Annotated in this window: 35 protein-coding genes and 6 pseudogenes; 29 read left to right on the forward strand and 12 right to left on the reverse strand. The window is 67.8% G+C overall.

The annotated features are described in order from the left end of the window. Positions 1–337: 337 nt before the first annotated feature. A complete protein-coding gene (locus tag AB0I10_RS28655) occupies positions 338–1,039 on the reverse strand; it encodes a TetR/AcrR family transcriptional regulator (RefSeq protein ID WP_363155544.1) in 702 nt (233 codons plus the stop codon). A 192-nt stretch (positions 1,040–1,231) separates the two neighbouring features. Here AB0I10_RS28655 and AB0I10_RS28660 point away from each other — a divergent pair, with 192 nt between their 5' ends. The 5 genes from AB0I10_RS28660 (at position 1,232) to AB0I10_RS28680 (ending at position 5,216) form a co-directional block, all read left to right on the forward strand. Next, complete coding sequence (locus tag AB0I10_RS28660; protein ID WP_363155545.1) at positions 1,232–2,377, forward strand: FAD-dependent monooxygenase; 1,146 nt, start codon at positions 1,232–1,234, stop codon at positions 2,375–2,377. Between the two features lie 85 nt (positions 2,378–2,462). Then, positions 2,463–2,903 carry a DUF6640 family protein gene (locus tag AB0I10_RS28665; RefSeq protein ID WP_363155546.1) on the forward strand — a complete coding sequence of 147 codons (441 nt, stop codon included), beginning with the start codon at positions 2,463–2,465 and terminating at the stop codon, positions 2,901–2,903. 70 nt (positions 2,904–2,973) lie between these two features. Then, a complete protein-coding gene (locus tag AB0I10_RS28670; RefSeq protein ID WP_363155547.1) occupies positions 2,974–3,684 on the forward strand; it encodes a polyprenyl synthetase family protein in 711 nt (236 codons plus the stop codon). A 418-nt stretch (positions 3,685–4,102) separates the two neighbouring features. Continuing rightward, positions 4,103–4,354, forward strand: a complete 252-nt coding sequence (locus AB0I10_RS28675) for a transposase (protein ID WP_363155548.1) — start codon at positions 4,103–4,105, stop codon at positions 4,352–4,354. 139 nt (positions 4,355–4,493) lie between these two features. Next, the gene (locus AB0I10_RS28680) at positions 4,494–5,216 is read left to right on the forward strand and encodes a dienelactone hydrolase family protein (protein WP_363155550.1); all 723 of its coding nucleotides are present in this window, start codon (positions 4,494–4,496) and stop codon (positions 5,214–5,216) included. A gap of 189 nt (positions 5,217–5,405) precedes the next feature. Here AB0I10_RS28680 and AB0I10_RS28685 read toward each other — a convergent pair. Further along, positions 5,406–6,221 (reverse strand): annotated as a pseudogene (locus AB0I10_RS28685) (IS5 family transposase); the annotation flags it as partial. A gap of 428 nt (positions 6,222–6,649) precedes the next feature. Then, positions 6,650–7,537 (reverse strand): DUF6192 family protein, encoded by an 888-nt coding sequence (locus AB0I10_RS28690; protein ID WP_363155551.1) that lies wholly within the window; start codon positions 7,535–7,537, stop codon positions 6,650–6,652. A 657-nt stretch (positions 7,538–8,194) separates the two neighbouring features. Between AB0I10_RS28690 and AB0I10_RS28695 the strand changes: the two genes are divergently transcribed. Next, positions 8,195–8,452 (forward strand): hypothetical protein, encoded by a 258-nt coding sequence (locus AB0I10_RS28695; RefSeq protein ID WP_363155552.1) that lies wholly within the window; start codon positions 8,195–8,197, stop codon positions 8,450–8,452. Between the two features lie 251 nt (positions 8,453–8,703). Beyond that, positions 8,704–9,960 carry a protein-glutamine gamma-glutamyltransferase gene (locus tag AB0I10_RS28700; RefSeq protein ID WP_363155576.1) on the forward strand — a complete coding sequence of 419 codons (1,257 nt, stop codon included), beginning with the start codon at positions 8,704–8,706 and terminating at the stop codon, positions 9,958–9,960. 204 nt (positions 9,961–10,164) lie between these two features. On the opposite strand, the gene AB0I10_RS28705 is transcribed toward AB0I10_RS28700, so the two are convergent. Continuing rightward, positions 10,165–10,713, reverse strand: a complete 549-nt coding sequence (locus AB0I10_RS28705; protein ID WP_363155577.1) for a TerB family tellurite resistance protein — start codon at positions 10,711–10,713, stop codon at positions 10,165–10,167. On the opposite strand from AB0I10_RS28705, the gene AB0I10_RS28710 reads away from it, so the two are divergent. Both AB0I10_RS28710 and AB0I10_RS28715 read left to right on the forward strand, forming a co-directional pair. After that, the gene (locus AB0I10_RS28710; protein ID WP_363155553.1) at positions 10,594–11,112 is read left to right on the forward strand and encodes a transposase; all 519 of its coding nucleotides are present in this window, start codon (positions 10,594–10,596) and stop codon (positions 11,110–11,112) included. The genes AB0I10_RS28705 and AB0I10_RS28710 overlap by 120 nt on opposite strands. A 320-nt stretch (positions 11,113–11,432) precedes the next feature. Beyond that, positions 11,433–11,522, forward strand: a pseudogene (locus tag AB0I10_RS28715) (3-oxoadipate enol-lactone hydrolase); the annotation flags it as partial. Between the two features lie 537 nt (positions 11,523–12,059). On the opposite strand, the gene AB0I10_RS28720 reads toward AB0I10_RS28715, so the two are convergent. Further along, on the reverse strand, positions 12,060–13,019 hold the full coding sequence (locus AB0I10_RS28720) for a WYL domain-containing protein (RefSeq protein ID WP_363155554.1): 960 nt from the start codon (positions 13,017–13,019) through the stop codon (positions 12,060–12,062). 92 nt (positions 13,020–13,111) lie between these two features. On the opposite strand from AB0I10_RS28720, the gene AB0I10_RS28725 reads away from it, so the two are divergent. The 3 genes and pseudogenes from AB0I10_RS28725 to AB0I10_RS28735 all read left to right on the forward strand — a co-directional run. Beyond that, a complete protein-coding gene (locus tag AB0I10_RS28725) occupies positions 13,112–13,831 on the forward strand; it encodes an NAD(P)-binding domain-containing protein (protein ID WP_363155555.1) in 720 nt (239 codons plus the stop codon). A gap of 35 nt (positions 13,832–13,866) precedes the next feature. Then, positions 13,867–14,262, forward strand: a complete 396-nt coding sequence (locus tag AB0I10_RS28730) for a VOC family protein (RefSeq protein ID WP_363155556.1) — start codon at positions 13,867–13,869, stop codon at positions 14,260–14,262. Positions 14,263–14,614: 352 nt separating this feature from the next. Further along, positions 14,615–14,962, forward strand: a pseudogene (locus AB0I10_RS28735) (crosslink repair DNA glycosylase YcaQ family protein); the annotation flags it as partial. Positions 14,963–15,038: 76 nt separating this feature from the next. Here AB0I10_RS28735 and AB0I10_RS28740 read toward each other — a convergent pair. The 4 genes from AB0I10_RS28740 to AB0I10_RS28755 form a co-directional block, all read right to left on the reverse strand. Further along, on the reverse strand, positions 15,039–15,521 hold the full coding sequence (locus AB0I10_RS28740) for a TetR family transcriptional regulator (RefSeq protein WP_363155557.1): 483 nt from the start codon (positions 15,519–15,521) through the stop codon (positions 15,039–15,041). A 242-nt stretch (positions 15,522–15,763) separates the two neighbouring features. Continuing rightward, complete coding sequence (locus AB0I10_RS28745; RefSeq protein WP_363155558.1) at positions 15,764–16,648, reverse strand: MerR family transcriptional regulator; 885 nt, start codon at positions 16,646–16,648, stop codon at positions 15,764–15,766. Positions 16,649–16,865: 217 nt separating this feature from the next. Next, complete coding sequence (locus tag AB0I10_RS28750) at positions 16,866–17,468, reverse strand: hypothetical protein (protein WP_363155559.1); 603 nt, start codon at positions 17,466–17,468, stop codon at positions 16,866–16,868. 835 nt (positions 17,469–18,303) lie between these two features. After that, on the reverse strand, positions 18,304–18,714 hold the full coding sequence (locus AB0I10_RS28755; RefSeq protein WP_363155560.1) for a VOC family protein: 411 nt from the start codon (positions 18,712–18,714) through the stop codon (positions 18,304–18,306). A 326-nt stretch (positions 18,715–19,040) separates the two neighbouring features. On the opposite strand from AB0I10_RS28755, the gene AB0I10_RS28760 reads away from it, so the two are divergent. Continuing rightward, positions 19,041–20,048: a YafY family protein gene (locus tag AB0I10_RS28760; protein WP_363155561.1), complete on the forward strand. Its 1,008-nt coding sequence runs from the start codon at positions 19,041–19,043 to the stop codon at positions 20,046–20,048. Positions 20,049–20,087: 39 nt separating this feature from the next. Here AB0I10_RS28760 and AB0I10_RS28765 read toward each other — a convergent pair whose 3' ends face one another. Beyond that, positions 20,088–20,411 (reverse strand): TfoX/Sxy family protein, encoded by a 324-nt coding sequence (locus AB0I10_RS28765; RefSeq protein ID WP_363155562.1) that lies wholly within the window; start codon positions 20,409–20,411, stop codon positions 20,088–20,090. 651 nt (positions 20,412–21,062) lie between these two features. On the opposite strand from AB0I10_RS28765, the gene AB0I10_RS28770 reads away from it, so the two are divergent. From AB0I10_RS28770 to AB0I10_RS28825, 12 genes and pseudogenes are all read left to right on the forward strand, one after another. After that, positions 21,063–21,626, forward strand: a complete 564-nt coding sequence (locus AB0I10_RS28770) for a TetR family transcriptional regulator (protein WP_363155563.1) — start codon at positions 21,063–21,065, stop codon at positions 21,624–21,626. Positions 21,627–21,996: 370 nt separating this feature from the next. After that, positions 21,997–22,371 (forward strand): nuclear transport factor 2 family protein, encoded by a 375-nt coding sequence (locus AB0I10_RS28775; protein WP_363155564.1) that lies wholly within the window; start codon positions 21,997–21,999, stop codon positions 22,369–22,371. A 227-nt stretch (positions 22,372–22,598) separates the two neighbouring features. Further along, the gene (locus tag AB0I10_RS28780; RefSeq protein ID WP_363155565.1) at positions 22,599–24,899 is read left to right on the forward strand and encodes an excinuclease ABC subunit UvrA; all 2,301 of its coding nucleotides are present in this window, start codon (positions 22,599–22,601) and stop codon (positions 24,897–24,899) included. A 113-nt stretch (positions 24,900–25,012) separates the two neighbouring features. Next, positions 25,013–25,939: an SDR family oxidoreductase gene (locus tag AB0I10_RS28785; protein WP_363155566.1), complete on the forward strand. Its 927-nt coding sequence runs from the start codon at positions 25,013–25,015 to the stop codon at positions 25,937–25,939. Positions 25,940–26,077: 138 nt separating this feature from the next. Next, positions 26,078–26,713: pseudogene (locus tag AB0I10_RS28790) on the forward strand (VTT domain-containing protein); the annotation flags it as partial. A 590-nt stretch (positions 26,714–27,303) separates the two neighbouring features. Beyond that, positions 27,304–33,732, forward strand: coding sequence for a beta-ketoacyl synthase N-terminal-like domain-containing protein (locus tag AB0I10_RS28795; protein ID WP_363155567.1), 6,429 nt, complete (start codon positions 27,304–27,306; stop codon positions 33,730–33,732). A 14-nt stretch (positions 33,733–33,746) separates the two neighbouring features. Next, positions 33,747–34,538, forward strand: a complete 792-nt coding sequence (locus AB0I10_RS28800; RefSeq protein WP_363155568.1) for an alpha/beta fold hydrolase — start codon at positions 33,747–33,749, stop codon at positions 34,536–34,538. Continuing rightward, positions 34,535–35,407, forward strand: coding sequence for an FkbM family methyltransferase (locus AB0I10_RS28805; protein WP_363155569.1), 873 nt, complete (start codon positions 34,535–34,537; stop codon positions 35,405–35,407). The genes AB0I10_RS28800 and AB0I10_RS28805 overlap by 4 nt, the downstream gene beginning before the upstream one ends. 85 nt (positions 35,408–35,492) lie before the next feature. Further along, positions 35,493–36,719: a glycosyltransferase gene (locus tag AB0I10_RS28810; RefSeq protein WP_363155570.1), complete on the forward strand. Its 1,227-nt coding sequence runs from the start codon at positions 35,493–35,495 to the stop codon at positions 36,717–36,719. A gap of 203 nt (positions 36,720–36,922) precedes the next feature. Further along, positions 36,923–37,057 (forward strand): hypothetical protein, encoded by a 135-nt coding sequence (locus AB0I10_RS28815; RefSeq protein ID WP_363155571.1) that lies wholly within the window; start codon positions 36,923–36,925, stop codon positions 37,055–37,057. A 1,346-nt stretch (positions 37,058–38,403) separates the two neighbouring features. Next, a complete protein-coding gene (locus tag AB0I10_RS28820) occupies positions 38,404–39,402 on the forward strand; it encodes an IS110 family transposase (protein WP_363155578.1) in 999 nt (332 codons plus the stop codon). Positions 39,403–39,886: 484 nt separating this feature from the next. After that, on the forward strand, positions 39,887–40,906 hold the full coding sequence (locus AB0I10_RS28825) for a hypothetical protein (protein WP_363155572.1): 1,020 nt from the start codon (positions 39,887–39,889) through the stop codon (positions 40,904–40,906). A 31-nt stretch (positions 40,907–40,937) separates the two neighbouring features. Here AB0I10_RS28825 and AB0I10_RS28830 read toward each other — a convergent pair whose 3' ends face one another. Then, positions 40,938–41,078 (reverse strand): hypothetical protein, encoded by a 141-nt coding sequence (locus tag AB0I10_RS28830; protein ID WP_363155573.1) that lies wholly within the window; start codon positions 41,076–41,078, stop codon positions 40,938–40,940. Between the two features lie 536 nt (positions 41,079–41,614). On the opposite strand from AB0I10_RS28830, the gene AB0I10_RS28835 reads away from it, so the two are divergent. The 4 genes and pseudogenes from AB0I10_RS28835 (at position 41,615) to AB0I10_RS28850 (ending at position 43,920) form a co-directional block, all read left to right on the forward strand. Further along, positions 41,615–41,833, forward strand: coding sequence for an EF-hand domain-containing protein (locus tag AB0I10_RS28835; RefSeq protein ID WP_363155574.1), 219 nt, complete (start codon positions 41,615–41,617; stop codon positions 41,831–41,833). 111 nt (positions 41,834–41,944) lie between these two features. Beyond that, positions 41,945–42,109, forward strand: a pseudogene (locus AB0I10_RS28840) (transposase); the annotation flags it as partial. Positions 42,110–42,271: 162 nt separating this feature from the next. Next, a complete protein-coding gene (locus AB0I10_RS28845; protein WP_363155579.1) occupies positions 42,272–42,766 on the forward strand; it encodes a hypothetical protein in 495 nt (164 codons plus the stop codon). 95 nt (positions 42,767–42,861) lie between these two features. Beyond that, the gene (locus AB0I10_RS28850; protein WP_363155575.1) at positions 42,862–43,920 is read left to right on the forward strand and encodes an IS110 family transposase; all 1,059 of its coding nucleotides are present in this window, start codon (positions 42,862–42,864) and stop codon (positions 43,918–43,920) included. 5 nt (positions 43,921–43,925) lie between these two features. On the opposite strand, the pseudogene AB0I10_RS28855 reads toward AB0I10_RS28850, so the two are convergent. Beyond that, positions 43,926–44,027, reverse strand: a pseudogene (locus AB0I10_RS28855) (IS5/IS1182 family transposase); the annotation flags it as partial.

Here is a 44,027-nt window from a genome sequence, read left to right on the forward strand (position 1 = left end):
GCACGCTCGGCGATCCCCACTTTCCTCACTTCATCCGCTCTTGAACCAAGTGGGGAATCGGAGCGCACTTGGGGAAAAATGCGGATCCTCATCAGGCCCACGTGACCACTACGAACGCCGCACCAAGGCGGGCAAAACCCGACGCGAAATCGTCCGATGCCTCAAACGCTACGCCGCCCGCGAGGTGTTCCACCTGGTCAGGCCCACACAGCCATGACCCCCGTCATAGGGGCAGTTGTGATAGCAGGTGAGAGGTGAGGAACCCCCGTCGGCTGGCTCCGACGGGGGTTTCTGCGTTCGGGATGGCCCCCGTGGCCTTCACGGGCACGGATGCCCCCTACAGGCCGAGGATGACGGCCAGGTCGCGCAGGCATTCCTCGAAGACGGGTTCCAGGTCGGAGTAGGCGAAGTCCAGTTGGTGCAGGACTTCCATGCACAGCAGGCCGTACAGCCTGGTCCAGCAGGACAGGAAGACGTGCGCGGCCTCCGGCGGCAGGCATCCGTCGATGGTGGCGGAGTAGGCGGTCAGCTGCTCGCTCAGTGACGCGGGCAGACTGGCCAGATCAGGCACCGGGAACGGTCGCGTCTTCCACAGCTCAACCGTCAGGTCCAGCAGGACCTGTTCGAAACGCTGCGCGGCCTGGTGGCGTGCCGAGTCGGGCTGTCGGTTCGGCGGGCTGATCGGGCTGGCGAAGATCCAGCCGAACTCGGCCGGATGGGTGATCGCCCAGGCGCGCATGGCTCGGCAGGCTGCGAGTATGCGCTCGCCGACCGGCGCGTCAGCGTGGGCGTCACGGGCGCGTTCCATGGTGGTGGCCAACTCACGGAAGAAGTCCGCTGTCACCGCGCCGACCAACTCGTCGTGACTGGCGTAGTAGTGGTACAAGGCCGGGCCGCTCACGCCCACTTGCCTGGCGACCGCGTTGATGGTCACCGCAGTCGATCCCTGCTCGACCAGGAGCTTGCGTGCGGCCGCGTGGATCTCCCCGAGAGTGGCTCGGCGCAGCCTCTCCCGCCTGCTGCTGGTCCCTGCGGACATCGGCACCCCTCTCTCGCTCCGTTAGCACCGTTGACATCTTAGGGCATCTATGTTTCCTTAATGCCTCTAAATAAACCTAGAGCTAGTAGGGGTGCGCATGGAGCGTTCGTGGTGGGTCCTTCTCGTGGCGGTGCTGCTGGCCATGGCCGTGCGATGGCGGCTGTCCAGGTCAGATCGTGTCCGCCGTGGCCGGTGCCGGCCACGGCCCGCAACGACGACAGGGGAGACTCAACGATGAAGGTGATCATTGTGGGTGGTGGCATCGGCGGGCTGGCCGCGGCTGTTGCCTTCCATCAGCGTGGCTGGCAGGTAGAGATCCTTGAGCGCACCCCGGAGTTCACCGAGATCGGTGCGGGATTGTCGATTCAGCCCAACGGTTTACGTGCGCTGGACACGCTTGGCCTCGGCGATCCTCTGCGTTCCGGCGGGCTGGCCGATCCGCTCGCGGGCATTCGTTGCGCGAGCGGGGGCTGGCTGATTCGCAACGACATCGACGACCTGAAACGCCGCTTCGGTCAGTGGGTGACCGTACATCGGGCTGCCCTGGTCGACCTCCTGCGCGCGGCCGTGCCCGCACAGGCGCTGCGGCCGGGCACCGAGGTGCGCCATGTGCAGCCCGATGGCACAGTCCGCCACAGCGGGGGCACCTCCACCGCGGATCTCGTGGTGGGCGCTGACGGCGTACACAGCGTCACACGGCATTCCCTCTGGCCACGCATACCCGGACCGCGCTACGTCGGATACACCGCCTGGCGCTTCATCGCGCCACCCCAGCCCGTCGAGGGGAGCGTGGAAACGTGGGGGCGAGGCGAACGATTCGGGCATGTGCCGATGCCAGATGGCCGCGTCTACTGCTACCTGCTGGCCAACGCCCCGATCGGCTCCCGCACCCACCTGGACCAACTACGCCAACGCTTCGCGCACTGGCACGGCCCCATCCCCACACTACTGAACACCGCAGGCGAGGAAGCGGTGTTGCAGCACGACACATACGAGCTGCCGAGGTTGCCCACCTTCGTCTCCGGAAAGGTCGCGATTCTCGGAGACGCCGCGCACGCCATGACCCCCAACCTGGGGCAGGGCGCCTGCCAGGCACTCGAGGACGCAGTCACCCTCGCCGCAGCAGCGGACACCCTCGGCGTGCGTGCGGGGCTGGAGGAGTACGACCGCGTCCGCAGGCCGCGCACCCAAATGATCGCCCGCCGCTCCCGCCAGGCCGGCGCTCCCGCGCACTGGACGTCCCCGCCACTGACCGCTCTGCGAGACGTGGCTCTCCCAATCCTGCCCAATGCACTCTTCAATCGCTCGATCACCCCCGCCTACACCTGGACGCTCTGACACACCCACCCATGTGACCCCATCCGCCCGACCCCGCGAAAGCGTGCTGTCCCCGGGCAACCACCAAACCTCAAGAGGTCAACCCGTGCCCCTCCCGCGAATCCTGATCGCCCTCGTCGGAGCGATCACAACGGTCAGCGCCGTGCTCGCCGATCTCGTCATCCCGGACCTGGCGGCCCAGCACGCCTTCAATCCCGCCTGGCCGCCCCACGCCAAGTTCCACGACGCCCAGTACATGGTGATGACGGTGCTCCTCGGCCTCATCGGCCTGGCCCTCGCCCTGTGGCAGGGCCGGAACACCCGCGGCCGGCTGCTGTGCGCCGCCGCGGTCCTGGCCACCCCCTGGCTCGGCATGATCGGCGCACTCCTGTTCCCCGGCACCGCCACCTACGACCCGGAGTTCACCAACCAAACCCTCTTCATCCTCGGCGTGCACGGCCAGGTCTTCATGGCAATCACCTTGACCCTGGCCCTGCTTGGCGCGACAGCGGCAATACTGCGCACACCCACAGACCCCACCACCTGACGAGCCGTCAGTCACCTACTGAGGCTTGATGTTGGGGTTGACGGCCGCCCGGTGGTGCTATCCCGTGGTTATGGAGGAGGTGGGACTGACGCGGGAGGGGTGTCTGCAGCGTCAGAAGCTGCGGTTGCAGGCGGCCGAGTGGTACGAAGAGGTCATTCCCCAGGCAGAAATAGCCCGGTGGTTGGGGGCCTCCCGGCAGGTGGTGCACGTCTGGCATGAGAAGGGGCAGAACGGCGGGATACAGGCACTGCACTCCTCAGGGCCGTCGGGCAGGCGCCCGTTGGTCTCTGAGGTCGAATTCGCGCAGGTGGCGGAGGCATTGAAGCAGGGCCACCGCCGCACACGGCTTCACCGGGCGGGTATAGACCCTGGCCCGGATCCGCCGGGTGGTTCAGGAGGCGTCGCCCCGCTCGGCGAGGCGTTCCCACTTCGGGACGACCTCCTCGGCGTCTTCGGCCACCCCGGCCAAACCGGCAAGCCCGCCCTGGACGACCTGTGCGCGGGCAAGCACACCGTGCTCATCGCCACCGCCCTGACCCGAGCCACCGGAATCCAACGGCGCACCCTGCAACGCCACTTCGGCAATCCACACCTGACCGAGACGGACGCTGACGAGATCCGATCGGTAGTCACAGCCACCGGCGCCCGCCCCGTCACCGAGCACCTCATCGCCGCAAGACGTCTCCAGGCCCTATCGACCCTGGACACCACTGAACTGCACCCCGCAGGGGCGGCGTGGCTGCGGCACTTCGCCCGCGCCGCCACCATCCGCATCACCTGACTCCCGACACTCCGGCCCGGCGCAGGGCCACTGGTGAGGTGTGTGACGGCCCGCACGACAAGCCCCGAGGAGAGGCATACACCAGGACACGTACACCAGCAGCGCATGCTGGACGACGGCGAGCCGATCTCTTTCGCCACCATCGCCCGCGCTGCGAAAGCGTCGACAGCAAGAACGACGAGGGCGACGAGGAGGCGGTGCTGCAGGCCACCCGCATCACCCTGTGTCTGCTGGCCCAGCGCATCGGGCAGCTCACCGACCAGATCCAGGCCCTGGAACGCCGCCTGGCCCTGCTCGCGGAACGCCACGCCCCGCAGCTGCTCAGTGTGGTGGGCATCGGCCCGGACACGGCCGTCACTTTGCTGATCGCGATGGGGACAACCCGGAGCGCCTGCACGGTGAGGCGTCGTTCGCCGCGGTGTGCGGGGTCAGCCCCGTTGAGCGTTCCTCGGGCAGCCGGCAGTACCGTCGGCTCAACCGTGGCGGCGACCGGCAGGCCAACGCCGCACTGCACCGGATCGTGCAGACCCGCCTGCGCCACGACCCACGCACCCAGGACTACTACGAACGCCGCACCACGGAGGGCAAAACCCGACGCGAGATCGTCCGATGCCTCAAACGCTATGCCGCCCGCGAGGTGTTCCACCTGGTCAGACCCATACAGGCGTGATCCCGGTCATAGGGGCTGTTGTGAGATCGGGATGCAATTGGGGGAGTTGACACAGTCCTCGTGCAGTCGCGACGGACCACCTTCTGCCGACGGTGAACACCGGCCCGACCTGGCTGGATGGTCACTACGGTCCAGCCTCATGACGATCACAACACGTACGGTCGAATACCCGGCCGATGCTCTCGCGATGATCGGGCACCTCGCGCTCCCTGCCGGTGATGAGCGTCGGCCCGCAGTCCTTATCGGGCCTGAGGGAATGGGGCTCAGCGACGTCGAGCGCCGCCGGGCCGATGCCCTGGCTGAGCTGGGATACGTGGCGCTGGCCTTTGACCTCCACGGCGGGCGCTATTTGGACAACCCCGAGGAGATGCTGGCCCGCTGCATGCCGCTGCTCGCAGACCCCGACCGGATGCGGGGCATTGGCCATGCGGCACTCGAGGTGCTGCGCGCCGAACCGCGGACCGACCCCGACCGGGTCGCCGCAATCGGCTACGGCACCGGGGGCGCGATTGTGCTGGAACTCGGGCGCGATGGAGTCGACTTGCGCGCGATCGGTACGGTCAACGCACTGACCACGGGCCGACCGGGCGAGGCGGCACGCATTCGCTGCCCCGTGTGGGCTGGGGTCGGATCGGAAGACCCGATCATGCCGCCCGCGCAACGGGAAGCGTTCACCGCCGAGATGCGGGACGCGGGCGTCGACTGGCGTTGCGTGGTCTACGGCGGGGCCCTGCACGCCTTCCACCACCCACCGGTCAACCACACCACACCCCCGGGCGTCGGCTACCACCCACGACACGCACAGCGAGCCTGGCGCGACATCGTCGATCTGCTCGCCGAATGCCTGCCCGTAACGGAGTGATCAATCGGGAGGGGGCGGTCGGTGCGATCCCGCCGACCGGATCGGTGAGCACGTAGCCCCAGGCCAGCGCAAGACGGCAGGGGCCAGCCGAATCGTCTGGGGCTGCATCCGGAGGCGGATCGGCACGGGTTTGGTGGCTGTTTTCACCGGCTCGGGGAGGTGCGGCGTGGTGCGTGGCGGGCGGGGCGGGCGGGTGAGGCGGCGGGCCATGAGGGTAATCGTGGTCCAGGTGATGTGGGCTTCGCTGTGCGAGATGAGCCGTTCGTAGTCTCGGACGTTTCTGCGGGCGCGCATGACCCACGAGACGGCCCGTTCCACTCGCCACCCCTTCGCGAGCACGGCGAAGCCGTCCTGGTCTTTGCGGCGGGGCACCGTTTTGAGGGTCAGGCCCAGAAAGGAGCGGGCCCAGTCGACGAGGGGGCCGCCGTAGGCGGAATCCGCCCAGACGACGGTGACCTCGGGGTGCGTGAGGCGGAGACGGAAGAGCAGGTCGCGGGCGGGGACGCTGTCGTGCGGGGAGGCTTCGGTGACCATCACCGTCAGGGGCATGCCCCGCATGTCAACGGCCAGATGCCGCTTCCTGCCATTGATCATCTTGTGGCCGTCGAAGCCGCGGGAGCCCTTGCCGACCGTCTCGGCCCCCTTGACGGACTGGGAGTCCAGAATCACCGCGACGGTGCGGGGGTTGAGGCCGTCGTGGACGCGGACTTGTTCATGCAGTGCGGCGTGGATGCGGGTCAGGTCTCCGCTGGCCCGCCAGCGCTGAAAGTATCCGTAGACAGTGCGCCAGGGGATGCCGAAGTCGACGGGGACGGACCTCCACTTCACACCGTTGTCGTTCACGTAGCGGATCGCGTCGACCACGTTGCGTCTCGGGTGCTTCTCCGGACGTTCGCCCGTGGGCTGGGTGCAGGCCAGCGGTGGCAGCAGAGGCTCCAGGACGGCCCATTCGGCGTACGTCACGTCGCTGGGGTAGTGCCGTTCTCTCGCGGCCGGTTGCCCCATGTCCGGGCTGGTCACGGCCGTTCCATGCGGGTGAGGACTTCGAGTGGCCCTGATCCCTCCGAGCTGTTCCAGGACCAGGCGGGCCCACTCGTCCTTCGGGGCGCGTTTGGTGTGCGGGGCGACAATCCCGGCGATGAAGTTCGTCATCCGGTGCAGTTCGGCCTCGAAGACAGGCTCGTAGGTGATCCACACCTCGGGGTCCTCCGACAGCTGAAATCCGTCCCGGCGGTTGTGCGTCACGGGCGGCAGCCCTTCCTTGACTGCGGTCCTGCGCAGGAACGTGATCCCCGTCCAGACCTGCGCGGGGGACCGCTGGGTGGCCTTGGCCAGCTGCTTCCCGTGCAGTCCGGCCGGCCGTGCCTCTTGCAGGGCCTTGCGTACTGCTTCGGCGTGAACATGAGCGGGCAGTCCCGCCCGCCGTTTCATGACTACTGGCCCCGCACCAGCTCGGCCAGAGCCTCGTCCAGGTCCACCTTGCCGGTTGAGACCGCCGTCTCGATCCAGTCCGCAGTCGCCCGAATCTTCTCCAAATGCCGTAACACAAGGGAGAGTTGCGACTCGGAGAACTCCCGTCCGCGCAGCTTCGGCACCAGCCGGCTCGCCCCGGCCACGAAGCCCTGGCAGACCCCGATCAAGTCCGTGAATTCCATCGCCCGGTGGAAACCTCGCACGATCGCCACGGGATCAACGACACCCTCCTCCTCTTCCACAGCGTTGCTTTCGTCCCACCAGTCCTCCCCCTCACCGTCTTCGACGAGTTCGGCCTGGTCGAACTGAGCCTGATTGACCAGCTCCCGGGCCTGCGGGTCCCGCATCGCCCAAAAAGCGACCTCCGGCTGGTGCAGCAGGTCACATGCCACCAGGGCCGCCACCTGCTCGTCCTGCGCGAGATCCCGGATCGCCTCGACCTTCTCCGCCACCGACACAGGCGTCGCGGTCGGCCAGCCCGCCGCCAGCTTCGCGGCGTCCCCACTCCACCGGGTCTCCCTTGTCCGCTCGTCAACCGGCGGATGCTGGATCAGCTCGTACGCGTCCGGCGCCGACGCCAGAATCCGGTGGACCTCGAAGGAGACGCCGTCCTGGCGCTGATCCTTCGGCCACCGTGCGGCCACCCACCGATACGTTCGCACCGTATGGAACGACAGCCCTATCGCCTCGGCGAACAGGCGTAACAGGCCCTCCACTCCGGGCTGGTCCTCTTCCCCGAGCGACATGTTCCCGCCGTGCGTACGCAACCGCGCGATCTCCAACGCGGTGTCCCCCAGCGTGAACTGGCACCCCGTCATCACCCGGACCAGCCGAACCGACTGGTCCACCAGATCATCGAAACGCTCACACGGCGCACTGCCGATCCCCTGGGCCACGGCGAACACTCCCCGGACGGACCAGAAGGGCCGGCACTTCACCGGCCGCAGAAACCCCGGCCCGCATATGACCTGACAGGCTCCGCCGCTCCACTCAAGGTCACCACAAACGACCGGAAAATACCCCGCTTCGCGTGCGAACCATCCTGCTCCTGCCCGAACACAGCCCCGTCCCCGACACCAATTGAACGACTCTGCCATCAGTCGCAGAACGTCACAGATCACCGGATCTGACACAGGCACTGACGAATCGACGTCCGGACCGGACCATCCGCCCCGGCCGCGACACCACCGACCCGCACTTAGCGTGTTGACGGAGCTCCCGTAGCCGGTTCACCCCGCTGAATGGGACTCTTCGTCCCGGTCGACGACGGCTTCAACCGCACCGTGGGATTCTCGACAACATCGGTACCGGCGTCGCCGCGAACCACACGCCAGGAGCAGGGGAACGCTGCCGCATCGCATCCCCACAGGCCGGCTCGGATACGTGGCCAGATATGTCCTACGTGACAGATTGGCCGATTGTAAGACCGCGACGTTGTCGGGGAGTTGGCGCGGGGGCATGATCACTGCTCGTATCTACCTGATCACTCATCCAGGAGCCGATACGTGATACGCCCCATCGCTTTGCGTGCTCTCCCTGCCGTCGCCGTGACCGGCGCCCCCGCCCTGCCCCTCGCCCAGGGAGCCCAGGCGGCCGCCCTGCCCCCCGTCGCCCCGGCGACCGCCGCTGTCGGCCATCCCGGCCAGGTCCGCCGGGGCGACACCGACTTCATGCACTCCCATCCGCGCGTCGAGGTCCGCTACGGCGACCTCGGCCTCCCGGACCGGGCCCGCGTCGTCGTCTCGGCGGCGACGCTGATGTAGCGAGGCACCGGTGCCGCCCGACCCGGGCGGCCCGCCGGCCACCAGGTCATGACCGGCGACGGCCGCGCCGCCACCGCCGTTGCCGCATCTCCTTCCGCCTCGTGGCGGCGTTCCTTCCTGTCGCCGGCGCAGCGACCCAGGACAGCGCGGCTGAGGTCACGGAGCGGCTGCTTACCGCAAACCCCTCATTGCGTCGTTCGCTCGCATGCCCCGTTTCACGAGATTCCACAACAAGGGAGTTACTGATTTTCATGTACAAACGTCGGAGTTTACTCGCCTTCGCCACTGTGAGTGCGGCGATATGCACCGCTGGAGTCATGCCGTCGGTCAGCCATGCCGCCAGCGGCGGCGACGGGGCAAGGGAGGGGTCCTACGCCGAAACGCACGGCCTGACGGCGGAGGACGTCAAGAACATCAACGCACTGAACAAAAGAGCCCTGACTGCGGGTCAACCTGGCAATTCTCTGGCGGAATTGCCGCCGAGCGCCAGTGCGCTCTTCCGGGCCCCCGACGCTGTCGACGAGAGGGTGACACCTCCCGCCGAGCCGCTCAACCGGATGCCTGACGCGTACCGGGCCTACGGAGGTAGGGCCACTACGGTCGTCAACAACTACATACGCAAGTGGCAGCAGGTCTACAGTCACCGCGACGGCAACCAACAGCAAATGACCGAAGAGCAGCGAGAAAAGCTGTCCTACGGCTGCGTCGGCATCACTTGGGTCAATTCGGGCCCCTACCCGACGAACAAATTGGCGTTCGCGTTCTTCGACGAGAACAAGTACAAGAATGACCTGGAAAACAGCAGACCACGCCCCAATGAGACGCAAGCCGAGTTTGAGGGGCGCATCGTCAAGGACAGTTTCGACGAGGGGAAGGGTTTCAAGCGGGCGCGTGATGTGGCGTCCGTCATGAACAAAGCCCTGGATAATGCGCACGACGAGGGGACTTACATCGACAACCTCAAGACAGGGCTCGCGAACAAAAATGACGCTCTGCGCTACGAGGACAGCCGCTCGAACTTTTACTCGGCGCTGAGGAATACGCCGTCCTTCAAGGAAAGGGATGGAGGCAACTACGACCCATCCAAGATGAAGGCGGTGGTCTACTCGAAACACTTCTGGAGCGGGCAGGACCAGCGGGGCTCCTCTGACAAGAGGAAGTACGGCGATCCGGATGCCTTCCGCCCCGACCAGGGCACAGGACTGGTGGACATGTCGAAGGACAGGAATATTCCGCGCAGTCCCGCCCAACCCGGCGAAAGTTGGGTCAATTTCGACTACGGCTGGTTTGGGGCTCAGACGGAAGCGGATGCCGACAAAACCATATGGACCCACGCCAACCACTATCACGCGCCCAACAGCGGCCTGGGCCCCATGAACGTATACGAGAGCAAGTTCCGGAACTGGTCTGCCGGGTACGCGGATTTCGACCGCGGAACCTACGTCATCACGTTCATACCCAAGAGCTGGAACACCGCCCCCGCCGAGGTGAAGCAGGGCTGGTCGTAACAGCCGGGTAGGAGGGCCGGGTCACCCGGCCCTCTCCCCCTAGCCCGCCGCCCGCCGGCGTCGCAGGCGTGCACGTGGTGCATGGGGGAGGCCCTTCTCCCGTCGCGACGGCGTTGTTTTCCTGACGCCGTCTTCCTTCCTTACGCTGAGGCCGGCCGCACTGTTCGTCGCACTCGCTGTCAGGGAGAGGACACATACGGCGCCTTACGACGGCGTACGGGCCCCGATGGCCAGCAGTCGTTCGGTGTCCTCGTGGCTGAGGAGCAGGGCCCGGCCGACCGCGGCCAGGGTTTGGTGCTCGCTGGGGGTGTACGGTCCGTCGGCCAGGGCGATGCGGGCGCCCTGCAGCAGGATGTCCTCGCTCCCGGCGGGCGCCAGGTGGGGGGCGAGCGGGTCGAGGACCTCGTGGAGTTCGATGGTGAGCGCGGTGCCGCTGCCATCGATGCCCTCCTTTCCGGCGGCGAGGACGGCGAGGGCGACGGTGTGCACGGCGTCGCGGAGCATCGCTGAGAAGTGGGTGGTGGTGGGGTGGCTGAGGACGTCGGTCCGCAAGCAGGTCCGGCAGGCGGCGCATTCGACCACGGTTCCCGCGGTGCCGCGGGGGAGGAGGGGGATGCCGAGGAGAGCGAACCGATGGCGGCCGATGCGGCGCAGGTAGCTACGGTCGCCGCCGCAGCCGGGGCAGAAGAACTCGCCGTCACCCTGTGCCTGCTGGCCCACCGAATCCAGCAGCTCACCGACCAGATCCAGGATTTGGAACGCCGCCTGGCCTTGCTCGCGGAGCGCCACGCCTCGCAGCTGCTCACGGTGGTGGGCATCGGCCCGGACACGGTCGTCACTTTGCTGATCACGATGGGGGACAACCCGGAACGTCTGCACAGAGAGGCGTCCTTCGCCGCGCTGTGCGGGGTCAGCCCCATCGAGCGTTCCTCGGGCACTCGGCAGTACCGTCGCCTCAACCGCGGCGGCGACCGGCAGGCCAACGCCGCCCTCCACCGGATCGCGCAGACCCGCCTGCGCTTCGACCCAGGCCCACGTGACTACTACGAACGCCGCACCAAGGCGGGCAAAACCCGACGCGAAATCGTCCGATGCCTCAAACGCTATGCCGCCCGCGAGGTGTTCCACCTGGTCAGGCCCACACAGTCATGACCTCCGTCATAGGGGCAGTTGTGAGATGCGAGCGCGTGCAGGGCGTGAGCGAGATACCGACGCGCACTCTCCAGCACCGCCTTGATGGGCCGGAAGACGCCGCAGCCCTGATCACGGGCAAGGCACCGCATCCGTACAGCGGATCATGGTGAGCTACGACGAGCCGGGTCACCCGGTCGTCTACGCCGTCTCGAGCGTGAGGCTCTGACCTGCGCTTACCCCGCTTCGGGCGCGGCCAGTGGCCACGCCCTGGCCCCTCGCGTCGACTCTTCCTGACCCGGGTGTCAGGACCGCGTCAGAGAGTTCGGTAGCGTGGCCGGGTGAGCGAGAAGACCCTGCAGCACCGGATTGACGGTCCCGACGACGCCCCCGTACTCGTACTGGGCGCGTCGCTCGGTACCACATGGCACAGGTTGTAGATCGTGTCTTGTGCGGTCCAGGCGGTCCAGATCAGGGGCGTAGGCGCAGGTCAGGGCCTTGTGGTCCAGGAGCGTCAATGCTGTTGGTGAGACGCGTGTGATACCGCGTGAGAGGTGAGGAACCCCCGTCGCTTGCCGGCGGGGTTCCTGCGTTCGGGGACGGGCCCGGTGGGCCGTCTTTTCCCGAAACCGGTCGACCTCATTCGGATCCCGGCGCCCGGCAAGACAGCCGTCACCTATGCCGAGCCGCGCAGGAGAATGAAGGGGGGCACACGGTGGCAGCTGCGCCCCTCCTCGAACCACAGGTCATCGACAGTTCACTCGTCGGTCGGATCGCCATTCGTTGGTAGCCCATCAGGCGAACCGTCGGACAGGCCCTAGTCGATCCTGCTCCCCAACAAGCTCTGCTACACCGGGACAGGGAGCCCCTGACCACGGTCCGCAACGCGTTCCGCACCGCCACATTCCTGGAGAAGCAGGCCGTTCCCGGGCACCGGCCAGAAGGCCGGCGACGGTGACGTTCGGTGGTCAGCCTGTGGCGTGCAGGGTGCGATGGGCGGTTTCGCGTAGGTGGTGGAGGACGTCGGGGTCGGCGTTGAGGGTGTAGTCGGTGTCGAGGCCGGCGAGGGTCTGGGCGATGTGGGGCAGGTAGTCGTCGGATACGTCGACGATGCAGGTGTACTCGTCGTTGGGGCGGATGCGGGTGGTCAGGCTCGGGGCGCGGGCGCGGATGTGGTCGGCGGGGGCGTGGACGGTGGCGACGGCGCGGTAGCGGGTGGGGGCGGCCGAGATCCGGTCGGCGACGAAGGCGGCGGGGTCGTTGCCGGGCACGGGGCGGGGCGGGACGCGTCGGCCGGTGGGGGCGGGGTGGCTGATGCGGTCGAGGCGGAAGAGACGCCAGTCGTCTTTGTCGGTGTCGTGGGCGAGGAGGTACCACAGGTCGCCGGAGGCGATCAGGTGGCAGGGCTCGGCTCGGCGGGCGGTGGTGGTGCCGTGGCGGGGGGTGTAGTCGAAGGCGAGGATCTCGTGGTCGCGGCAGGCGATGGCGAGGGTGGCCAGGAGGGCCGGGTCGGCGCGCGGGCCCCGGTTCTCCCACGCGATGCCGGCGACGGATGCCTGGAGGGCGGTGACCTGGCCGCGCAGGCGGCGGGGCAGGACCTGTTCGAGCTTGGCCAGGGCCCGTAGGGCGGTCTCCTCGATACCGGCCAGGCCGCCGGCGGCGGTGCGCAGGGCGACGGCGATGGCGACGGCCTCGTCGTCGTCGAGGAGGAGGGGTGGCAGGTCGGTGCCGGGGGCGAGGCGGTAGCCGCCGGCGTGTCCGCGGGCGCTCTCGACGGGGTAGCCCAGTTCGCGCAGCCGGTCGATGTCGCGGCGGACGGTACGGACGGTCACCGAGAGGCGGTCGGCGAGGTCGGAGCCGGACCATTCCCGCCGGGTCTGCAGCAGGGACAGCAGCCGCAGCATCCGGGCGGTCATGTCACTCGTCATGAATTCCACTATGCAGCCGTTAAAGGTCACCAGCTGTCCTGAAATGCCTCTAGCTTGGACCTGTCCGCACAGAGCAAATCGGGAGGTTCTCTATGAAAACTGCAGTTCTCGGTACTGGTGGCGGTGGCCGCGCGCACGCCGCCAAGCTCGCCGAACTCGGCCACGAGGTGTACGTCGGCACCCGCGATGTCGAGGGCACCCTGGCCCGCACCGAGCCCGACATGATGGGCAACCCGCCCTACAAGCAGTGGCTCGCCGACCACCCCGGCATCACCCTGCTGCCTTTCGGTGAGGCCGCAGCAGCCGCCGACGAGATCGTCATCAACGGCATCGACGGCCACAACGCCGTCACCGCGCTGACCGCCATCGCCGACCAGCTCGCGGGCAAGACCCTGATCGACTACGCCGTGCCGTTCATCTACCAGCACGAGACCGAGCATCCCTGGCCCACGCCGTGGGGTGTCATGCCGAAGCTCGACCCGTGCGACACCGACAGCCTCGGGGAGCGGATCCAGCGCGCCCTGCCCCGGACCAAGGTCGTCAAGTCCTTCGTCACCCAGGAACAGACCACCGTGGTCGACCCGAATGCCGTCGGCGGCGGCGACCACACCATGTTCGTCGCCGGAGACCACTCCGACGCCAAGCAGCAGACCACCGACCTGCTCACGTCCTACGGCTGGAGCGACGTCCTCGACCTCGGCCCCCTCGTCTGCGCCCGCGGCATGGAGATGTACGCCCACATGCACTCCGCCATCGGTTTCGGCCTCGGCCAGCAGTTCGGCGGCCACTTCGGCATCAAGGTCGTGCGCTGACCCGCGCGCGAGAAAAACAGAAGGAAACAGCTCCCATGACGAACGAGAACACCGACACCCTGCGCGGGAAGATCATGTGCCACGCGATGTGGGCAGCGGACGGCGGCAAGCTGGCCGACTTCTACGCCACCGCCCTGGGCACCAAGGTCTCCCAGACCTTCCCGGACGAGCACGGCAACGATGTCGCCTTCGCCATCTACGTCGGCGACGCGATGTACCTCTTCTACACGTCCGTCTCCTTCACCGCCCCCAACTGGCCCGAGGACGACCTGCCGTTCCACATGGACTTCGTCTTCGACGATGTGCAGGCCGCGGAGAAACGGCTGCTGGAACTGGGTGCCACCAGGCCCGCACACCAGCCCGGCGGCAAGCACTGGACCATCCTCCTCGACCCCTCCGGCCAGCCGTTCTGCATCCACGGCACCCGCTGACCCCCGCACCCCGCACCCTGCCCCGCATCACCGCCGCCCAGCGGCGCGCCCGCCTCACCCGCGGTCACCTCCTCGCGCCCTCGCTTCGAAAGAAGAGCGCCGAGGAGGTGGCCGCGGCCCTGGTCGGCCTGCACGCCACCGACCCGGCGACCGTTCTCCTCGCGGCGGTCGCCCGGATGCACGCACCCACTGCCGCCGCAATCGGACGCTCCCTCTACGACTGCCCCGCGGGCAGCCCGGCACTGGAGCGCATACGGTGCATGCGCCGCACCATGTTCGCCGTCCCGGCCCCCTGGCCCCCGCCGTCCGGTCCGCGACCGTCCGCGACACCCACCGCCACCGCGCCGAGGCCATGGCGAAACTGCATGAGGCCCTCGGCTGGAACGAGACGCACTACACGGCAGTGGAGCGGGCCGTCCTCGACGCTCTCGGGGCACGAGGCCAGCTGACGGCCGCCCAACTCGCCGCCGACATACCCGACTTGCGCGAGCAGATTGTCACCTTCCCCGGCAAGCCCTACCAGTCCCGTCAGCGGGCCAGCACACCGATCCTGGGAGTCCTCGCCGCGGAGGGGCGCATCCGCCGGGCCCGACCGGCCGGCTCATGGACTTCCGCGCAATTCCGCTGGGCCCTGGCCCAGCCGCTGCCCGACGTACCCGCCGCCGCGGCGAAGACCACGCTGGCCCGTCACTACCTCAAGGCATTCGGCCCGGTCACGGTTGACGACGTGAAGTGGTGGACCGGCTGGAATCTCACCGACACCCTCCCCCATAGCCTTAAGGGCATGGGAGGTGCCCCATGCCCTCGCCGCCACCGGAGCCCAGGCCGTCGAACTCGACGAAGGCACCGGCTACCTCCTGCCCGAAGACCTCGAACCCGCTGCCACCAGCGAATCCAGTGCAGTACTGCTGCCCGGCCTCGACCCCATGATTGCGCTGTGGCCCGAAGATGCCCATGAGGACGTCGGTGAGCAGCGCCACGAGCTGTTCGGGGGTGAGATCGGGCCGCTGCGCGACCCATTCCTCCAGGTAGACGGCGTAGCGGTCGACCGAACGGTCCAGCGCCGCATGGATGAGGTCGTCCTTGGTGGCAAAGTGGTACGTCGTCGCCCCCAGCGGCACCCCCGCCTCCTCCGCGACGGCCCGGTGGGTCAGCCCCTCGATTCCTCGTACGGCGATGACGCGCTCCGCGGCGGCGGCCATCTCCTCGATCCGCCGCTGCGGGTCACGCCGCCGCCGGGGCGCGGACTGGTCGGCCATATCGGCTCTCCTCGGGTCTCACGGAAACCACCACCGTAGTACGCACGTCCCGTCCTCATTCACCGGCCGAAAATAGGGAATGGCCGCATTCGACACTCAGCAAGAGCTACGAACAGTACGAATGTGCCACTTGACGGGGTGGCTGCAGAATGCGCACGTCTATGCAGGCCAGACACCAGTGGGTAAGGACAGGCCAAGTGCTTCGCGGTGCGCGCAATCGACCGCGCCCTGCGCACCTGACGCTAGTCCTGGGCGGCCGGCGCCTGGCCCAGTTCCTGGGCCAGTGCCATGCAGCGCACGCGGGCTGGGGAGAAGTCGTAGGGCATCTTGCCGACCGCCTCCAGCGCACTCATGCCCTCCGCTCCCTTCGCCTCGGCGTCGTCGGAGCTCTCGGGGGCCGGGTGAGTTTCCTCGTCCTCGTGGGAGTCGAACAATGCCTCGTCGGCGTCATCCAGCCCATCTTCCTCGATGGTTTGGAGCAGTTTCTGCTCGAAGGCGTGCCGCAGGGCGGCCACTTCGGACACGCGCGGGTCGTCGACCGCGACGCTGTCATCGAGGGCCGCCTCGGCAGCGTCGACATGGTCGGACTCGGCCCGCAGCTCGGGGTGTGCGGCCAGGGCGATGAACCGGGTGGCCAAGAGGGCTGCACCGAGTGGGCCGAAGAGCCGTTCGCTCACCAGCAGGGCATCCAGGTCCGCCTGGCGCAGTGATCCTTGGGGCAGGTTGCGGAGCCGTTCGGCGACCGTCTCGCAGAGCAAGTCCAGGCGGCCGCCCTCGGCGCGCATGCGCTGCACGGCGGTCCGCCGGCGGTGGAGGGCGGCCTCCTCGGCCGCCAAGGCGTCCTCCGGCTGGCTCGAAGTCTCCTCGATGCCGCTGTCGTTGCCGGTTGCGGGGTGGAAGACGTCGCGGATGTCGTCCAGCGCCATCTCGGCCTCCGCCATCTTGCGGATCCATAGCAGCCGGATCATGTCGTCGTAGCCGTAGCGGCTGTGCCCGTCGCCGCCTTGCTCGGCCTCGGGGAGCAGGCCGATGTCGTGGTAGTGCCGGATGGCGCGGGGCGTGGTCCCGGCGAAGACCGCCGCATCGCCGATCTCGACGCGGCGCGGCGGCACGAAGGAAATGTCCATCAGAAATCGCCTTTCGACGCAGTGGCTGCTTTCAACGAGCGCATGCTGCTGCGGAAGGTGCAACACGCGAGGTACACACCGGTGCTGTTGAGGCGGGGCCTCGGGCTCGACAGCGCAAGGCGCTCGGCGGCGGGACGCCCTGGTGGGCTGAGGAACGCACGGAGCTGTCCCGCCGCCGTGGAGACCAGGCGTGATCGCCTTTGGCCGGTTGGTTGGACTACTTCTTCTTGGCGGCTGCGGTCCAGGAGGTCATGCTGCCGTCGGGCTTGAGCACGAAGTGAGCGCCGTTGTGCTGGCCACAGGCGGGCTTGCCGTTCTTGGTCTCCAACGTGTCGTAGGTGACGGGCTTGCCGGTGGCCGGGTCCTTGGCGATGAGCTCGGCCTGGTAGTGACGCTTGCCCAGCTGGTAGATCTTCGCGGTGAAACCGCCCTTCAGGGCCTGCGTGCGGACGTGCTTCCGCCCGGCCTTGTGGTGCTTGGCCTTGGCCCCGCCCTGGGTCTTGGCGGTGACGTTCCGCCCGTCGAAATGCACGTACACGCCCTTGTTGTAGGTCTCGCCCTTCTTGAGGGTCGCGAGGACCTTGCCGTCCCCGATCGAACGGATCGTGCACACACCGCCCTTGATGACCGCCTCCAGGCCGCCGCCGATGTCGACGGTCTTGGCCTGGCTCTTCGAGGCGATGACCGCGGCCGGGGCGGCGATCGCGCTACCCGGGCCGGCGGCGAAGGCGGACGCCGCTGCGGGCAGCAGCAGCGCGGCGCCGGCGACTGCGGCGACAGCGGTCGCGCGTACGAGGCTGGGTCGGCGATTGGTGGCCATGGGAGTTCCTCCGTGGTTTTCCGGTTCGGCATTGAGTGGGCAAGGTCGTTCGCATCTGCTGTTCTCGCTAGCCGGTAGTCCCTCGACAGGCCAGCCGTGAATGCCACCCGGCGTGTGCCGATGAGGCACCGCCGCCTGTCGGGTATGGGCCTCGTTCGATCGGTCTGCGTTCGGACGGGAGGGCGCCGACTCCAGGACGAGTGCATCGCCCATGAAGGCGAGCGAGACAAGCCAGAAATTAATACGTTTGTACCGTACTGGAGAGAGGGGCATAGGCACCTCGAAAAACGCCATGAGTCTCATCACGCGGAGGCAGTGGAACCCTGCGTCTGTGCGGATCGTCGGGCCAGGCAGCGCGCTACAGTACTTTCGTACTGTGAATTTCCGGTGTGATCGCGGGCCGGGTCGGGCTTGGGGTCGGTCAAAGAGCGGTCGGGACCGTTCTATGGCCGCCGAGAAGCCCGTGCCTGCCGCGCCAACGGCTGTACTGACGGCCTCCGAGGCCATGGCGGGGTGCCGGCTCCGGGAGGGGCCGGCCGCGTGCCGGTGCCAGTCCTGCGGTGCGGAGTTGACGAAGCGGTTGCTGTGCAGGTCCTTCAGGCGGGCGTAGTCAGCCCGCGGCGCGGCGACGACCCACCCGCCCCGGACGGCTACGGCCAGGCGGCTTGACCACCCGCTCACAGGAGGCGAGCGGCTTTCCGGGGCGCCGCACAGGAGGCGAGCGGCTTTCCGGGGCGCCGGGAGGGCAGTGCGGCCCTCCCGGCTGCGAGCGAGGTGAGCTGCACTCGCTCGCCCGGTGGGGCGGTCAGGAGTTCCTGCCATCCGCCTCTTCGCGCTAGTTGAGCGGCTGCAGGATCTCCTGCCAGGTACCGGAGTCGTCGCGGAAGATCGCGGAGACGCCCCACGGCTTCTGCTGCGGCTCCTGGATGAAGGTCACCCCCCGAGCTGACAGCTCCTTGAAGGCCGCGTGGCAGTCCTCGACGGTGAACGTGCAGCCGATGAGTACGCCCTTGGCGAGCAGCGACCTGAGCTGCTCGGCGGACTCCGCATCCTGCGCCGGCGCTCCCGGAACCATCAGCGTGAGCTGCACCTCCGGCTGATTCTTGGGGCCCACGGTGACCCAGCGCATGCCCTGGCCCATCGGCACATCGATGCGCGCCTCCAGGCTGAGCTTCTCGGTGAAGAAGGTCTTGGCCGAGTCCTGGTCCAGCACCCAGACCGTGACCGTGTTCACTCCAGTGATCATGACGTGTTTCCCTTCGTGCGCAGCACATCCGGACTCAGGCTCAGTGAGGAGGCGCTGTCTTCGTTGGTGAGGAACCGCAGACACGGACAGAAGAACGCCGGCAGCACGCGTGCCCGGCTGCCCGCACGGAGCGATCAGCCACTCTCTGTCACCCGTCTGCGGGCGGAACCCGGATTCCCTGCCGGTCGGCGATGCCCCGGGACTGCGGAGATCCCGGCTCGGGAGGGGGTGTTGCCGACCGCCGAGGCGGTTCCTCGCTTGGATGTTTTCGACGGTAGAGGCCCTTTAGGACACCTCGCGGCACTAATGCCTGGCAGCCTGAAAACATGACCCAGGACCTGCCCGCCCGCATGCTGCGACTGCTCTCCCTGCTCCAGACCCGCCGCACCTGGTCCGGCACCGAACTCGCCGAACGCCTCGGCGTCACCCTGCGCACCATCCGCCGCGACATCGACCGGCTGCGCGACCTGGGCTACCCCGTCGAGGGCACCACCGGCCAGGCCGGCGGCTACCGCCTGGCCGCCGGTGCCGACCTGCCACCCCTCCTGCTGGACGACGAGGAAGCCGTTGCTATCGCCGTCGCCCTGCGCACGGCTGCCTCCGGCGTGGCCGGGATCGAGGAGAGGGCCGTGCGCGCCCTGGCCAAGCTGGAACAGGTACTGCCCGTCCGCCTACGCCACCAGGTCGCCGCCATCCAGGCCACCACCGCCCCGCTCCCGCTGCCGTGGAGCACCGGCCCCACCGCAGATCCCTCCACGCTGGCCACCCTGGCCGCCGCCTGCCGCGACCACGAGCTCGTCGCGTTCACCTACGAAACCAGCAGCGGGGAGATCGGACAGCGCCGCGTCGAGCCGCACGCCCTGGTCGCCGCCGACCCCGTCTGGTACCTCGTCGCGTACGACACCGAGCGCGAGCAATGGCGGCTGTTTCGCGTGGACCGCCTCACCGAACCGGCCCCCACCGGCCGCCGCGTCACGCCCCGCAAGCTGCCCGCCCGGGATGCGGCCGTGTACGTCGCCGAGCGCCTGGCCGCCGCCCCGGCCCGCTACACCTTCCACGCCTGTGTGCCCGCCGACGCCGACACCGTGCGCGCCCGCACCTACTCCCTCCCCGGCCGCGTCCGCCCCCTCGACGACCACACCAGCACCATCGACCTGGCCGCCAACAACCCCCGTCGCATCGCCGAGCAACTCCTCGCCATCGACCTCGGCTCTGAGGACACCATCCACGGCACTCCCGAACTCGCCCCCTATCTGGAGCAGTTGGGCCAGCGCCTGCTGCGCGCCGCCCGCGCCCTCACCCGGCACGACGAGAACGGCGCCGAGGACCGATGAGAGAGGTCCTCGGCGCCGCAGACAGTCGGCCGGGCCGGATTACTTGGGCGGCAGCTCCGCGGTGACCTCCATGGCCCACTTCAGCCAGTCGTCGAGGACGTCGTCGTCCAAGGTCTCCTCCGCAAGGACCACCCAGCCGTTCTGCTCCTTGCCGCGGAACACCAACTGCTTGGTGCCTGGGCGGGCCAGGGCCTCGTCCATTCCGTCCGGCCCGACACGCACCATCAGGCCCTCCTCGTACAGATTGGCCAGCGCATTGCCCTGCAGGAGGAAGGTGATCCCGCCGAACATTTTCTTCGCGGTCACGCCCTCCGCCTCAAGGCGTTCCTTGATCCGCTCCGCCAGCACCTCGTCAAAAGCCATATCCCCACGCTAACCGCGCACCCCGGCACGTGCGCGGCGTCCCCCACCAGGGGTTCGGTGAGTACAGCGCGCACGCTCGGCATCCAGCGGGAGGCGTAAGACCCGAAGCTCGACGTCGACTTCACCCCGCTGCGCGAGCAGGACCTGACCTGACCGCCGCCGGACTTGGCCAGGCCGCCCAACCGTGAGGGCACCAAACATGGTGACGCGTTTCAGCGCCGCGGGACGCTGACGACCCGCTCAGTGGGCGTCCTTCCTCGCCGGCCTCGGGTAACGGCGGCGGGGCCCGCGGGGGGAGTCTCACACCGCACAGGGTCGGAAAAGTAGTCCTTGGTCAGAGTCGCGAGCGTGGGCCGTACGGTGCGTGGCGGGGCAGCGGTGCGCAGCGCCGCGTTCTCTGGTGCGGACAGATCGGTCAGCCAACCGGCTGCGGTCACCGACCGCGGCCCCATCCTGCCGTGCAAGCCGGGAGGCGGGCATGGCGGTCCCCTTTCGGGCCGGGGCAGGCGGGGAGTGCAGTGGCACCGGTTTTGTGGCGTTGTCCGCTATCCTCAGGATACGGACGTCCGTACTGATGTGAAAAGGGAGTCGATGGCGGCCATCGGAGCACAAGGCGACACGGGATCCGGAGAAGGGGCGGAGGTGGGCGGCATGCGCGCCCGGCGGCCGCGGCGGCACGACCCGAACCGGCGGGAGCGGATCCTGGACGTGGTCGAGGAGCTGATCGTCGAGCGGGGTATCGAGGGGCTGACCCATCGGGTGGTCGCCGAGCGCGCGGATGTCTCGCTGAGCTCGACGACGTACTACTTCACGGACCGCGAAGCGATGATCAAGGCCGCGCTGGAGCGGGCCGTGGATCGGTTCGCCGGCTACATCAAGGCGTGGGCTGCCGAGCATGCCGAGGACACCCCCGAGCAGCTGGCCGAGGCCCTCGCGGACTCGGTCATGTCCACTCTGGACGAGTCGCACAGGGTGGCGATGGTGCAGTATGAGCTGCACCTGGCCGCCTTGCGCCGGCCGGGACTGCGGGAGACGGCCGAGCAGCTGACCCGCTGCGGCGTCGAGGCCATGACCCCGATCGTCGGGGCATCCGTGGCAGCGCGCATTCCGCCGCTCATGAACGGGCTGAGCCTGCAGGTGATGACCGCACCCGAGCCGCCGAGTCGCGCTTACATCCTCGGTGCTCTGCGGCATGCAGTGACAGCTCACTCCTGAGTGAACCGAGTCGAGTCACCCCGTTCGACCGCGAGTGTGCCGGACGGAGGTGCCCGCCTCCGGGGGTGACCCACTTCTCTCCAGATAAGTACGCACGTCCGTAACTATCGGCTATCCTGATAAAGGGGCGAAAGGCGGGAAAACGGAATCACTGGGCACTGGTCCGTGAGATGAAGACCGGAAGGCTCCGGAGAATCCCACGGGCCGATACAGCCTCCGGGCGCCAGCGGCGCCTCCCGCGACCCGCCCGTTGAGTCGGCATCCCGCACGACACTCACCGCAACGTGACATGCAGGGCTCTGGCCGCCCGACGGACGCGCCAACCTCCCCTATCCGTACGACTTCTCACGGCACAGAAAGGCCAACAAACATGGACAGCAACAAGATCGTCCACGAGTGGGTGGACTCCTACAACGACCAGGACTTCGACCGGTTCGGGGCGTTGTTCACCGACGATGTCGCCTACACCTGCGGGGCCTTCGGCCTGGCCTTCACCGGCCGGGACGCCTGGGTGGAGCATGTAAAGGAGTACGCCGCTGCTGTCCCCGACCGGAAACTGACCCTCAAGCGGGTCATCACCGACGGAGACACCGTCGCCATCGAATACGCCTTCGCGGGAACCAGCTCCGGGACACAGCCGCACCTGCCTGCGGCAGGGCAACCGGTCACCGCCGGCTTCTGCACGACCCTGCAGCTCCGCGATGGCCGGATCGCCGCGCAGGACGACTACGTCGGCGGGCGGTGATTCCTCCCGCAGACGACAGTGGGGCTCCGCATCTGCACACGCCTCGCTGCCGCGTCGGCGCAGCGGCGGGCTGTGGCGGTACGGCTCACACCGCCGCCGGGTGCTCTCCCCGACGCTGCTCGCAATGGGGCACGGCCATGCCCGAAGTGGTTCGCGGCTGCCCGGAGCGTACGACGCGCGGGGCCGGTGGAGTCGAGGAAGAGTGGATGATGAAGGAGCGAAGGAATATGACCGCCACAGCACACGGCGACGGGCAGATCGTCGTCACGGGGGCTCGTGAGAACAATTTGAAGGACATCACCGTTCGTGTTCCCGAGGGGAAGATTTCGGTGGTTACCGGGGTATCGGGTTCGGGTAAGTCGTCGATCGTCTTCGACACCATCGCGGTGGAGTCGCAGCGTCAGCTGAACGAGATGTTCCCGTCGTTCATCCGCAACAGGCTGCCGCGTCACGAGCGGCCCAAGTTCGACCGGATGGAGAACCTCACCCCGGCGGTCGTGGTGGACCAGAAGCCGGTCGGTGGCGGGTCGCGTTCCACGGTGGGCACGATGACCGAGGCCAATGCCGTCCTGCGAGTGCTGTTCTCGCGGTACGGGAAGCCGAGCGCGGGCCCGTCGAACGCGTACTCGTTCAACGATCCGCAGGGCATGTGCCCGTCGTGCGAAGGGCTCGGTCAGACAACCCAGGTGGTCCTCGACAGGCTGGTGGACTTCGGCAAGTCGCTGAACGAGGGCGCCATGCGGCACCCGGCGTTCGCCGTGGGGAAGTCGTACTGGCAGATGTACGCCGAGATCGGCCTGTTCGACCCCGACAAGCCCGTCGGCAAGTACGCGAAGAAGGACCGGGAACTGTTCCTGTACGGCGGCGGGTTCAAGGCCACCCGTACGACCAGGAGCGGCAACGTCCTCGTCAGCGACTACGAAGGGCTCGTGCACCGATTCACCCGCCGTTTCATCGCGCCGGGACTCGATGCGCTCAAGGCCCGCCAGCGCGAGGTCACCGAGGAGATGGTCGCAGACCAGGCGTGTCCGGACTGCCATGGCACCCGCCTCAACGCGGCCGCGCGGGCCACGAAGATCGGCAAGTACAGCCTCGCGGACTACTGCGCGATGGAGGTCAGCGACCTCATCGCCGAACTGGAGCGGGTCGCCAAGGGGCCGGCCGCCGTAGTGGCCGAGGCCGCGCTGGCCATACTGCGCCGCATCGAAGCAATCGGCCTGGGCTACCTGACCCTGAGCCGCTCCACCCCGACCCTCTCCGGCGGGGAGGGCCAGCGCCTGAAGACGGTGCGCCAGCTCGGCAGCAGCCTCACCGGTCTGACCTACATCTTCGACGAGCCCAGCGTCGGCCTGCACCCCCTGGACGTGGCCCGCCTCAACGAGCTGCTGGCCGCCCTGCGCGACAAGGGCAACACCGTCCTCATCGTCGAGCACGACCGTAACGTCATCACGCTCGCCGACCACATCATCGACGTCGGCCCCGGCGCCGGAATGCACGGAGGCGAGATCGTCTTCGAAGGAACGGTCAAGCAGCTCAAGGCCAGCGGCACCCTGACCGGACGGCACCTCAAGCAATCCCCGGACGTCAAGGGCGACTACCGCACGCCCACCGGCAAACTGACCGTACGCAACGCCCGCCTGCACAACCTCAAGAACATCACCGTCGACTTCCCCACCGGGGCGCTGACCGCCGTCACCGGTGTGGCCGGCTCCGGCAAGAGCACACTCATCTCAGGCGTGTTCGCCGCCGAGCATCCCGAGGCGATCGTGATCGACCAGTCGGCCATCGGCATCTCGCCGCGCTCGACGCCCGCCACCTACACCAACGTCTGGGACCGCATCCGCACGCAGTTCGCCCAGCACTTCGGCGTCGACGCCGGGCTGTTCAGCTTCAACTCCACCGGCGGCTGCCCCGACTGCAAGGGCCGCGGCACCCTCACCATGGACCTGGCCTTCATGGACCCGGTCACCACCGTCTGCGAGACGTGCGCGGGTACCAGATACCGCAAGGAGGTCCTGGACCACAGGATCGCGGGCAAGAACGTGGTGGACATCCTCACCATGACCGTCGAGGAAGCACCCGACTACTTCACCGACCCCGCCATCCTCAACCGCCTCCAGACACTCGAAGAGGTCGGGCTGGGCTACCTCACCCTCGGCCGCCCCCTGACGATGCTCTCCGGAGGCGAACGGCAGCGGATCAAACTCGCCCACCGCCTGCACGAGAAGAGCCGCGTCTACGTCTTCGACGAACCCTCCACCGGCCTGCACATGGCCGACCTCGACCACCTCCTCGCCCTCCTCGACCGCCTCGTCGACACCGGCAACACCGTGATCGTCGTGGAACACGACCTCGACGTCATCAAACACACCGACTGGATCATCGACATCGGCCCCGACGCCGGCAAACACGGCGGCGAGGTCGTCTTCACCGGAACCCCGACCCAGATGGCACGCTCCTCGCGCTCCCACACCGCGCAACACCTGCGCGCGTCACTGCCCAAGAACAGCACGGCACTGCGCGCGTAGACGCACCGCGGGTGGCACTGGGACCCGGCGCTCGTCGGCCCCCGCTTCCGAAGCGCTAGGACAGCCACCGCCCCATGCTCACCAACAACTTCGCAGAGCAAAAGGAGACGATCATGAATACGGGCAAGAAACTGACGGGGAAGGTCGCGCTGATCGCGGGAGCGACCCGGGGCGCGGGCCGGGCCATGGCCGTCGAGCTCGGCCGCGCCGGGGCCACCGTGTACGTCACCGGCCGCACTACCCGCAAGGCGGTCAGCGAGACGGGACGGGCGGCGGAGACCATCGAGCAGACCGCGGAGTTGGTCACCGCGGCCGGCGGCAACGGCATTGCCGTGGCGGTCGACCACCTCCAGGCGGAGCAGGTGCAGGCCCTGGTCGAGCGCATCGGCCGCGAACAGGGACGGCTGGACGTGCTGGTCAACGTGATCTGGGGCGGCGATCACCTGATCGAGTACGGCCGGGCGGGCAAGATGTGGGAGTTCGACCTGGACAAGGGACGGCGGATCCTGCAGCTCGGCGTCGAGTCCCACTTCGTCACCAGCCACTACGCCCTGCCGCTGATGATCCGCCGGCCCGGCGGGCTGGTGGTGGAGGTCACCGACGGGACCGAGGAGTTCAGCCGCCACCGCTATCGCGCGCCGTTCTACTTCGACCTGGCCAAGTACGCGCCGATCCGGATGGCGTTGGGGCTGTCGGAGGAGCTGAAGGAGTACGGCGCAACCGCGGTCAGCCTCACGCCGGGCTGGATGCGCACCGAGGCCATGCTGGAGGCGTTCGGTGTCACCGAGGAGAACTGGCACGAGGCGTGTGCGAAGGACCCGCACTTCGCGGTCTCCGAAACCCCCGCCCTCATCGGACGGGCCGTGGCCGCGCTCGCCGCCGACCCGGACGTGTCCCGCTTCACCGGCCGCTCGCTGTCCAGCGGCAAGCTGGCCAGGCAGTACGGCTTCACCGACGTCGACGGCTCGACGCCCGACTCCGAGCAGTACTTCCTGGACCTCTTCGCCGGCAAGGCCGGCGACCCCGACACCTACCGCTGATACGCCAGCCGCCCCGGCGCGCCGCCGGCCGCCAAAGGCGGATCATCAGGCGGCCGACGCGTGGCTGCCCGTAGACCCATGACGAGGCGTTGGCGGGCTGTGCCCTGCCGCGTCCCCGGCCCAGGAGAACCTCAGACCTTGTACACGCTCGCGCTCGGCCCCCAGTGGATGTCCGCGGACTACCTCATCTCGCACTTCGGCCTGATCGGCATTCTCGCCATCGTCTTCGCCGAGTCGGGGCTCTTCGCCTTCCTGCCCGGTGACTCGCTGCTCTTCACGGCGGGACTGCTGACAGGGGAGGGCACCTACCTCACCCAGCCGCTGTGGCTGGTGTGCACCCTGATCGCAGCCGCCGCGATCCTCGGCGACCAGGCCGGCTACCTGATCGGCAAGTACTTCGGACCGAAACTCTTCAGCCGACCCAACTCCAGGCTCTTCAAGCCCGAAACCCTCGGCAAGGCCCACGAGTTCATGGACAAGCACGGGCCCAAGGCCATCGTGCTCGCCCGCTTCGTCCCGATCATCCGCACCTTCGCGCCGATGGTCGCGGGCGCCGGCTCCATGAAGTACCGCACCTTCCTCACCTACAACATCATCGGCGGCATCGCCTGGGGCACCGGCATCACGGCCGCGGGCTACTGGCTCGGCCAGATCGCCTTCGTCAAGAACCACGTCGAAGCCATCCTCGTCGGCATCGTCGCGATCTCGGTCATCCCCGTCCTCGTCGAAGCACTCAAAGCCCGCAGGCAGTCCAAGGCCGCCGCGGCCCTGGCCGGCACGGCCGGGAACATCCCGGGGTGATGGTGGCCGTGCGTGGGTTGCGCGGGATCGGCTACAGGATGCGCAGGCTGCGGCCACCGGTCAGCAGGTGGTCGTCGACCTGGTACTGGTGGGCAGCCGCCGAGTCAGGCACAGCGTCGGGGGAGGGCCGTCGGTGAGCTTCTCCTGTCCGCCGAGTCCGGCCACGCCGTTGGCTCATGTGAGCGCAAGCTTTCAACACGTTCACGCTGCTAGGGCGGTCGACTCGGTTCCCGTGGCTGGATTTGTGTGGTGGGCTGGACATGTCCGCCAGCGTGCATCTGCTCCGGGTGCAGGACTGCTTGGCGTGCCGCATCTGGCGCTATCCAGGGCGTTCAGGTGGGTGTTGCTGAGGAGACCGCTCAGCGGAGAGACGGCGCTGGACAGGTCTGGACGGGCTGGCGTAGCGGCTGGTCAGCATCCCTACGACCTTGAGTCGACAGGTCGGGACGAGTGCGTCTGTCGCAACCTTGAGTCTCGGCACATTCATGCTCTGGGGTTGGGTGGGCACAGCGTTTGCCGTACCGGAGACCCTCTCCCCTCAGCGATGCGAAGGGGTAGGGACGATGGCCAAGGAAAGGCCGAGACGGCTCTCCGCGCGCGATGCGGTGACGCGCAAGAAGAGTTCCGTGGCGATTGTCGGGGCTGCGTGCCGGTTGCCTGGCGGGATCTGTGATCTAGAGCGGCTTGGCAGTGTGCTCATGGCGGGTCGTGATGTGGTCACCGAGGTACCCGCCGACCGCTTTGCCGCGGACCGCTGGGCCACCGGTACTGATCTCGGCCTCGCGTATACGCGGGCCGGCGGATTCCTCGACGACATCGCAAGCTTCGACGCCGGATTCTTCGGCATTTCACCGCGTGAGGCCGCTCAGCTGGACCCGCAGCAGCGGTTGTTGCTGGAGATGACCATCGAGGCATTCGACGGCGCGGGGGTCGACCTGGCCGCCCTCAAGGGAACCAGCGGCGGTGTCTATGTGGGGACGTCCACGCGCGGGTACGGGGAGCTGCTGGCCTCGCGTCCGGAGGTGCTGGGTGCTCATTCCATGTTCGGGACCATCACCGCGCACACGGCGAACAGGGTGTCGTACCTGCTGGATTGGCGCGGCCCGTCGCTGGCAATCGACACGGCCTGCTCCTCGGCCCTGGTCGCGGTGCATTACGCGGCGCGGGCGATCGCGTCGGGTGAGGTGGAGATGGCGTTGGCGGCCGGTGTGGGAGCGTTGTTGAACCCGGCCGACTACATCGGCTTCTGCAAGGCGTCATTGCTCTCCCCAACGGGCCGGTGCCGGGCCTTCTCCGCGCATGCGGACGGTTTTGTCCGTGCGGAAGGCGGCGGTGTGCTTCTCCTCAAACGCCTTGGCGACGCTGTTGCGGACGGCGACCCGATTCTGGCGGTCATCGAGGGCTCTGGGGTGAACACCGACGGCGCCTCGGGGGAAGGCGGTCTCACCCAGCCGTCGCAGTCGGCACAAGAGGAACTGCTGGTCGAGACATACGCACGGGCAGGTGTCGCTGCCGACCAACTCGTTTATCTGGAGTGCCATGGGACGGGCACTCCGATCGGGGATCCGATCGAGTGCAGGGCGATCGGTGCTGCGCTCGGGGTGCGGCGTGCCACTGGCCGCCGGTTGCCGATCGGGTCGGTGAAGACGAACGTGGGGCACCTGGAATGCGCGTCCGGGATGGCGGGGCTGCTCAAGGCTCTGGTGGTGCTCAGGCACCGGCAGATCCCGCCGTCACTCCACGGCCGTCCCCGGAATCCGGCGATCGATTTCGAAGGGCTCGGGCTCGATCCGGTGGACGCACTGAGGCCGATCGATCCCCACGGGCCAGCGGTGGTGGGGGTGAACTCGTTCGGAATCGGCGGCACCAACGCGCATGTGATTCTGACCCAGCCACCGGACCGGAACGTTCGGCCGGACGTACCGGTGGGGCCACTACCGGTGGTCGTCTCGGCGCGGACGCCCGAATCGCTGGCCGAGGCTGCGTGGGCGATGGCCGACCGGTTGGGCGGTCTCGACGGGGATACGGCCGGCCAAGCCGGGGCTTTCTACGATGTGGCGTTCACCTCGACGTGCAGGCGGCGCCGTTACGAGCACACCGCCACGGTCATCGCCGACGATGCGGCGGGCGCGGCTCGGAACCTCTACGAGCTGTCGGTCGGGGGCTCGCCACGGGGGTCCGCGGCGGTGGAGGTAGGAGCGGACGCCTGCGGGAGGGTGGGAGCGGTCGGTTTCGTGTTCTCCGGCAACGGTTCGCAGTGGGTGGGGATGGCCCGCGAGCTGCTGGCCGAGGGCGGCGACCGGATGTTCACGCATGCGGTGCGAGAGGTGGACGCGGCCACGAAGCCGCTGTTGGGGTGGTCGGTTGCCGATGCCTTGGCCAGTGGCGCGTATGACTTGGCGCGTACGGAGGTGGCTCAGCCGCTGCTTTTCGCCGTGCAGATGGGGCTGGTGGCATCACTGCGGGAGCGGGGCGTTGTCCCGGCGATGGTGGCCGGGCACAGCGTCGGGGAGATCGCGGCGTGCTGTGTGGCGGGGGTGCTGGATCTGGGAGCCGCGTGCGAGCTGGTGGCACGGCGCAGCGCGGCGCAGGGCCGCACCGCTGGAGCAGGCGGGATGGCTGCTGCGGGAGTTGGCGAGGAGGCCGCTGTACGGATGCTGGCCGAGTACGACGGCGAGGTGGAGATCAGCGCTGTCAACTCGCCCTCCGAAGTGACCCTTTCAGGGAACCGTGCAGTCTTGACGGAGATCGGTGAGCGACTGGCGGCGCAGGGGATCTTCTTCCGGATGCTACCGCTCGACTATGCCTTCCACAGCGCCGCGATGGATCCGGTCCGCGAGGAGATTCTCTCCGGGCTGAGGGGGCTTCATCCCGGGCGGGCCCGTGTGCCGCTGTTCTCCTCGGTGACCGGCCGTGCTGTGGACGGACCCGAGATGGACGCCGGGTATTGGTGGCGCAACATTCGCGAACCGGTGCGCTTCGCGTCGGCCATCGAGTCCATGATCGGGGCTGGGGCGCGCGTGCTGGTGGAGATCGGGCCGCACCCCGTGCTGTCGGGCTATCTGCGCCGCCTCACTGCGGCCTGTAGCGAAGCCTGTCACTCGCTGGGGACGCTCCAGCGCGGACGGGTTCCGGATCTGGATGCCGTCGCGGCGGCGGTGATGTCTGCCAGCGGTCTTATGGATGACGCGGCCTGGTTTCCGGAGCCGGGTCGTGTCGTGGACCTGCCCGCGTATCCGTGGCAGCGCAAGCGGCACTGGATCGGGGAGCCGTCCTGGTGGGGGCCGGGGCCCGGCGATGGGATCCTGGAGCATCCGCTGCTGGGGGAGCGGGTCCCCGTGGCAGCGCCTCAGTGGGAAGGGCCGGTGGCTCCCTCACGGGTGAGATGGTTGAGCGGTCACCGGGTCGGGGGGACCGTGGTGATGCCGGGTGCGGGATTCGCGGAGATGGCGCTGGCTGCCGGGCGGGCCGTCATCAAGGGGACCGGTGCCGCCGAGAACGCTGCCGTGCAGGTACGGGACCTGGCTGTTTCCACGGCGCTGACCGTTCCCTTTGACGACGAGAGCACCCTGCTGCGGGTGGCCACCAGCGTCTGCGGAGAGGTCGTCACCATCGCCTCCCGGCGCTTCGACCCACACCAGCCCTCAGCGCCGGGCAGTTGGCAGCAACACGCCCGGGGCCGCGTACGGGCCGTGGCCGAGCCCCGCCCGCAGCCGCTCAGCCTTGGGTCTCTCCGCGCCGGTATGAGCACGACGATGACAGGGCGGCAGTATTACGCGATGGCCGCACGCGCCGGAACGGACTACGGAGAAGCCTTCCAAGCGCTGACCGAACTGAGCTTTCACGGCACGGATTCCGACGGGACCGCGGAGTTGCTCGGCGAGTACGCCCTGTCCGCCGACGTCGCCGCCGAGATGTCGGGCCCGTTCGCGGCGTACACCGTCCATCCGGTACTGCTGGACGTGGCGGTGCACGCTGGTGGGCCGCTCGAATCGCGGTTCATCGACGAGCAAATGCCCTTCGTCCCGGTTGAATTCGGTGCCGTCACCGTCTGGGCGCCGCCCCCGGTGTCGGGGGTGGTGCGTGTGGTCTCACGTGCCGGGGCGGGCCGGGACGCGGTGTGGGATGTCACGGTGGCTGCACACGATGGGGCGGTGGCAGTCACGTTGGAAGGGCTGCGCGTACGGTTCATCGAGGTTGCGACACGGGCTCCGGTCGGCGCCTGGCAGGTCGATTTGCAGCCGGCAGACCCCACCACTGCTGCGCAAGCGGCACTCACGGCACACACCTGGCTGGTCGCGGCCGACGCGCAGGGGGATGACTTCGGCGAACGACTTGCCACGGCCCTGGGGGCGGGCAAGGCCCTGACCCTGCGGCCAGGCGAAGTCCGAAGATGGCAGCAGGCCCTCGATGCCCGGGCCACGGCAGGCGAGGTGTCCGTCGTACTCGCGCTGTTCGGCGGGACAGCGCAAGACCCCGTCCAGAACGCGACCGACACGGCGCAGATCCTCCGTGATCTGGTGACGGCCTGGCAGCAAGGGCGGGCCCCCACGAGGCGCCAGGCCGCACAGGCCGAGCGACTGACACTGTGGCTGGTCACCGGTCCGTGCGGGACGCTGGCCGGCTCGCCGCAGACCACGGCTGCCGGAATGGCCGCGGGCGCGGCGGCGTGGGGAACGGCGCGGACGATCGCCAATGAGATCCCGGACATCACCGTGCGACGAGTCATCGCCGAATCCGCGCCCGATCCTGAGACGGTGGCACGCCGCGTGGTCGGCCTTCTCACGGAGCCTCCTCTCCCGGACGAGGACGAGTTCACGACAGGTGAGGCCGGGCTCCGCGTACCCCGGATCGTCCCCGCCGCGCCGCCTGTCACCCAGCGCTCGACGAGCGAAGGCACCAACCTCCTGCGGGTCGGCCAGGCCACGATGACCCCTGGGTTCGTCTGGGAGGAGGCCCCTCTCCCCGTACCGGGGCCGGGGCAGGTGGTGATCCATGTGCACGCCGCCGCACTCAACTACAAGGATGTGCTGCTCGCCACCGGACTCATGCCGATCGAACCCGCCCAAACCGACCGGCGTGGCGGCCAGTCGGCAGCGGGCGCGGGCCCCCTGATCGGACAGGAATGCGCCGGCATCATCACCGCTGTCGGCCCCGGCGTGACGGAGCTCGAAACCGGGCAGCGCGTGATGGCGATCGCCCCCGGCTCCCTCGCCGGTCACGTCGTCGCCCAAGCGGCCGTCACCGTGCCGATCCCCGAGGGGATGAGCCTCATCGAGGCAGCGACCCTGCCCCTGGTGTACACCACTGGCCTCTACGGTCTGGAGACCCTGGCAGGTCTCGCCGAAGGGGAAACGTTGCTGCTGCCAGGTGCAGCGGGAGGCGTCGGCCTTGCCGCCCTTACCCTCGCCCGGCTACGTGGCGCCCGCGTCATTGCCCTGGCGGGCACCCCGGACAAACGCGAACTGCTACTGAGACAGGGAGCCGACCACGCTCTCGATTCGCGCTCCCTCGAATTCGCAGCGCAGACCCGCCGGCTCACCGGCGGACGCGGCGTCGACGTCGTCCTGAACTCCCTCACCGGCCCGGCTGCGGCCGCGTGCCTGGAACTGATGGCCCCCGACGGCCGGTTCGTGGAACTCGGCAAACGCGACCTGTACGGTGACGCGGACCTGCGCCTGAAACCGTTCGTGAACACGCTGTCCTACCACGCCGTCGACCTGGCCCAACTGATCGAGCGGCGCCCCGCCGTCGCCGCCGAACTGCTCGGCAACGTCGCACGGATGGCTGCCACCGGTGCGATCACGCCACTGCCCCACACCACCTACCCGGCCGAGGACCTGGCCGAGGCTTTCACTCTCCTCAAACGCAGCGGACACATCGGCAAACTCATCATCGATACCACCCGCCTCCCTGACCCGGCACCGTGTCCCCGGCACGTCACCTTCGACTCCGAAGGCGCCTACCTGGTGGTTGGGGGCACCATGGGATTTGGGGCAGCCACTGCACAGTGGCTCCGCGACCACGGGGCCGGCCAGGTGTGGGTGACAGGCCGCCGGAAGGCCAACGTGCCGCAGGAAGACGGCTCACCGGCGCTGGCAGCCGATGCCACCGACCCGGTCGCGATGGCTGCCGCCGTACGCCGCGCCCACCACAGTGCACCCCACGGGCTGAAGGGCGTCTTCCACTGCCCCGCGCACTACGACGACGCCCCGCTCGCCGACCTCGCCCCCGAACGGTTCTCCGCCGTGCTCGCGCCGAAACTCACCGGAGCACTGCTGCTGGACCGCCTCACCAAGGGCTACGACCTCGACCACTTCGTCCTGTTCTCCTCCATCGCCGCGCTGATCGGCAACCGACTCCAGGCCGCCTATGGCACGGCGAACCTGTGCCTGGACGTGCTGGCACGCGACCGGCGGGCCCGTGGCCTGCCCGCCGTCTCCGTCGGATGGTCCGTGATCGGCGACACCGGCATGGCCGCACGCGCCGGCATCGAGGCACGAATGGCCGGGCTCGGACTGGACGCGACATCGCCGAGCGAGGCCCTCCACACCCTGGGCCTCTTTCTCGCCGGACCGGCCCCGGAGTGCGTGGTGATCGGCCGCGCCGACTGGCGGCGCCTGCGTGACATGTTCCCCGCCTGCACCGCCGCTCGTTACCACGGCCTCACCGCACAGCCCCCGGGACACGACGCCACCGCCAGTCTGCGAGACCGGCTCGCCACCGCAGCGACCCCCGAGGCACGGGAACTTGTCACGGGAGCCGTGACGGCTGCGGTGGCGGCTCTCCTCCAACTACCACCCGACCAGGTCGACCCCTCCGTCCCCCTGGACCGCCTCGGGGTGGACTCCCTCCTGGCGACCGAGCTCACGGTCACCCTGCGCCGCACCCTCGGCGCGGACATCCCCACCCTGGACGTCCTGTCCAGCCGCGGAATCACCGACCTGTCCCGACGCGTCATCTCGGCACTCGGCCTCCACCGCGTGGACTGAACGGAGACACGGCCATGCGCAGCTTCGCCAACGAATGGATCGTCCCCCTCCACCCCGACCCCTCCGCCCCCGTCCGCATCGTGTGCTTCCCGCACACAGGCGGCACCGCCACGTTCTACCGGCCCTGGGCGAAAGGCCCCGACGGCCCCGGCACCGCCGAGGTGATCGCTATCCAGCCGCCCGGCCGGGAGTCACGCGCCAACGAGCCTGCGATCACCGACCTGCAGCGCCTGACACGACTCACCGCGATGCAGTTGACAGCAACAGGCGACAAGCGGCCCACCATCCTGTTCGGCCACTCTGGCGGAAGCATCTACGCCTTCGAAGTGTGCCGCGCGCTGGCACACGCAGGCGTCCCACCGATGCTGCTGGCCGTCTCGGCGATGGCCCCGCCCGATCACCCCTACTGGGACACCACCGTCGAGACGCTGCTCGCCGATCCAGCCGGTGCCTACCGGAAGTTGGGAGGAGACGGTGCCATCCCCGGCGAACTGGAGGGCGACACCGAGGCGATGGCGACCTTCCGCTCCCTGATCAACGCCGACGCCCGCCTGCTGACCGGAATAGGAATGCGGCCCGTCAACCGCCTGCCGTGCCCGATCTCGGCCTTTGCCGCGGAGGATGACGCCATCGCAGCGCCCCGGGCGATGCAGGGCTGGCAGGCATGGACCGGCGGCCCCTTCGCACTGCACCGCTACCCCGGCGACCACTTCTACATCCGCCAGCAATTCCCCGCCGTTCTCGCCGACCTGCTCCATGACTTCACCACTCAAACGCGTGCCATACGGCGAGGAGGGGCATCATGAACATGGAGGAAATCCGGGTACCCCGTAAGGTGCTCACTACGGCGAGCCCGGGCGCGCGTGTCACGGTGAGCGGATTCGCACTGCACTGCGTCAATCCATGGGAAGTCGAGATCGTTCGCAGTGAGGTACCGCTCTACTTCTCCCACGGGATCCAGCTGAGCCGGGGCGCCACGGTTCTTGATGTCGGCGCGAACATCGGAGCTTTCTCGGCCTACACCTATGCCCGCCTCGGCGGTGACGTGCGCATCTTCGCGTTCGAACCCCTCCCACCGATCCGCGCGATGCTTGAGCGGAATGCCAAGGAGTTCTTCCACGGGCGCGTAACAGTCTTGCCGTACGGACTGGCCGCACACGAAGGGGAGTTGGACTTCACCTACTTCCCCATGGCCACAGTCCTGTCATCGGCACTCCGTAATTCCCAGAACAACCAGGAGGAGCGGGTCCGTCTCGCCAAGGCGTTCGCCGAGGCGATTCGCCAAGGCGGAATGGGTCCACGCCTCCAGCGGCTACCCTCCTTCGCCATAAGGCGCTTCACGGAATACCGCATGAGAGCGCTACGGAAAACGGCTGCGTATCGTGTGCGTGTCCGGTCCCTGTCCGCCGCTATCGACGAGCACGACATCAAGAGCATCGACCTCCTCAAAATCGATGTGGAGGGGGGCGAACTCGCGGTTCTGCAAGGCATCAAAGAACACCACTGGCCCAGAATTCGCCAAACAGTCATCGAAGTTGACCACTGGCAGACGACCTATCCCCGCGTCAAGGAAATCCTGGACTCGCGAAACCTCACCATCCACACAGAACAAGGACCGATCCACAAGGCTGGCGACTACGGCATGGTCTACGCGACCAGCGCGCCAATCAACTGACCCGGCATCCAGCAAGACATCAGCCACACCCAGGCAAAATTCGGACGGCGGAACAAGCCCAGACCGGCGAAGGCAGGAGAATGTCGTGCGCGTCCTCTTCACGATCTTTCCGGTGATCAGCCACCTGTACAGCATCGCCCAGCCGGCCCGCGCACTGCAGGCCGCCGGGCATCAGGTCGCGGTCTGCACAGCACGAGTATTCCGGCAGGAGACAGAGAAATTCGGTTTCACCCACTACGGCGCGGGAGTCGACTGGAACGCCGCGAACGATCCGTCCACGTGGCCGGCGGATGTGTTCCCGCCGTTCCCGCAGCCCGGGGCAGACATGACGGACTACTTCGTCACGACCATCGAACGCCTCATCCAGCGTGGGGTTCCCGAGGTGATCACTGTCGCGCGCGACTGGCGCGCGGACCTGATCATCCGGACCTCCGAAGACCCCACCGGCGCCATCGCCGCGGAGCACCTGGGCATCCCCCACGCGTCACTCGGCACCGACGGCTACTCCGCGATCGACTCCCCGCACGTGCCTTACCCCACCGCCAACAGCCGCCTACTGACAGCTGTCCTGGCACGCCAGCGTGAGCGTGCCGGACTACCGCCCGACCCCGACCACAAGATGCTCTACCGGCACCTGCACCTGTGCTTCAACGCACCCCGCTGGGCCCAGCACGGCACACCACACCCCCCCAACACCCACTTCCTGAGGTTCAGCCCCTCCGCAGCCGGCCCGAGCCAGTCCCTCCCCGGATGGGTCACCGACCTCCCCCGCCAAAAGCCCACCGTGCTCGCCTCGATGGGCACCATCCTGCACCGCAGCCCCGGCGTACTGGAGGCCATCATCGAGGGCCTCGCCACCGAGCCCATCAACCTCGTGGTCAGCATCGGCCCGGAAACCGATCCCGCCCGATTCGGGACCGTGCCGGCCAACGTGCGCCTGGAACCCTACGTACCCCAGGCCCAGATGCTGCCCCTGTGCAACCTGCTCATCACCCACGGCGGCTACAACTCCGTACGCGAAGCACTGTTCTCAGCCGTCCCCATGGTCATCACCCCCATCATGACCGACCAGCCGCACTGCGCGGAGCGCTGCAGGGACCTCGGTCTGGCAGAAGGCATTCCCGTGGAGGACTACACGCCAGACACCATCCGCACTGCCGCACTCAGCGTCCTGAACAACCCGAAGTACCAGGCCAACGCAAGCAAATTCCAAGAGGACATGCAAAATCTCCCCGGCACCGACCACATGGCGGACCTCCTGCAACAGTTGGTGGCAGGTCAGTGTGCTCCAGACCTACCGGACGGCGCTTGACGGGAATCAGAATCTGTATTCATACGTGCTGGACTCTTCGGCACGTCTCGTCGAGCTGCCCTTCCGGGTGGACCACGCGCTGCTCAAGAACGGTGATCTGCCGCGAGAACTGGTCGAGGCCAGCGAAGTTGTCAGACCATCGGCGGCGCGGGCATCACTGACGACGACATGCTGTCTATGGCCTCCGCCTCCGCGACCAGGAGATGAGCCTGCGCGACATCGCCAAGAAGCTCGTCATCACCACCAGCAAGAAGAAGGGTCAGCACCCCTCACCCGCCACCGCCGTGCGGATGCTACGCGAACACGACGAGCAGATGGCCACGGCTTCTGCTACGTAGAGACCACCCAACGGTCCCAAGAGGTTCTGACGGGTAGAGGGTTGGTCGCGCTCGCACGCACCGGACTGGCTCGCCCGTCGGCCCACCGTGGGAGCGCGCCGGTCCCTGTCCGTCAGTCGGTACCAAGGCCCCGTCATTAGCTGGCGCCGTTGGCGGGTCCTGAGGGCTGAACGTGATGTCGACCTTCGCGATCAGTTGTGGTCGGCCAGCGCCAGATTCAGGGTGTTCTATGAGCTGGGATTGAGAATGTCCTGCGGGCCTGGGTGGTGTGCTGTGAGTTCCGGGAGCATGGGTGGGTGCTGTCCCGGGCCGGGGTCTGACTCATGAGAACTCTGACCGCGGTGTCTTACGCACGCTGTGTCGACCGCTAACCGGGGATGGTGCGTTGCTGGCACCGGGCCGGCCGGGTGTGTCCCGATAGGGGCCTGCCGACCCATCAGGCTTATTCACAGTTCTGACCGCCCGCGCGGTCCGGTGCAGGCCACGCGATGCGCCATCGGGTCGGAAGGTGAACGAACATGACCGATACGTCCTTAACCCCGCGTACTCGCCGACGCCGGCCGACGGGGGAGGTGGTCCTTGGAGTGGACACGCACCGGGACGCTCATGTGGCTGCCGTGCTCTCCCTGGTGGGGCGGTGATCGGTACCGAAGCGTTCCCGGCCACCGCGGCCGGATACCGCGAACTACACCAGTGGGCCAGCCGCCTGGGCACGGTACGGCGGGCCGGGGGGAGGGAACCGGCTCCTTCGGAGCGGCCCTGTCCAGCTACCTGCTGACCCAGGCTTCCCGTGTATGAGAAAGAGCCCCGCGCTGGCGGGGCTGAAGGGCTTTCTGGGGTGTGGCTTCAGAATGCGCGCGGCGACTACGGGAGCCCTGGGGTACTGATGGCCGGCATTTAATCGCTGTTGCGTGCATTTGCTGTCGTCAGCGGGCGTCAGTTGGCGATTGGTCGCCGTCACCAGTCGGGTTTGAACACAGTCTTTGATGCGTCGTGTTGGGCGGGAGACTTGGTGGGTGCTGTCCCGGGTCCCGGGGTCTGACTCATGAGACGTTTGACCGTGGTGTCTTTCTCACACAGCGTCGGCCCTTGGTCGGGGATGGTGCGTTGTCGGTACCGGGCTGGCGGGGTGTGTCTCGATAGGGGCTTGCCGATCAATCAGGCGTCATCACAATTCTGACCGCCCGACGCGGCCCGGTGCCGGCAACGCGATGTGTCATCGGACCGGAAGGCGAAAGGGTATGCCCACAAAGAGCACCTCCAGTACACCCCCTGCCCCGCGTGCCCGCCGACGTCGGCCCACGGGAGAGGTGGTTCTCGGGGTGGACACGCACCGGGACACTCATGTGGCTGCCGTCCTATCCCCGCTCGGGGCAGTGTTGGGCACCGAAGAGTTCCCGGCCACCGCGGCCGGATACCACGGACTACTCGGGTGGGCCGGCGACTTGGGCACGGTGCGGCGGGCTGGGGTGGAGGGGACAGGCTCCTTCGGAGCGGCCCTGTCCCGCTACCTGCTGTCCCAGGGCGTGGAAGTGTTCGAGGTGAACCGGCCCGACCGGACCGACCGCCGTTTACGTGGCAAGTCGGATCCCCTCGATGCCCAGAATGCCGCCCGGGCGGTGCTGAGCGGGCGGGCCCGCGCCCGGGCCAAAACGGGCGACGGACCCGTACAGATCGCCCGGATGTACAAGCTCGCCAAGGGGTCGGCGGTCAAAGCCCGTACCCAGGCGATCAACCAGGTCAAGGCCGTTCTCATTACCGCCCACCCGGACCTGCGCGAGGAGTTGGCCCAGCTGAACACCCCGGACCTCTTGCGTACCTGTGCGCGGTTCGCCGACGACAGCAAGGACGACGAGGGCGAGGAGGAGACGGTGCTGCAGGCCACCCGCGCCACCCTGTGCCTACTGGCCCACCGGATCGAGCAGCTCACCGAGCAGATCCAGGACGTGGAGCGCCGCTTGGCCCTGCTCGCGGAACGCCACGTCCCGCAGCTGCTGGCTGTGGTGGGTATCGGCCCGGATACGGCCGTGACTCTGTTGATCACGATGGGGGACAACCCGGAGCGGCTGGGTAGCGAGGCATCGTTTGCCGCGCTGTGCGGGGCCAGCCCCGTCGAGCGATCCTCGGGCGCGCGGCAATACCGTCGCCTCAACCGCGGCGGCGACCGTCAGGCCAACGCTGCTCTGCACCGGATCGTGCAGACCCGCCTGCGTTGCGACCCGCGGACTCAGGAGTACTACGAACGTCGCATCAAGGAGAGCAAGACTCGCCGCGAAATCGTCCGATGCCTCAAACGCTACGCTGCCCGCGAGGTGTTCCACCTGGTCAGACCCATACAGGCGTGATCCCGGTCATAGGGGCTGTGTGAGACGGGCGAAACAATGACGCCCTTCCGGGAACCACCACGGCGGGGCTTGTGCGCGGAGCCCTGAGACCAAGCCCCGCCGGAGCACTCCGGTGGGGCTTCGCCGTGAGGTCGACTGTGCTCGCGTGCATGAGGGTTCGGCTCCTCATGCAGTCCGTGTTCCTGCGTTGCTCTCCGGAACGCTGGATTTGCGATCGCCCCCTTCCACTTGGGATCCGTGAGACGACGTGGCCCCGCCGGGAAGCCGGGCAGGGCTCTCTAGTGTGGTGGGTTGATGCGGTGTGCCCTGCTCGTGCGGACCCAGTGGTACGTCGGCTGTCCGTGGATGTGTGCCGTAATCGCCACGCTTGATGCTGAACCCGTGACGCACCCCGGACTTGGTCGTACGTGCCGGACGTTCTGCGGTCACAGGGCACAATGGTTCGCACGCGGTGGCTGGGGGAGCGGCTCGGGGGAGGGGCGTCGTGAAGTTCAGAAAGCGAACGCTGGAAATGCTTGGCGACCTCATTTGCGGGAATCTCGGTGCGGCAGACCCTCAAGCTGATGCCGAGCCTGCGTATTTCCCGTATCGATCGAGCATGTACATCACCGAGTTCTTCGCGGAACTCGACATGGATTGGGAGCACGACGGTTCGACGCGGCACCGCTGGGTCGCGGGGGTGCTGGAACAATTGTTGGCGGAGCCGCACGAGGGGCCCGCGCACCCGCCGGAGTCCTTCTGCAGGGTGATCGACCACCTGATGAATCCGGCGGATGCCCTCAATGAGGGTCTCGACCGGCCCAATGCTCTGCGCTTGCTGAACAATGCGCTCGCCCGCGAGGGGTTCGAAGCCTTCTACGGGGAGGACAAGCACTGCTACCTGCGGCACATCGGAACGAACACTGTCTCGGTGTTGGCCAAGAACCCGCATCGCCCTCTGAGCGTCGCCGAGATGCAGCGACGCACAGCACTTGCCGCATTCCTGGACACGTGCAGTGAGGATGCACTCATTGAGGAAGTGCTGCTGCCACTGTTCCGGCAACTGGGTTTTCACCGGATCACCGCGGCCGGGCACCGGGACAAGGCGCTGGAGTACGGCAAGGACATCTGGATGCGTTACACCCTGCCGACCCAGCACTTCCTGTACTTCGGCATCCAGGTGAAGCGCGGGAAACTAGACGCTACCGGAAAATCCAGGGCGGGCAATGCCAACATCGCTGAGATCCACAATCAGGCTCTGATGATGCTGGCACACGAGATCTTCGACCCCGAGACCAACCGGCGTGTCCTCGTCGACCATGCGTTCATCGTGGCCGGCGGGGAGATCACCAAGGCCGCACGTAACTGGCTGGGCAACGCGTTGGACGCGGCGAAGCGGAGCCAAATAATGTTCATGGATCGCGACGACATCCTGAACCAGTTCGTGGTGACCAACCTGCCGCTTCCCGTAGGTGTACTGCCAGGTGCGATGCCCTCCGGTGGTACCGCGGAAGCGCCGTTCTGATGCGCTGATGCAGCTTCGTCCCACCTGCCGATCAGGCAGCGCCCTGACCCTGGACCGCGACCGCTGCGCTGGCGTCAGGGCACTCGCGTGTCGGCAGGACGAACCAGACGGTCTTGCCCCGGCTGTGGTGGCGGACGCCCCACGCGCCGGCGAGCGCGTCCAGCAGGGGCATCCCACGGCCGGACTCGGCCGGTTCCTCGATGGCAGGGGTCCGGCTGCCCCGCAGGATGCTGCCTCACCACCGACCGGCCCGGGACTTGTTGGTGCGCCGCCCTCTCCTGCATCGCGCCCGGTGCGCTCTGGCCCCCAGCTGATGCGGGCCGAGAGGGGACTCCCGTGGTGCTGCGGAGGTCGTCGAGTTCTTGACACCGCAGGGGGCGTCGTTTGTCGGAACCTTCGAGTAGTCCCCGACTGCCAGGAGTGGGTCAGCAAGGCTGCACAACGGAGAGCCGCAGATCTGCGGTTCCCGCATGAACAAGCACGACGTAGTGCCCATGGTTGCGTTCTGGCTGCATTCACCGGATCGACTGCCACCTCGACGACGTTGCGGAACATCGAAGCAGTTCCGGACTCATGCCTTCGGGAGCGGAGTCACGGGCTTGGAGCGAGCCCAGCGTGCAGCAGCCGGGCGGGTTGGGCGCACCCGCGTTGCTCTGGACGGACGGATAATCTGGGCCCGTCAGCAAAGATCGCAGAAGGGCGGAGCACATGGCAGACATCGTGGAGACGGCGGCGCGGAAGGTTTTCGAGCGCTACGACATCGACGGGGACGGCCAGGTCACCGCGGAGGAATACCGCAAGGTCGTTGCGGAGTTGGAGGGCTCGGAGATCACCGAGTCGCAGGCTCAGGAGCTGATCGACTCCCTCGACACCAACGGCGACCGCAAGATGTCCTTCGAGGAGTTCTGGGCGGCTATGAATGGCTGACACTGCTGGGTCCGGCACGTGAACGTGCCGGACCTGGTTCGTCATCCGGCCGATCCAGTGTGTGTCTGGGGACGCCATCAACACGCCCCGCAGCGGCTCGCTGTGGTGGGCGTCGGTCCGGACAGTGCCGCCAATTTGCTGATCACGATGGGGGACAACCCGGAACGTCTGGGCAGCGAGGCGTCCTTCGCCGCGCTGTGCGGGGTCAGCCCCGTCGAGCGTTCCTCGGGCAGTCGGCAGTACCGTCGCCTCAACCGCTACTCCGCCCGCGAGGCATTCCACCTGGTCAGGCCCACACAGTCATGCCCCCGTCATAGGGGCAGTGTTGTGAGAGGTGAGGGCCTCGCCGGATGCATCGGGCGAGGCTCCGCCGGGTGGCGGGTTGCGATGGTCTGCCGCGTTTGGGTGGCGTGCGGGTGCGGTCCGGAGAAATCGAAGGTGGACACGGACGCGAAGCCTTCGCGGCCGTCCGCGTTCACGCGGGTCGACGAGCCGTCGGCCACGCCGTCGGTGTCCGCTCGGGCCGAGAAGCCGTCGGCCGAGCCGACCGGCGGCCAGCCCGCGCCCAGGACGAAGGAGGGCGCGATCCAGCGGTACGAGCAGTACCTCCACGCCCTGGGCCGTGAGGACATCGACATGGTCTGCGAAGTGGCCGGGCCCGCCGCGAAGAAGTCACAGGGCCGGGGGCTCGGCCCGTGCACGTTGACGTACGCCGCCGTGTTGGAACAGTACTGCCCTTCGAGTGATCGCAAGTCGTGGGACCTGGGTATACCGGTTGATGTACCCCTGTGCCGGGCTCTGGCTCGTGAGAAATCGGACCTGGTGTCCAGTCCTACCTTCGTCGATCACCAGTGCAGGGTGTACTGCTGCCGGGCTGCTGAGGCGTGTCCCAAGGGTGTGTGTGCCGTGAACTGGGCATTGTCTCACCGCTGACCGCCTTGACGGCCCGGTGGCGAGGACCGGCAGGCTCACAGAGCAGGAGGTGCGCCCAGACGAGTGCCCCAAGTCCTAGAAAACGTCCGCCTGTTATGGACGAGGTCGTCCTTGGTGTGGACACGCACCGGGATGTTCATGTGGCCGCGGTGCTCTCCATGCTGGGGGCGGTCATGGACACTGCGTCTTTTCCCACCACGGCGGTGGGCTATCGGGAACTCTGGGAGTGGGCCGGCCGGCTGGGTGCGGTGCACAGGGCCGGGGTGGAAGGGTCCGGCAGCTACGGAGCTGCCCTCTCGCGCTACTTGCTGGCTCGCCGGGTCGAGGTGTTCGAGGTCAACCGGCCTGATCGCTCGGTCCGTCGACGGCGGGGTAAGTCGGATCCGGTGGATGCGCAGGAGGCGGCACGGGCGGTGCTCAGTGGCCGTGCTCGCTCCCAGGCCAAGGCTGGGGATGGGCCGGTGCAGTGCGCCCGTCTGTTCAAACTGGCCAAGGACTCCGCTGTCAAGGCCCGTACGCAGGCAATCAATCAGCTCAAGGCGGTCCTGATCACCGCCGATCCGGACCTGCGCGAGCAGCTGGCCGGTCTGAAGAATCCAGCCTTGGTCAGGACTTGCGCGCAGTTCGAAGATCGTGAGGGTGACGACGGGGAGAGGGATGCCGTGGAGCAGGCCACCCGCATCGCCCTGTGTCTGTTGGCTCAGCGGATCGATCAGCTGACCGGGCAGATTCTTGACCTGGAGCGGCGCCTAGCTGGGCTGATGGAGCGTCATTTTCCGCAGTTGCTCATCCGGGTGGGGATCGGCCCGGATAGTGCCGCCATCTTGCTGATCACGATGGGGGACACCCCTGAACGACTGCACAGTGAGGCGTCGTTCGCGGCGCTTTGCGGGGTCAGCCCCGTCGAGCACTCCTCCGGTCGTCAGCGTCACCACCGGCTCAACCGCGGTGACGATCGAAGAGCCAATGCCGCCCTGTATCGGATCGTGCAGTCACGGCTCCGGTTCGATGCGCGTACCCGCAATTACTACGAGCGGCGCATCGCGGAGGGCAAGACCCGGCGCGAGAACATCCGCTGTCTCAAACGCTACGCCGCCCGAGAAGTGTTCAACCTCGTCCTGTCTGGCATCGGGCCCTGCGAAGTGGCTTACTGATCGTTTCAGAATGAGGTTCGAAGCCGTCTCAAGCAGATGATGCTGCAGGCGAGTTGGAGCAGACCGAGGTGGAGGTCAGCGCGTATCTCGTAGCGGATCCGGAGGCG

Origin of the sequence: Streptomyces sp. NPDC050636, assembly GCF_040654775.1 — a bacterium.
Taxonomy (GTDB): Bacteria; Actinomycetota; Actinomycetes; order Streptomycetales; family Streptomycetaceae; genus Streptomyces.

Excerpts from the sequence above, each read along its gene's own strand:
- AB0I10_RS28655 (WP_363155544.1), bottom strand. The coding sequence starts at position 1,039 with ATGTCCGCAGGGACCAGCAGCAGGCGGGAGAGGCTGCGCCGAGCCACT.
- AB0I10_RS28670 (WP_363155547.1), top strand. The coding sequence starts at position 2,974 with ATGGAGGAGGTGGGACTGACGCGGGAGGGGTGTCTGCAGCGTCAGAAG.
- AB0I10_RS28680 (WP_363155550.1), top strand. The coding sequence starts at position 4,494 with ATGACGATCACAACACGTACGGTCGAATACCCGGCCGATGCTCTCGCG.
- AB0I10_RS28700 (WP_363155576.1), top strand. The coding sequence starts at position 8,704 with ATGTACAAACGTCGGAGTTTACTCGCCTTCGCCACTGTGAGTGCGGCG.
- AB0I10_RS28710 (WP_363155553.1), top strand. The coding sequence starts at position 10,594 with ATGGCGGCCGATGCGGCGCAGGTAGCTACGGTCGCCGCCGCAGCCGGG.
- AB0I10_RS28720 (WP_363155554.1), bottom strand. The coding sequence starts at position 13,019 with ATGACGAGTGACATGACCGCCCGGATGCTGCGGCTGCTGTCCCTGCTG.
- AB0I10_RS28725 (WP_363155555.1), top strand. The coding sequence starts at position 13,112 with ATGAAAACTGCAGTTCTCGGTACTGGTGGCGGTGGCCGCGCGCACGCC.
- AB0I10_RS28730 (WP_363155556.1), top strand. The coding sequence starts at position 13,867 with ATGACGAACGAGAACACCGACACCCTGCGCGGGAAGATCATGTGCCAC.
- AB0I10_RS28740 (WP_363155557.1), bottom strand. The coding sequence starts at position 15,521 with ATGGCCGACCAGTCCGCGCCCCGGCGGCGGCGTGACCCGCAGCGGCGG.
- AB0I10_RS28745 (WP_363155558.1), bottom strand. The coding sequence starts at position 16,648 with ATGGACATTTCCTTCGTGCCGCCGCGCCGCGTCGAGATCGGCGATGCG.
- AB0I10_RS28750 (WP_363155559.1), bottom strand. The coding sequence starts at position 17,468 with ATGGCCACCAATCGCCGACCCAGCCTCGTACGCGCGACCGCTGTCGCC.
- AB0I10_RS28755 (WP_363155560.1), bottom strand. The coding sequence starts at position 18,714 with ATGATCACTGGAGTGAACACGGTCACGGTCTGGGTGCTGGACCAGGAC.
- AB0I10_RS28760 (WP_363155561.1), top strand. The coding sequence starts at position 19,041 with ATGACCCAGGACCTGCCCGCCCGCATGCTGCGACTGCTCTCCCTGCTC.
- AB0I10_RS28765 (WP_363155562.1), bottom strand. The coding sequence starts at position 20,411 with ATGGCTTTTGACGAGGTGCTGGCGGAGCGGATCAAGGAACGCCTTGAG.
- AB0I10_RS28770 (WP_363155563.1), top strand. The coding sequence starts at position 21,063 with ATGCGCGCCCGGCGGCCGCGGCGGCACGACCCGAACCGGCGGGAGCGG.
- AB0I10_RS28775 (WP_363155564.1), top strand. The coding sequence starts at position 21,997 with ATGGACAGCAACAAGATCGTCCACGAGTGGGTGGACTCCTACAACGAC.
- AB0I10_RS28780 (WP_363155565.1), top strand. The coding sequence starts at position 22,599 with ATGACCGCCACAGCACACGGCGACGGGCAGATCGTCGTCACGGGGGCT.
- AB0I10_RS28785 (WP_363155566.1), top strand. The coding sequence starts at position 25,013 with ATGAATACGGGCAAGAAACTGACGGGGAAGGTCGCGCTGATCGCGGGA.
- AB0I10_RS28795 (WP_363155567.1), top strand. The coding sequence starts at position 27,304 with ATGGCCAAGGAAAGGCCGAGACGGCTCTCCGCGCGCGATGCGGTGACG.
- AB0I10_RS28800 (WP_363155568.1), top strand. The coding sequence starts at position 33,747 with ATGCGCAGCTTCGCCAACGAATGGATCGTCCCCCTCCACCCCGACCCC.
- AB0I10_RS28805 (WP_363155569.1), top strand. The coding sequence starts at position 34,535 with ATGAACATGGAGGAAATCCGGGTACCCCGTAAGGTGCTCACTACGGCG.
- AB0I10_RS28815 (WP_363155571.1), top strand. The coding sequence starts at position 36,923 with ATGAGCCTGCGCGACATCGCCAAGAAGCTCGTCATCACCACCAGCAAG.
- AB0I10_RS28830 (WP_363155573.1), bottom strand. The coding sequence starts at position 41,078 with ATGCCCCTGCTGGACGCGCTCGCCGGCGCGTGGGGCGTCCGCCACCAC.
- AB0I10_RS28835 (WP_363155574.1), top strand. The coding sequence starts at position 41,615 with ATGGCAGACATCGTGGAGACGGCGGCGCGGAAGGTTTTCGAGCGCTAC.
- AB0I10_RS28850 (WP_363155575.1), top strand. The coding sequence starts at position 42,862 with ATGGACGAGGTCGTCCTTGGTGTGGACACGCACCGGGATGTTCATGTG.